This is a genomic window from Psychroserpens mesophilus (assembly GCF_050617655.1).
GTDB lineage: Bacteria > Bacteroidota > Bacteroidia > Flavobacteriales > Flavobacteriaceae > Psychroserpens > Psychroserpens mesophilus_A.
In genome coordinates this window covers 922,740-977,081 of sequence record NZ_JBODQC010000001.1, presented here as the reverse complement: position 1 = coordinate 977,081, position 54,342 = coordinate 922,740, and the positions used below count along the sequence as shown (strand labels likewise).

Below are 54,342 nucleotides of genomic sequence, written 5' to 3'. Positions count from 1 at the left end.
ACATCAACTCTGGTGTGTACATTGTGACTGTGAAAGACAATGGACAAGAGAAAACTAAAAAAGTAATTATTGACTAATTTTAAAAATAAGGGTCAAAAATCAATGACATTTAAATAATTTTATTATTTTTGACCTTTACATAACAGTATTATGAAAAATATTAATTCAGAAAATCAGATTACTCGTAAGGAGGCTATTAAAAAAATGAGCAAGTATGCTGCTTTAACAGCTATTGGTACGTTCATCATTTTAAACCCTAAACAAGCGCAAGCTTCTTCTCCACCAGATCCAGGAGGAAACCCTTTCGATTAAAACTATTTTTTTGATTTGAAAACAAGTCTGTTACCAAAGATAATTCATAATCTTAATGAAGATACTGTACTACTTTGGTTTGAAACATCTAACAGATATGTAGTCACATCAAAAACCAATAGTGAATTTATAAAGTTATATATGAATCCCGACTGTACTCGGGATTCATTTGTTGATAAAATTCAAGAAAAATATAATCTTGATACAAATGGAGCAACAGCCATATTTGATGAGATTGCTGCATTTTTAAAGGACGTTAATCTTAAAAAAGATACTCATTTAATCAAAAGTGAGGTATTAACTACTCCAAATAATTACATAGAGCAATCTTATAAGTTTAATAGTAAGATTGTTAGTGTTCGTTACGAGTCTGATATTATAAAAAGTCTAGTCCACCCTCAAATTTCTCATCATTCAATAACAGATACTTCAAAATACGATGTGTTATTTGATGTTTTTAAAGTTTCCGATGACTTACATCTTATGAAAAATGGTGAACATGTTGGAAGCTATAAAACAGAGTCATTTCACTTTCTTCAAGGTAAATTCGCATTAGAGCTAACAAATGCAATTCACAACACAAGCATTAATAATTGGGTAGCAACATTTCATGCCTCAACCATATCAAACGGGAGAGAATCCATTATGATTGTTGGAGATTCTGGTAATGGCAAGAGCACATTATCTGTTTTATTAATGGCTCATGGATTTGATATTCTTTGCGACGATTTTACACCTCTTTATGAGAACAATCTGCATTTATACCGTTATCCAGCAGCAACATCTATTAAAAAAGGTGCTTTTGAAGCCTTAAAGCCATATTTAAACAATATTGATTTATTAAAAACCCATACTAATGGGCCAAAAAAAATAAATATTAAATATGTACCACCTCTTCTAAATTATGAAAATCAAGATTCAAGTTTTCCATGTAAAAAAATTGTGTATGTAAAATACAATTCGTTAGGAGAAGATAGTCTTGATCAGATTTCTATTGATAAAATTTTGGAAACTTTAATTCCTGATTCCTGGATTTCTCCTAAAGAATCCCATGCTTTAAAATTTATTGAATGGCTTAAAGGTGTAAAATGCTATGAACTAAACTACAGCAATAATACATTTGCTATTTCAAATTTTAAACACCTCTTTGAAGAATCATAAAAGTTTTACTTACTTTTAAGTACTTAAAAAGAACCGTTGTCTTCTCAAAAAAATTCATACAAATATACTCTACAACTTATTGCTGATATATTGAGCTTTGAAAACTCGATTAATACATTGCAAGAAAAGTTGGTTTCCAACTATATTGATTGGGAACAATTTGTTTTTATTGCTAGTGATTATCTGGTTTTAACGACATGCTACTGTAGACTAAAAGAAAAGAAACTATTAAAATACATTCCTGAAGACCTGGAGTTGTATTTAGAGGAAATTACAACCATTAATAAAAACAGAAATAAAACACTACTAACAGAGATTACAGCTATTTCTGAAATATTAAAAACCAACCAAATACCTCATGTGTTTTTAAAAGGTAGTGCCTTTTTGATTAAGAATTTATATCAAGATTTAGGGGAAAGAATGATTGGTGATATTGATATTTTAGTCAATGAGAGTCAAATGAAAAAGAGCTATCAATTACTTATAGACTATCAGTACACAGGAACATCACAAGGACTTAGTGCCAAATATTTTGACCACAAACACTTACCCAGATTAAAGTCTGATGCAAAATTAGCAGCTGTTGAAGTCCATAAAAAAGTTTTATTAAAGTCATACAAAGGTATTTTAGACACGGAAACTATTATAAACCATAAAGAATGTGTTCACAATATTTTTGTACCATCAAACAAACATTTGCTATATCATACCATTTTAAATTTTCAAGCTAATGATTCTGGATACAAGTACTGTAGAATAAGTTTCAAATCTATTTACGATTTATTAATCTTAAAAGGAAAAACAAACTTAAATTTTGATAAAACATTTGAACCTACCTATTTTAAAAACTATTTTTCAATAGCAAAGATTTTCTTTAATGACTTTAATTCCTTTAAAACAAAACCACTCACAAATCGAGTGTTTTTATTAAAATTAAAGTTTCCTCTTCTAAGAAAATTCATTGATTATTTATTAAGTAAAATTGAATTTATAAAAGTTATTATAACCAGTAGAATTTGGTTTTTTATTACTAACAAAGATTATAGAACAGATTTGTTTAAGCGTATAAAAGAATTTTAGGATTTACAAAACTTAAAAATTCTTAAATCATTACTTTTAAATGTAATATGTTTACTGTTTCTTTGTAAATTAGCACTGAAACCATATATTTGAGTTAACTTATTTTTTAATTATGAGAAATTTAGTTTTATTTTTAATTTTTGCATCATTATTTATTTTTAATGGTCACTCGCAAACTACGTCAAACACTAAATATGATACTTCCTCAGAAGCTGATTTCATTGACTCTCCATGGAAAATTAGTGTCGGTGTTAATGCTGTTGGGAGTCTTGGAACGAGACAACCTTTTGCTCGATTAGATGAATTTCAATTTAAAAATCCTTTTGCTTTAGCTGTAGAGCACAAATGGACGAAATTTCTATCAATAGAACAAGATTTTACCATTAATGGATATGAAGTGAAAAACGAAATTGATGGAGGTATTTTAACTAAAGATTATACTTACATTTCAACAAATACCTATTTAAAATACTATTTCTCAGATGCTTTATTTACTTTAGAATGGCTGGATCTTTATGCTGGTGGTGGTTTTGGAATTTTCTCTGTCAACGAGCTTAACTCTTCTGGTAATGTCGTTTTAGGTGGTACTATATGGATTTCAGATAACATTGGAGTAAGACTTCAAGGTGTTGGAAAATTCGCTGTAAATGCAAAAGACAGACAGTTTGATAACAACCACTTTCAATATATGTTACAAGCAGTTTTTAAACTGTAAACATCAATAGCCTGCAAAATTAAAATTAAGCATTTCTTTTACTTTTTCATAAATCTCTGGAAACTGAGACTTAAGTTCTTTTGGCGTTTCGATAAAACTTTCTATTACAACTGCTAAGAACTCAAATTGGTTTGTATAGGCATAATCTCTTAAATATTTTGAGGTTATTAACTTATTTTTTAAAGCAGTATCTCGGTCAAGTGTTTCTTTTAATTCATAATAAGAATCGATAAAAATTGCAGCGCTTGTACTTCTTTTTCTGGCACTTATATAATAAAAATGGATGGCATGAATAAATTCGTGTACTGCCAAATTGATGTTGTCATCTTTAATATCATAACCATGTATAACATCTTTCCAAGAAAACACTAGTGCTTTATATTCTAAATTAAATTCACCTTTATGGTAGGCTTTATTCGTATAAGAATAAAACTCCTTTGGATAAAAAATGATTCGTTTAACAGAATTAATTCTATAATCTCTTAAACCAAATGTTAGCTTCGTTTGTGTTGCTGCAATAAGAATTTTCATCTCATCAGTAATAGCCATATTCTTACCGATAAACTCTTTATCTTTTAAAAGCCTCGAAACGCGATGCTCAAAATATGTTTTTTGCTTATCTGGTAATCTATCGTAGAATCTAAAATTCTTCTTTAAAAATTTTTTATAGTCCGTTTGAAGTGATTTCTTATAAATATATATATGATTATAAAACAATTGCTTTTTGACATGCTCCACATATGCCATTTCAAAGAAGTAAAATAACTTCAATAAAATAAAACTAATACTTATGATTATCAAAGCGTAGGTAAGCACATCAAAAGCGAATTCATTTTCGGGTGAAAGTTCATGTCTTTGTTGTAAAACAATAACCAGAAAGTTTGGCATCTTATATCAGTAATTATATTTAAATTCAAATAATATCTACTTTTCAAAAATACACTATTATATCAAATGCGACTTATACGAACTGATCATCAAGTCGTAAATATTTACCGATACATAATGTCATGTTTTAGTGATACTGGGTCTTAAAGAATAAGCCATTACTAACATGTACAAAAAAAAATCTAATAGGACTAAGTAGTTTAAGTCATATTAGATTTTTAATTACTTCTCACAAGCAATTAATAGTAATGATTTTACTTTAAAAAAAATCAACTACTTCAAAATCACTTTTTTTGTAATCTTCTGGTTTCCATTTTGGAGCTGAACTATATGTAAACCTGAATTTAACATAGATGTATTTATAATTTGTTTATTTACAGCAGTGTCTAAATTTTGTTGTATAACTTTTCTACCAAGTAAATCATAAACTGAGACTTCGGTTTCACCTGGCAGAATACCTTCTATTACAATTGTACGATTGGTTTGATTTGTAGAAACACGTAAGTCTTTTAAACTAGCTTCTGCTAACGACATCGTCTCCTCTGTTGTAAAATGCAAGAAGAATCGTCCTGTTACATTAATAGTCGTATTTGTCGTAAATGTATAATTTGATGTATTTAACAAAGTAGATGTACCATTCAAATTATCTTCAAGGTATACGTTTACTGACATTGGTAAATAAGAATCCTCTATACTAAAAGTAACTTGTTGACTTTGATTAGCATTGACACCTAAAGAAATACTAGCATTATCAATTACGCTAGAGTTTAACGTTTGTATGACCATAGACAAATCTTCATTGTTTTCAACCAAATGGGAGTATAATAAGAAATCTGGAAGTATATTTTCAAAAATAGCGGCATCATATCCTATATCCAATCCATTACTTCCGTTCTCATGAAAATAGATAGATGTTGTATAAAAATCAGCACCTGACTGCATTCTTACTTTTACAAAATTAATTGATTCTGATGATCTTCCCTGAATAAAATCATCAGTTTTACCTACAACTTGCATATCTGGGGTAAACTCAAGATTAGCAATTGGAGAGCTAGACGACACAAAGAAACCTTGACCAGGAGCTATTAATGTTTCGCCTGAAGCCAAATTAGCAATCGTCCAATTATTTTCAGAACCTGCTGTATTAGCATTGTAACCATAGATAGCAGCTGTTGACGCATTTAACAAACTCAAATTTGATACTCCGGAAACAGAGCCTACATGATTCAAGAAAGCATCAACTTCAATATATGCAGGGTAAGGATTTCCAATCAAATTCCATTCTGAATACTCGCCCGTCATATCATTTTCAATTATACTGTTTACCGACCCTGTTACAATGGTCCCTGTAAAAGTTAAGGTGTCACCATTTACTGTAGTGGTCGCTGTTCTATAACCTTTTCCTGAAACCAATACATCTAAACTATTATCATCATATAGTAAATAATCATCTGTAGTGCCTTTTTCAAAAGGTCCAAAAAGATAAGTTGTCGTTGGCTGTAAACCATTATTAAAAATGAGACCTTCATTATAATTAGAGTCACTAGTTAAAAAAGAAGACCATGTTTGTCCAGATAATGGTGGTGCGACCAAATCGTTACCATTAGACTGTGAATTAGTAAACCGATGATATTTAGCTGTGCCACTGATAACGATTGTACCATTTACAATTAAGCTAGCATATGAATTTGATTCAGAATACATATCTAAATCGCCATTTACATTTAGTGTAGCTCCAACAGGTATTATTAGACTTGCATCACTATTGATAATCAAATCTTCAACAGCTTTTACTCCAGAAATTAAGAGCAAATTATCAGTCAGCGGAATAGTAATTTCAGAGGTCGCAGTTGGTATTGCATTTGGCGTCCAGTTATTGGGATTGTCCCAATCAGAAGACACAGAACCATTCCATATAAATGGTTGCGGATCAGGATTGCCTTGTGCCGTAGCATTAAAATTTATGCCAGCAAAGGCAACTAAAAGCAATAATGTCAATTGTAGGTTTAAATGTTTCATAATAAATAAGTTTGATTTGGGTTATACACGTCTAAAAAACGTGCGTTTAATTTAATTAGAATTGTAAATTCTACGCCTGTTCTAATGTTTAGAAACAAAGGCTGCATTTTATTTTTAAAAGAGTTTTCTAATTAATTATCTTACTTTATGGTTTCTTCGGTAAAAGAATCAATTTTTAGGGAGCCCCTTATTCACAATCTGAGAGTAATCACAAATAAGGCTCAAAATTGAAAAAAATTAGATAATTAAAAATTTCATTTTCATAAGCGATTAGGTTTAAAGATTAATAATGGATTTAGTAGCGTGTAGACTTAATAAAAATTAGCTACATTATTTTTTTGGCAATAATTTTGGGATAAAAATGGTATTGATTTACTTATAATTTTGTCGAGTACTTCAACAGTTAAAGGTTTGCTTATAAAATCCACACAATGTTTTTCACTTCTAATTTTAATAACGTCATGAATATTCGTTGATGAAGACAGTATGAAAATTTTAATTGGTTTATCAATTAATTTTTTGAGTTTATTAAACTCATTTAAAAATTGAAAACCACTCATTTCAGGCATATTTATATCTAATAAAATTATATTTGGAAGAAACACATCGTGGTATTCTAATTTTTTTTCGAAAATTTCTAAAAACTTTATCGCAGTGTAACCTCTTTGAAATGTTCTAACACAGTAATTACTCGAGGATTTCTCTATGATTTTTTTACTGATAAATAAGTCTATTTTATTATCATCAATTAGCATAAAGTTAAGTTTCATAAGCAGGTAAATTTATTTAAGATTAGGTAATATAATTTTAAAGGAAGTCCCTTTCTTTAACGTACTTTTGACATGTATATCTCCCATTAGATTATCCACAATACTTTTAACAACATATAATCCTAATCCAAAACCAGAATCGTCAATATTGTTCACTCTGAAGTATAGATTAAATATTTTATTTATATGATCTTTACGTATACCAATACCTGTATCCCTAATTTCAATTATTGCCTTATCATCAAAAGTTTTAACTAAGATCGTGATACAAGGATTTTTCGACTTAGTTGGTGCTTTAGAATATCTAATTGCATTTTGGATGACATTATGAAAAATTGTGCTCAATAACTCTGAATTAGAATAAAATTCTGTTTGTGTATCGAGTTGTTTTACAGTATTTATTCCTTTCAAATTGTTTTCTGAGGAGAGTAATTTAAAGGTGTCCTCAATAATTTTTTGAAAATCAATTATAGAAGACTTATTTCTTGAAACTCTTATTAATGACGCTTGTGATAAACCTTCTGATAACAATTCGCCTCGTTTCATTGTTGCAGTGAGTAAGTCTAATAATTTCACATTTTTAGTAGGAGAGTCTTTTTTTAATGAATTCAGTAAGTCTACTGCTGTTGAAAAAGGCGCTTTTAAATCATGAGACGATCGATATAAAAACAACTCTAAATCCTTTGTTTTTTGCTTTAACTTATTTTCTAAAGTTTTTCGTTTAGATATGTCGAGCATCATGGCACAATAAATCTTGTTAACTCTGAAAGTCAAACTACTTAAAGCAAGTTCAACTGGAAACTCTTTTTTACTTTTACTTAAACAATTTAATTCTATTAATTCAGCATCTTCATTGTTTTCGATGTTTTTAGCAGCATTTAAAAGCTCTTTAAGGTTAGATTTTCTTGATTTTCTTGAAATTAAAACTGTAAGCGGTTTACCAAGTATTTCTGATGCTGTATATTCAAATGCAGCTTCTGCTCCTTTATTCCATTCTTTAATTTTACCGTTATTATCAGTCACTATAATAATTCCTACGTTTATAGACTGATAAATTAATCTACACTTTTTTCCCGCTTCTCTATCCTTATTTATACAGTAGGTTTTTGTGTTTTCTTGAATTGTTACCGTTAAGGAAATCACACCTCCTAACTTATCTAAAACTGGCGCAATTAAGATGGAGTATTCACGCGTGTTTTCTGTAGAATCTAATTCTTTGATTTCAAACTGATTAGCAACTTTACCTGAAGCAACATACTCGATGTTACTTTTAATTTTGTTAAAAGAATCTGGACTAAAATAGTCATATATATAGGTGCCTATAAGCTCTGAAACTTCTTTGTTACCAAAGGGCTTATTAACATTTATAACTTTACCATGTCTTGATGTTAAAAACACATGAAATGGCATACTATTTAAAAAATCTTTATCAGCTGCATTTGAAATTATTATCTGTTTGTTTTGCTGATGCAGTTTGGTTACATCCTTATACAATCCGATGTACTTGACACTACTTTCAATTTCATCTTGAATAGGAATTATAGTAGCATCTAGAAAGAGTGTATTACCATTATCTAATGTTTCAGATAATACACCATTCCATTTTTGACCCATTTTAATAGTTCTCCATAAATTCTTATAAAGAACATCTGAGTGTAGATGAGATTTTAACAATTTATGAGGCTCACCAACAAGCCTATTACTATGTGTTTTTAACAGTTCACAATAACTATTACTTACATATTCCAAACGACCTAAAGAGTCTGATAATGTCCATATTGAATTATCATTGATTTTAGACCATAAAGTATGGTTTAAGCCTGAAGGTAGGTAGTAATTAATTGCTTCCATAAAATTCATTTCTTGTTACTATACAATAGTCTATTGCTAATTGAATATCAATAAATATTTGGTAGGGTGTAAAGTGATTATATATTCTTTTATAGGACTTAATTAAAAGTTTAATTTTAATAGAATCATATACAAAAGCTTCAGGTATTCTCATACCTTTTAATAATGCAGACTGTGCAAATACTTTCACTGCCTTTTTGGGAAAAGCACCTCGAGTTCCTCTTAAATCAATTAGAAAAGGCATAGGTTTTTCTTGATATAATTTTTTTATCGCATTTACGTATTGTTTAGAGATGGACTGTTTTAATTTATAATTTGGGGTTTTATTATCTAATCTATAATTCCTAATACCACATGAATCTAACCAGAAGGTTGTCGTTCCTTTTTTTATAAAATTCTCTATCATATTCATCCTTAATAGTTAATTCTTAAAATTTTCATTTAAGACTATGAACATTTAATATGTAATTACATCAGTTTTAAACATTAATCATACATTGATTTATCATATGACAAGCCTAATGCCAAAACTCATGAAACACAAAACAAAAAACACAAATCACTGAATAAAAGCGATTTGTGTTTTAAAATAAAATTTGAACTGTTTTTAAAAAAATCGGTATACCGCGATTTTTACTTGACAAAATACACGATACACGGAATACCGTTGCGTTTATTTTGGTCTTACAATACCAAGTTTAGACATTTTATCTCTTAAGGTACTTGGTTTTAAGCCCAGTAAATTAGAAGCACTATCTTTACCACTAATTTTCCACTGGCAGCCTTCAAGAACTTGAAGTATATGATTTCTTAAAACAGAATCAATAGTTAAATCTTTACCAGAGATTAGTTGTTTGGTTTTTTGATGAGCTGTTTCGAAACCTGGAATCACTAAGGTTTGACTGCTTGATAATATTGAAGCTCGTTCAATTAAATTTTCTAATTCCCTGATGTTTCCAGGCCAGTTATAGGCCTTTAATTTGCTCATTGCATCATCAGATATATACTTTATGTGCTTATCATAAGCTTTATTAAATTTATCTACAAAATGTTCAACTAACAACGGAATATCATCTTTTCGTTCACGTAAAGCTGGGATGTGTATTGGAAAAACGTTGAGTCTAAAATATAAATCTTCTCTGAATCGTTTCATTTTAATCTCTTCCAATAGGTTTCGGTTTGTTGCTGCTATAACTCTAACATCTAAGGTTTTTAAATCCACACCTCCAACTACCTCAATTTCGCCTTCTTGCAAAAATCTTAATATTTTAGGTTGCATGTCTATAGGCAGCTCACCTATTTCATCTAAAAACAAGGTACCTCCATCTGCTAGTTCAAATTTTCCGACTTTATCATTAACAGCACCTGTAAATGAGCCTTTTTTATGACCAAACAATTCACTTTCAATCAATTCTCTAGGAATAGCAGAACAATTTACTTTAATCAAGGGTTTATCATTTCTTAAGCTTGCATTATGAATAGCTCTTGCTAATAATTCTTTACCTGTTCCAGATTCTCCTAGTAATAACACAGTAGCATTTGTTGGTGCTACAGTATCAACTTCAGTTAAAACATTACTAAACTCCACACTTCCATACACCATTTCCTCATAGTTAAACACTAAGTCTAACTCATTTCTCAGATAAACATTTTCTTGCTCTAATTGTTTTCTCAATTCATTTAATTCTTCATTTACCTCTAAAAGTTTAGTATTAGCTTTTTTAATTTTTTTATCTGCTATTTTTCGTTCATAACTTTCAACCATAGAAGACACTACACTAGCTATTGAAGTCGCAAATTCTTGTTCGTCTGCTGTCCATTCTCTAGTTGAATCACCAACATGTTCGAAGCAAATTATACCATAATAGCCATCAGCGCCATTTATTAAAATATCCATCAAAGATTTTATTTTATTTGGTATTAGATAACTTTGAGCAAACTTCTGAGTGATGCTTGAATTTTCGACATCTTTAATCAAAACTGTTTTATTAGTGTTTAATACTTTGAAGTATTCAGAATTGTCAACCTGTGTTATCACATGGTCCTTCTCATATCGATTTTCATTTAATATGTATAGTTTTTTACATTTTAATTCGGTTCTATTTTGGTTAAATTGCCAAACGCTAACACGTCCAACATTTAAAGTTTCAGCTGCATATTTAGTAACGCTTTTGAAAGATTTACTAAGATCTTCACCGACCAACTCCGCTAATTTTAATATGACGTTTTTCTTTTGAGTAGATTTAATAGCAACCTCTCTCAGCAGTTCTTTTGACTTTATTTCTTCGGAAACATCTTTGATCGTCGCAAAAATGGCAACAACTTCACCTTTGTCATTTACGATATTACCAGAGAGAAATGAAGCAATAAATTTCTCACCATTTTTTCTAATGAATTCTAATTGAAACGTTGATATCTCTCCTTTGGTCACTTTTTCTTTTAAGTCCAGCATTTTCTGATAATCTTCAGTATGAGCGAAAGGATACGGTAAGGTAAGTCCGAGAAGTTCATCTTCTGAATAGCCCAACATATGACATAGCGAATCGTTAACTTTAATCACCTCACCTTGACCATCTAGCATAAGCAATCCTTCTTGCATTGACATGACGAGATTTTCGGTAAAATCATTGGCAACTTTTAATTCAATTTCAGCATTTTTTCGATCCGTAATATCCTGAATGGTCCCGAAAAAATTGGTTGCCTGTCCTTCTTTGTAAAACACTTCACCTAATCCATGAATCCATTTCAGTTTTTTAGTTTTATGAGTATAGATTCTATACTCTGTATCGATTTTAGAACCCGTTTCAATACTCTTAGTTATCATTTCTCTACATCTTGAAAGGTCTTCAGGATGGATAATTTCAATCCATTTGTCTAGCGTTACATCACTCTTCAAATCGAAATTGGCAATGTTATTAAAGGTTTTTGAAGTTTGTGCTTTACCAGTTTTTAAGTCCAGATTATAGCTACCAAGCTTGGCAATTTTTTGTGCCTCCAACAACGATTGTTCACTTTTTTGTAATCTTAATTGTGATTGTTTACGTTCGGTAATATCCTGAATAGTACCAATCATTTTTATCGGATTTGCCTCACTATCAAAAAGGAACTCTCCCATGCCATGCACCCAAATTTCTTGTTTGGTATCATGCTTTAAAATTCTGTATTCTTTATCAAATCTTAATTTCTTATCAATACATTTTTGAAGATAGTCCAGCATATCTTTTTTATCATCTGCATGAACCAGATCAATCCAACTTTCAACAGTTTTAACATAAGTTTTATCTATTCCGAATATCGCATACAAGACAGTAGATCCTGTCCATTCAGAAGTCACCAAATCAACTGTATAGGACCCAATATTTGCAACTATTTGAGATTGTCTTAAATTATATTCGCTTTCCAAAAGCTGAACTTCAAATTGTTTGAGTTGCGTTATATCTCTGATAATTCCTACAATGAATTTATTTCCATTGGAATCAATGAATCTATTTTTTTTGTAGAGATTATTTTAGGCTTCCCTTCTTTTACTGTAAGTTTTTCGATGTTTATATTTTCAACACCTGTATCTAGAACTCGCTTATCTATGTTTAAGAAACTCATTCGTTCTTCAGGTGCAACATAGTCCTCTAGGGTTGTTCCTATAATATCACTTTTTGAAAGATTAAAAACTTCGCAAAATGTATTGTTTACAAAGACTAAACGACTTTCGTCATCCTTAACAAATACTGGATCTCCAATATTATTAATTATATTATCTAAATTTTTCTCACTTTCAACTAAGAGTTCTTCTATTTTTTTTTGCTCACTAACATCTGAAAAGTACAAAGTTAGTCCTTCAGAGTGCGGATACACTCTAATTTCAAACCATATATCTAAAGCTTCATAATAATCACGGAATTTTTGAGTTTCTTTGGTTTTGACAGCTTTATAAAAAGCGTTATAGCTCTTTTTACCCACCACATCAGGAAATTCTGTCCAAACATTTTTTCCTAAAAGAGCACGTGGATCTTTTCCTATCAGTTCTCCCGCTCTTTTATTAATGAAGGTATAACACCAGTTTTTATCAAACGAAACTAAGCCATCAGATATCAATTCTAAGGCAGTTCCTAACTGAAATTTAATTCGATTTTCATCAATTAAATCTAAATAACCTTTTTTATAATTTAAAACAGAATGTAATTCTTTATTAGGAAATGATTTACTTGTAAAGTTATCTTTTTCATTTCTAAGATCTTTTACTAAAACCAAATAAGCGAGCGATGTTTCCTCTTTCTTTCCAATACTTGAAATGAACAAATAAACCGGAATTCTAATATTATCTTTGCACAGATAGACTGCTTCAAATCCAAACTTCAAATTCCCGTCTAGCATCTTATCATAAATCCTCTTATAGTCATTATGAAACTCAGGTGGCCAAAATGGAAACGGAGCACTAATGCCCAGAAGTTGTTTTTTAGCATAACCCGTTATGTTACAAAAAATATCATTAGCTATTATTATATGACCATCTGCATCTATAATTACTAATCCATCTTTTATTGATTCTATGTAAGTATCTGAAAACCCATAAAGCAGTCGTAACTTTTCTACTAGTTCCCTATTTATTTTACCCATTGAAAATATATTATATCCCTCTAATATATTTTATCGAATTAATAGCTTTTTATGAAAATTTATACACAAATTAGTAAAAATTAACACACTTAATTTACAAAAAAATTAGTAAAAACCAATCTTTGAAAACTAAAACAAAAATAATAATTCACTATAATTCAAACACATAGCAAGCATTATTTCTCAAAATACTTATTAACAATTCAGGAAACCAGAATGTAAAGGCTTAGAAAATAGTCTCTTAATTGTATTCTATATGCTAATTTTATTTAAGAGAAAAATCATTATATCTTTTATATAATTTCAATTAGCTATTTTTAATATACTTAATTATTAAAATTTAAATGATTTATTAAATCAAGGTAATCATTCACCAACACAGAAAGCAAAATACTTTATTCAAAAACACCATTAATTACATCCTATTTAATAGGATTCTGTGCTGGTGAATTTGTATGTTTTGAACCTAATTTTAAATAAGTAGCCAATATTCTCATTATAGAATAAGAACCTCTGATCTCATACTCTATTGTAAAAGCTCTAAGAAACATATCAGCACAATATGACTTCAGTTTGCGATTATCGATTCCCTTCAAATGAGCTCAATAAATCAAAATATTTTAATTTCATTTTTCTGGAAGGTTTAAACTTAATTCTAAAATATCACTAATTCTTTGACTTTTAACATCTATTCGAATGATTGACTGAAACAATAACGAAACATTTTATGCATTTTACTGAATGTAAAAAACCCAAGTTTCCTATGAAACTTGGGGCAATGAATTTAATTGAACCTAATTTAGTGACCTCGAGAGGATTCGAACCTCCAACCCTCAGAGCCGAAATCTGATATTCTATCCAGTTGAACTACGAGGCCATAATTACCTGCAAATGCAGGTATCTCATTCTAAGACAATTTAGCTTTAACAATATTAGAGATGGTCTTACCATCTGCTTGTCCTGCTAATTGCTTATTCACAATTCCCATGACTTTACCCATATCTTTCATCCCTTCAGCACCTACTTGCTCAATAGTTGCTTCAACAACTTTTTCAATATCTTCTTCACTAAGTTGAGCTGGTAAAAACTGAGAGATGACTTTAGCCTGAGCTAATTCTGGTTCAGCCAGGTCATTACGATTCTGTTCTGAAAAGATAGCAGCACTATCTTTGCGCTGCTTAACTAACTTAGACAAAATCTTTATTTCTTCACCTTCTGTTATATTTTCTCCTGAACCTGACGTCTGAGCCAGTAACAGTTCAGATTTAACAGCTCTTAATGCTGCTAGAGCAACTTGATCTTTCTCTTTCATTGCTGCTTTCATAGCAGCCATAATATCTTGTTGTAAACTCATATTGCTTGATTTGATTTTGAAATGCGAAGATAGTGAAAAACTAAGTGTTTTTTTATTGGCTTATTGTATTAAAACATAAAAAAACCCGAAAAGTTTATGTCTACTTTTCGGGTTTAACAAAGTGTGAAACACTAAACTAAATTTGCTATTAATCTACGTTGTCGTGTAAAAATGAATTGTTGCTTCTTAATTGAATATCGTCGTTATCATCAGTGGTAACCGAAGTTCTGGAAGCCTTGGTATCTGAAGAATGCTGAGATTCTTCTAAATTCACACCTTGTCTTTTATAGGCTGGTTCTTTTTCAATATCGTCTATTTTTGCTGTATTGAATTTATAATTAAAGTCCTTCATCTTTCGTCTACGCTCATCAGCTCTTTCTTTCAGTAATTCTGAAATTGGACTGTTCATTGGGTCAATTTCTTCTTTTACATCTTCTTCAGAAACCTCAGATTCAATTGTCTTTTTCTCAAACACAATTTCTTCTTCTATTTCAGGCTGAACTTTCGTTTTTGTTTCATTAATTGAAGATTCATAAGTCATAAAATCATCGAGAGCATAACGCTTTTCACCTTCTTCATTTGCTTCAGTTACTGGAACTATTTCGATATGATCTGTAACATCTAAATCTTTAACCTCTTCATCTAATGCAAATACCGTTTTTTCATCAACCTCTGGTGTATTTTCTTCTTCCTTATCAAAAGATAAAGGCAGATCAAAGGTGAGCGTAATTTGTTCCTCTTCAACCTCATCGATGATCTCTTCTTTAGCTTCCTGAACAGGAGTAATAATGAAATCCTCTTCATTGGTTTTATGATCTAAAACTTCATCATATACTACAGTCATGTTTCTGATAATGTCAGTAGTTGCAATTAAATCTGTTTCAAAATTTTCTGCACTGGCTTCTATATCATCTTCTTCAGTAAGTGTATGAACGACTACATTTTTTTCTGTTTCATCTTTTTCAAGAACGATATCTGGCGTGATAATCGCTGGATCACTTTCTTTAACATGCACATCATTTCTATCGTCTTCTAAAGCATGAACAACTTTAGTTTGCTCTGTATTAGAAATCTCGTGTTGTTGATCTATATCGAAACCAGTAGCGATAATTGTTACAGAGATAGATTCTTCTAATGATTCATCTTCACCAACACCCATAATAATATTTGCACCATGACCAGCTTCATTTTGAATATGGTCGTTAATCTCTCCTATTTCATCAATAGTAATTTCCTGAGATCCAGAAACGATAAGCAACAATACGTTTTTAGCTCCAGTAATTTTATTATCATTTAATAATGGCGAGTCTAAGGCCTTCATAATAGCCTCCTGTGCTCTAGTTTTACCAGAAGCTGTAGAAGATCCCATAATAGCTGTTCCGCTATTACTCAATACGGTTTTTGCATCACGTAAATCAATATTTTGCGTATAGTGGTGTGTAATCACTTCTGCAATACCACGCGATGCCGTAGAAAGCACTTCATCTGCTTTAGAGAAACCAGCTTTAAATCCTAAGTTTCCATAAACTTCACGTAGTTTATTGTTATTGATGACGACTAAAGAATCAACATGTGCACGAAGGGTTTCAATTCCTTTTTGTGCTTGTTCATTTCTTGTTTTTCCTTCAAACTGAAATGGCATTGTAACAATACCAACCGTTAAGATATCCATCTCTTTAGAAAGTTTAGCGATGATTGGTGCAGCTCCAGTTCCTGTACCTCCACCCATTCCTGCCGTGATGAATACCATTTTTGTATTAGCTCCCAACATACGTCTTAAATCTTCCAGACTCTCAACGGCTGCTTGTTCTCCTACGTCAGGATTTGCTCCTGCTCCTAACCCTTCAGTTAAATTCACTCCTAATTGGATCTTGTTTGGGACACCACTATTTTGCAGTGCTTGGGCATCTGTATTACAAATCACGAAGTCAACCCCTTTAATCCCTTGTTGAAACATGTGATTAATGGCATTGCTACCTCCTCCACCAACTCCAATCACTTTAATGACATTTGATTGGTTTTTTGGTAAATCGAATGCAATATCGCCTAATTCAATGTTGTTGCTCATAAATATTCTTTTTACTGGTTGTTGTTTTGTACTTAATATGTTTTACTCAATAGATTTAACTCTCATTACTCAGCATTATCTAAAAAATCCTTGACACGCTCAGTTAATTTATCTAAGAACGACTTACGTTCTTTTTTTGGTGATGGAACAGGTTCATCCTCTTGAGTTGAAGATTCTTCGGAATGCTCTTCCATAGCAAGTTCCATTTCTTCAACTTCTTTTTCAACACGTTTGCGTTCCTGGCGTTTTAAACCATCCATAACCAACCCGACAGCTGTTGCAAATAACGGACTAGCAATGTCATCATCACTATTTCCTGCTAAATGTTCATTTGGGTACCCTATTCTGGTATCCATTCCTGTGATGTATTCTACCAATTGCTTTAAGTGTTTTAACTGGCTTCCTCCACCAGTTAATACAATACCTGCAATTAATTTCTTTTTTTGTTCTTCGTGACCATAATTCTTAATCTCAACATAAACTTGTTCGATAATTTCTACAACTCTTGCGTGTATAATTTTAGACAAGTTTTTCAACGTGATTTCTTTAGGTTCGCGGCCACGTAATCCAGGAATTGATACGATTTCGTTGTCTTTATTTTCTCCTGGCCAGGCAGAACCAAATTTCACTTTAAGTAACTCTGCTTGTTTTTCAATGATTGAACATCCTTCTTTTATGTCTTCAGTAACCACATTACCTCCAAAAGGGATCACTGCAGTATGACGAATAATTCCATCTTTAAAGACAGCCAAATCGGTTGTTCCACCACCTATATCAATCAAAGCTACACCTGCTTCTTTTTCTTCCTGACTCAACACCGCATTTGCTGATGCTAATGGTTCTAAGGTGATGCCTTCAAGCTCTAAACCTGAACTTTTAACACAGCGACCAATATTTCTAATGGATGATACTTGTCCGACAACCACATGAAAATTAGCTTCTAATCGACCGCCATACATTCCTATTGGTTCTTTGATTTCTGGCTGACCATCAATTTTATACTCTTGAGGTAAAACATGAATAATTTCTTCGCCAGGCAACATCACTAACTTATGTACCTGATTAATTAATCGGTCTATATCTTCTTCATCAATTACCACTTCAGAATTAGCCCTTGTGATATAATCACTATGTTGTAAACTTCTGATGTGCTGACCTGCGATACCTACAGTTACATCTTCAATTTTTAATCCGGCTTCTGCTTCTGCTTCTTGAACAGCTTGCTGAATGGATTGAATCGTTTGTGTAATATTATTAACTACACCTCTGTGCACACCTAAGCTTTTGGATTTACCAATACCCAAAATTTCTGCCTTTCCATATTCGTTCTTACGACCAATCATAGCCACAATCTTTGTGGTTCCGATATCCAATCCTACTGAAATTTTATTGTTTTCCATTACTTATTTTTTCGTGCAAATAACTTGCTTATCAAACTTTAAATTCACCACACTATAATTATCTAATGTTTTATCCTCTATGGCTTTCAAATAAAACGCCTTAAGATTATTAATTTTTTTATCTAATTGATTTAAAGTTCCTAAATGAACTTTAAAATCGGCATTACGCAATCTCAAGTCGATAGATTGATCTTCATTTTGATGAATTTCAACCACATGTTTTTTTAAAAACTCATCCACTTTAACTTTTTGGGCTACTGTGAATACATTTGACAAGTTATTTTTTTCAATTACTCCTGTTACTAATGGCACACGAGCCGTGTAATTTGTTGATAAGGGCATATAAGACCCTTGCTCATCGATGTAATAGGACGCATTTGTACTTACTCTTGCTATAGGTTTTTTTTGTTCAATACTAGCAGTGATAGAGCCATCAACACTCATAAACACTTGCGCTTTCTTAATCATTGGGTTGGAGTTTAGGGCAGTTTCCAACGCGTTCAAATCTATAATATCTTTAGGCTTATTCGTAACACTCTCCTGATTTTGTATTAACAATTTACTAACAGTCTCCTGTGTGACAAACAGATTATCACTTCCAGTAAATTGTATTAATGGTGTACTGACGGTTCGTGTTGAATTTCTAATTGACGAAAATGCAAATAAGAAACCTACCAGAAGTACTAATAAAGCGATCTTTATGTAATTATAATTAACTCGCAATGCTAAGCGCCTTTTTAATGTGTTTAACTTCTTCTCCAATATCTCCAGCACCTATGGTTAAAATAACATAAGCTGAAGATGCTTTTATGTGTTGAATTAATTCTGATTTTTGAATTAATTTCTTGTGTTTATTATCAATTTTATTTAATAGCCATTCTGAATTTACACCTTCAATTGGCAATTCTCTGGCAGGATAAATATCCAGTAACACAATCTCATCAAAACGAGATAAACTTTTGGCAAAATCGTCTGCAAAGTCTTTTGTTCTACTGAATAAGTGTGGTTGAAAAATAGCAAGAACTTTTTGATCTGGATACATTTCTCTAACCGCTTGATGTACGGCATTTATCTCTTCAGGATGATGTGCATAATCATCAATAAATACTAAATTCTCACTCTTAATCTGATAGGTAAATCTGCGTTTTACTCCTTTGTAAGATGCTAAAGCTTTGGCGAGCTGCGGCTTAGGGATTCCGTATTCTACAGTCATCGCCAAGGCAATTAAAGCATTCGACAGATTGTGTCTACCTGGTAGGCTAAATTTAAAATCTTCTAGTAATGCATTTGGTGTTTTAACATCAAACACATAACTTCCATTAACTATTTTTATATTTTGAACGGAGTAATCTGAATCGTCTTCGATGCCATAGGTAATCCCTTTAATTGGCAATCCGTTTTTAACAAACAACTTTCCGTTTGGTTTTATTTTTTTTGAAAAATCTTCAAAGCTTTTCACTAATTCTGAAGCATCTCCATAAATATCCAAGTGATCAGCATCCATTGAAGTAATACAAGCAAAGTCTGGTGACAGTGTTAAAAAAGAACGGTCAAACTCATCGGCTTCTACAACAGTGACATCAGTTCCGTTAAGGATAAGATTTGAATTGTAATTTTCACTAATTCCGCCTAAAAACGCTGTTACTTTAACATCACATGCATTAAGCAAATGACCTAAAATACTTGTCGTCGTTGTTTTACCATGAGTACCTGCGACAGCCATGCAAAATGTTTGCTTAGTTATTTCACCTAGAACAGTAGAGCGTTTTATAACTTCAAAACCATTTGACTTGAAATAGTTTAATTCGGTGTGATCTCTGGGAATTGCAGGCGTATAAACTACAAGCGTATGTGCTTTACTTAAAAAAGCATCTTCAATTAAATCTATATTATCTTCAAAATGAATAGAAACACCTAAATCTTCAAGCGTATTCGTAATATCGGTTTTAGTTTTGTCGTAACCACTAACTTGCAAGCCATCTGCCACAAAATAACGGGCTAAGGCACTCATTCCAATACCTCCAATACCTATAAAGTAAACGCTATGTATCTGTTTCAAATTCATTTATTGCTTCAATAATTTTTCTACTTCGTTGGCTATATCTTTTGTTGCATTAACTAAGGCTAGTGCTTTTATGTTTTTACTTAAATTTTCTCTTTTTTCTTTTGAATTTAACACTTCTAAAAACTCATTTTCAAACTGATTCTCTAAATCATTCTCCTTTATCAAAACTGCAGCATCTTTATCTGCAATAGCTTTAGCATTTTTAGTTTGATGATCTTCAGCAACATTTGGTGACGGAATAAAAATGACTGGTTTTCCAACCACACAAAGCTCAGACACAGAACTTGCTCCAGCTCTGGAAATGATTATATCTGCCGCAGCATAAGCCATATCCATATTATTTAAAAATGCATGCACCTGAACATTATCTAAATTATTATATTTTTTGTACTGTTGGTAATACAACTTACCGCATTGCCAAATCAATTGGACATTCAATGATTTAAAATAATCCAGTTTACTTTCTATCAGTTCATTAATTCGTCTGGCACCTAAACTTCCACCTAAAATTAAAAGCGTATGCTTACTATGAATAAGTGTAAAGGCATCTTTGCCTTGAATATGTTTATGTTCAACATCGAGTAAATCCTTACGAATTGGATTTCCTGTCAATATGATTTTTTCTTTTGGAAAGAATTTCTCCAAACCTTCATAAGCCACACAAATCGTATTCACTTTTTTTCCCAGAAGCTTGTTTGTAATTCCAGGATACGAGTTTTGTTCCTGAATTAAACTAGGAATTCCTTTTGAAGAAGCCACTTTCAGTAACGGTCCACTGGCAAAGCCTCCTGTTCCAATAGCCACATCTGGTTTAAACGTATTGATAATTTTTCTGGACTTTAGTAAACTCGCGATCAGTTTAAACGGAAACATTGCGTTTTTTAGAGTCAGTTTTCGCTGAAGTCCAGAAATCCATAAGCCTTCAATTTCATAACCAGCCTGAGGCACTTTTTCCATTTCCATGCGATCGGACGCACCAACAAATAAAAACTCAGCATCTGGAAAACGAGATTTTAACTCATTTGCAATAGCAATAGCAGGATAGATATGACCTCCTGTTCCTCCTCCAGACAATATGATTTTATAGTGACTCATTAAATGGTTTCGCTTAATATTTCAAGCGGATTATCTTCATTAATTTCCTGTTCTTTTATTTCTTCACGTTTTGCGCTTACACTAAGTATAATTCCTATCGCTAAGCAAGTCATCCAGATTGAGGTTCCACCACTACTTATTAAGGGTAAGGTTTGTCCTGTAACTGGAAATAATTCTACAGCAACAGCCATATTAATCAAAGCCTGGAATACGATTGGTAACCCAACACCTAAAACCAGTAATTTTCCAAAAACAGTATCTGATTTTTGAGATACAATCACAATTCTAAACAACAACCAGGAATACATTACCAGTAAAAACAGGCCTCCAATTAATCCATATTCCTCAATAATAATGGCAAAAATGAAATCTGATGACGATTGTGGTAAAAAATTCTTTTGCACACTTTTACCAGGACCAACACCTTGAATACCTCCAGAAGCAATTGCTATTTTAGCTTTTTCAATTTGATAATCGGCTTCTGTATCTTCTCCATTTGAAAAATTCTCAATACGACTCATCCAGGTGTCAATACGATTTGGCATCGCATCAGGAAACGCCTTAGCAACCAATATAAAAAGTGATAGCGCAACAATTCCAGTACCTATAACTACAGCCAGATACTTAATAGGATAACCTCCTATAAAAGCCAACATCATTACCATTAAAAACATAATGGCTGTAGTTGAAAAATTAGCAGGCAAAATAAGTATTAGCACAAAAAACACAGGAGCCCAAAGCGGTAATAAGGTCTCTTTAAAAGACACATTACGATCTTGAATTTTTGATAAGTATCTTGCCACATACACCATTAACACAACTGCTGCGAGCGTTGATGTTTGGAAAGACATACCTACAAACGGAATCTGAATCCATCGACTGGCATTTGCACCATCAATAGTTGTCCCTTGGAGCATGGTTACAATAAGCAACACGAGTACTATCGGAATCATGACCATTGACAAACCTCTGAAATAGCGATATGGAATTTTATGCACACCATACATGATGGCAAATCCTAAAAAGAGATGCATAAAATGCTTGATAAAAAACCCGAAAGTATTTCCTGCACCACCAACATAAGCAAGATTACTTGCAGCACTATACACAGGAAGGAATGAGAAAATTGCCAGCAATGCAGCAATTGCCCAGATTAACCGATCTCCTTTTATGTTTTTAAATAGTGTTTGCACGTTTTCTAATTATTGTTTTTATAAATTTCTCACGGCATCTTTAAACTGACGACCTCTATCTTCATAATTTTCGAACAAATCAAAACTGGCGCAAGCAGGTGACAACAGCACGTTATCTCCAGATTTTGCAATTTTATAAGCAATTTTCACAGCTTCGGTCATGTATTGAGTTTCAACAATAATATCGACCATGTTTCCAAAGTTTTTCAGTAGCTTTTCATTATCAACTCCCAAACAAATAATGGCTTTAACCTTTTCGTTTACAAACTGAAATAACTCTTGATAATCATTCCCTTTATCTTGTCCACCAACAATCCAAACCGTTGGCGCATCCATACTTTCCAAAGCATAATAGGTTGCATTCACATTGGTTGCTTTTGAGTCGTTAATGTATTGTACTTTATTGATTTTAAGCACGTGTTCTAAACGATGCTCTACACCTTGAAAATTCTCCAAACTTTCACGAATGGTTTGTTTTCTTATTTTTAATAAGTGTGCTACTGTTGAGGCAGCCATGGCGTTTTTAATGTTGTGTTTTCCCTCTAATGCTAAATTTGCTGTCGGCATAATTATCTGGTTGTTATCTATTGTTATTTTTATATTGTTTTGATCTAAATACGCACCATTATCAATTTGTTTTGTTAATGAAAATGGCAATAATGTGGATTGAACAGAATGTTGTTGTAACCAGGATTCAATAACTTCATCATCGGCATCATAGATGAAGTAGTCCTCTTTGGTTTGATTTTCAGCAATTCTGAATTTTGAAGCGATATAATTTTCAAAAACGTAATCATACCGATCTAAATGATCTGGAGTAATATTGAGTAAAACCGCAATTTTTGGTTGAAATTTCACAATATCATCCAATTGAAAACTACTTACTTCAAGCACATAGTTTGGATGATTTTTTTCCAGTATTTGCTTAGCGAAACTATCTCCAATATTACCTGCCAAACCCACATTTAATTCCTGTTTCAACAAATGATACGTTAAGCTAGCCGTTGTAGTTTTTCCATTACTACCTGTAATTGCAACTATGGTGGCCTCTGTAAAATTTGATGCAAATTCAATTTCAGAAATAACCTTAATTCCTTCTGCTCTAATTTGTTTTACTAATGCAGCTTTATCAGGAATTCCAGGACTTTTCATTACCAAATCTGCACTTAGGATTTTAGTTTCCGTGTGCTGACCATCTTCAAATTCAATCTCATTATGTAAAAGAACTTCTTTGTACTTTTCTTTTATGATTCCTTTATCAGAAACAAAAACCTCATAGCCTTTCTCTTTTCCTAAAAGCGCTGTACCAACACCACTTTCTCCTCCTCCTAGTATGACTAATTTTTCTTTCTTCATTTATATTGTCATTCTGCGCTACGATGCAACATCTATTTGTTATCTATTGGATTCCGTATCAAGTACGGAATGATAAAACTTATCTCAACTTGAGCGTCACAATGGAAAGTATTGCCAGAAAAATTCCAACAATCCAAAACCTAGTTACTATTTTACTTTCGTGATATCCTGACTTCTGATAATGATGATGCAATGGCGACATTTTAAATATGCGTCTGCCTTCACCGTATTTTTTTCTTGTGTATTTAAACCAGCTGACCTGCAAAATCACTGATAAGGATTCTGCAAAGAAAATTCCACAGAGCAACGGAATAAGCAATTCTTTACGAACTGCAATTGCTATTACAGCTATAATTCCTCCAATCGTTAAACTTCCTGTATCTCCCATAAACACCTGAGCTGGATAGGTATTATACCATAAGAATCCTATAAGCGCTCCCACAAATGCTGCGATAAAAACCACAACTTCTCCCAGTCTTGGTATAAACATGACATTGAGATAATCTGAAAACACGATATTTCCTGAAATAAATGCGAAAACAGCTAATGCAAAGACTATAATTGCAGAACTACCCGCTGCCAAACCATCAATACCATCTGTGAGATTTGCACCATTTGAAACTGCTGTTACTATAAAAATTACAATAGGAATAAAAACTAGCCATGCGTAATTTTTATACCCATCACCTATCCACGATACTAGCGTTGCATAATCGAACTCATTGTCTTTTACAAAAGGAATGGTTGTTTTTAAAGACCTGTTTTCTTCGGCATAAAACTCTCCAGATGAATTTTGGGTGATTAATTCATTTGAAAACTGAGGATTAATTTTTTCTTGTTTAATAGTAACTCCAGGATGAAAATACATGATTGCTCCTACAAAAATCCCCAAACCCACTTGACCTAAAACCTTGAAACGTCCTTTTAAGCCTTCCTTATCTTTTTTAAATACTTTGATGTAATCATCTATAAATCCAATAAGTCCCATCCATAAGGCTGTAACAATAAGCATTATGACATAAATATTATCTAACCTAGAAAGCAGAAGCACAGGAACCAGTGTAGCAATAATAATGATGATTCCACCCATTGTTGGTGTTCCCGCTTTTTCAACCTGTCCAGCCAAACCTAAGTCTCTTACTGTCTCACCTACTTGCTGCTTTTGTAAATAAGTAATGATTTTCTTTCCGAATATGGTAGAAATTAGCAACGATAATATAATTGCTAAAGCAGCTCTAAATGTGATAAACTGAAACACACTCGCTCCTGGCAATTGATACTGTTGTTCTAAATATTCGAATAGATAATATAACATTGATTAATTCACTTTTTACATTAAATACACTGAAACTTTATTCAGTGTGACAATGGACTTATTTCTGTAATTGTTTTAAAAATTCCTGTACGATTTGATAATCATCAAAGTCAAACCGTTCTCCTTTTATCTCCTGATAGGTTTCATGACCTTTTCCAGCTATCAAAATGATATCATTTGAATTAGCCATTTGGCATGCCGTTTTTATGGCTTGTTTTCTATCTGTGATTGAAACAACTTTCTTAAAATTTTGAGGTTCAACGCCTTTTTCTATGTCTTCAATAATTGTTTCTGGCTTTTCACTTCTTGGATTATCACTAGTAAAAATAACTTTACTACTAAGTGCAGAAGCAATGTGACCCATTTTTGGTCGTTTGGTTGCATCTCTATCTCCACCACAACCGACAACGGTTATAAGTTCTTCGTTTTTTGTACGAATACTATTAATCGTTTCTAATACATTTTTAAGCGCGTCAGGTGTATGTGCATAATCAACAATAGCTGTTATTTTTTCATCTGAAATTAAATATTGAAAACGACCACTTACGCTTTCTAATTCGCTAATCAATCTTAAGATTTCAACTTTTTCGAGACCCAACAATTCAGCAGTTCCATAAATTGCCGCTACATTATAGGCGTTAAAAGTACCAATGAGCCTTGTCCACAGCTCACTATCATTAAGTTTTAATAGCAATCCGCTTAACTCATTCTCGAGAACCTGAGCTTTATAGTCTGCATGCGTTTTTAAAGCATATGTATATGTTTTAGCTTGGGTGTTTTGCAGCATCACCAAACCATTTTTATCATCAATATTCACTAAAGCGAAAGCCTGTTTTGGCAAGTCATCAAAAAACGCTTTTTTAACATCTCTGTATTCAGCAAAGGTTTCATGATAATCTAAATGATCGTGAGATAAATTGGTAAATACACCTCCTTCAAACTGTAATCCTTCTGAGCGTTTTTGGTGGATTCCGTGTGAACTAACTTCCATAAAACAAAACTCTACACCAGCATCATTCATTAATTTTAAATACTTATTAATGGTTAACGAGTCTGGAGTTGTGTGCGTAGCTTTATACTCGGTGTTATCAACCATAATTTTTACAGTAGATAACAAACCAACTTTGTATCCCGCTTTTTTGAACAGTTGATACAATAATGTTGTTACAGTAGTTTTTCCATTGGTTCCTGTAACACCAACCAATCTTAAATTACTCGAAGGATTTTCATAATAATTAGAAGCCATGAAAGCTAGTGCACTACTGGTGTTTTCAACTTCGATATAAGTAATGCCGTTTTTAAGATTATTTGGCAGTGCTTCACAAACCACAGCGATAGCTCCTAATTCGACAGCCTTATCAATATAATCATGACCATCAACGGTTGTTCCTTTTACCGCAACAAAGACATCTCCATTTGAAACTGCCCGAGAATCAAAATGAATGGTGTTTACAACAACACCAGTGCTTCCAACAACAGCATTGATTGGAACTTTATATAGTATGTCTTTTAATTCTGCCATTAAATATCTAATACAACTACTTGATTTGATTTAACTTTTACTCCTTTTGTTATCGATTGATTTTTTACTATACCAACACCTTGAAGCTTTACTTTTAACCCCATATTTTCCAGAAGTGCCAATGCATCCATAGCTGGCAAACCAATAACATTAGGCATAATTGTTTTATAGGTGTTTGCGATGTCGTAGTAAGCCTCAAAAGATGTTTCAACTTCGGCATTGACAACTTCCAATGATTCAACTTCATCAATCAAAGGAGTTTCTGTATATATTTTTTGTGCTATTCTTTTAAATACAGGACCAGACACATCAGCACCATAATACCCAACTTTTGTACTTGGCTTATGAATGACCACAATACATGAGTATTTTGGATTATCTGCTGGAAAATAACCTGCAAAAGATGATACATACTTTCTATCCTTTCTCCACTCTTCGTAATTATGGTAATCTGTTCTTGCGGTTCCTGTTTTTCCTGCCATAGAAAAATTTTCAGAATACATTCTGGAACCTGTTCCACGAATCACTATATTTTTTAAAATATCTCTTATTTCTCCTAAGGTTTTATCTGAACAGATTTTTTGATTGAGCACTTCTTTTTCGAAAACCTCAACCTCTCTATCAAACTCTTTTACAGCTTTAATAAATCGTGGTTTTACCATTTCGCCATTGTTAGCGATTGCATTATAAAACGTTAGTGTTTGCAAAGGTGTCATTCTAAGATTATAACCATAAGCCATTGATGGCAAAGCATTACGACTCCAGTTTGTTTTACCTGGCTCAGCAATGTCTGGAATTCCTTCGCCTATAATTGAGATGCCTAAAGGCTCATGAAGATTCCATCCCTTCAACCTATTAATGAATTTTTTAGGTTGTTTAGCATAAGCTTCATCGATAATTGTGGCCAAACCAATATTTGATGACACTTCTAATGCGCGAGCTGCAGATATTTCACCATGACCACGTGAGTCACTAATCGTTCTTCCATAAAATCGTTTTGAGCCTTGGTAAGTGTTTACAACAGTAGAAGTATCAATTACTTTATCTTCTAATGCTGCTATAAATGCCATAACTTTAAATGTAGAACCAGGCTCGTGACTTTCTCCTACAGCATAATTTAATCGCTCATAATAATTTCCGTTTGTACTTCTTCCAAGGTTTGAAATCGCTTTAATCTCACCTGTCTTAACATCCATAACAACAGCACAACCATGTTCAGCTTCATAAAGTTCTAATTGCCTTAATAACGAATGATGCGCGATGTCCTGAATATTAACATCAATAGTCGTGTACACATCATAACCATCTTGAGGATCTACTTGGTTATAATCTACAATAGGTTTCCATTGTCCGTTACCAATTTTCTGTTTCAAACGAGAACCATTGACACCTCTTAAATATTTAACACCAAAGGCACCATCAATTCCAGGACGCGTTACATTACCATCTTCATCAACACGTTCATAACCAATTGTACGTTCGGCAATTCCTCCCATTGGATGCTCTCTTCTTGTTGTTTGTTCAACGATGAGTCCACCTTTAATTGCACCAAGTTCAAGCATTGGAAAATTTCTCAATCTGATGTAATCAGAATAGCTAATATTTCGTGCTAAGAGAAAATACCTGTTCTTATTAGACCTTGCTTTAGTTATAGAATTTTGATGATAACTTGAAGGTTTACCAGTATATTTAGACAACGAATCAGACAATGCTTTTATATATTTATTGAACGTAGCCTGCTTGGGCTGAATTGCATCAAGTCTGATATCATATTTAGGAATAGAAGTGGCAAGTAAACTACCATCTGCAGAATACACATTTCCTCTGTTCGCTGGAATTTCATGGTTTTTAACAGTACGTTCTTCCGCAAGTGCTCTATAATCATCGCCTTGAACAAACTGAATTGTACACAACTTAAAAACAACAGCCAAAGCGAAAACAAACATACATCCAGCTATGAAATACAATCTGTTTAATATGTTAGTTTCGGTTGTTGCCACGACTTCAATCTTGTGATTTTACTTTTATTTTTCTTGGTGGAATCTCTGATATGACGATTCCTTTATCTGCTACTTTTTTTATGATTGATGATTCCATTTTAAGTCTCATCAATTTTGATCTGCCATCAACAAATGCTGATCTTAATTCTTTTACTTCATTTTTAAGTCTTGCTATCTCATACACTTTTTGATCTGCGCTATGCGAACTAGCAATCATTATGATGGCTAAAAACGAAATAAAAATGATGATTCTCCAGTTTTTAAAAGAGTCATCACTCACTAAAAATTTACCTCTTAAAATGCTGTAAATATTTTTTTTCATAATTTTTCAGCAATACGAAGCTTTGCGCTTCTAGCTCTGTTATTTATAGTTATCTCTTCTTTTGTTGGAACAATTAAATTGCCTACTTTTTTTAAAGGCACTTCAAAGTTTCCAAAGACATCTCTTACAGGCTCTCCTTCAAACATCCCATTTCTTATAAAGCGTTTCACAAGCCTATCTTCAAGCGAATGGTATGAGATTAAACTCAATCTTCCGCCTTTAACTAAAACCTCTGGCGTTTGCATTAAAAACTCTTTTAAAGCTTCAATTTCCTGATTTACCTCTATTCTTATCGCCTGATAAATTTGAGCTAACACCTTATTTTCTTTTTTATGGTTTAAAAACCGTTTTAGAACCGCCTTTAACTGTTCACTTGTTTTTATTTCACCATTTTTCCGTTCTTCAACAATCACCTTTGCCATTGCTGGTGCCTGTCTTAATTCTCCATACTGAAATAAGACCTGCCTAATTTGTTCCTCTTCATATTCGTTTACCACATGATATGCTGAAATAGCATCATCTTGATTCATTCTCATATCTAAATCAGCTTCAAAACGTGTTGAAAATCCACGTTCAGCAACATCAAACTGATGAGAAGACACTCCAAAATCTGCTAGTATTCCATCCACTTCTTTCACGCCATAGAATCTTAAAAATCGTCTGACATATCTAAAGTTCTCATTGATTAATGTAAACCGATTGTCATCAATTGTATTTAAAAGAGCGTCTTTATCTTGATCGAAAGCAAACAGCTTTCCGTTAGATCCTAGTCGATTGAGAATTTCTTTACTGTGACCTCCACCTCCAAACGTTACATCTACATAAACACCATCAGGCCTTATATTTAAGCCATCGACAGTTTCTTTTAACAGTACAGGGTTATGATATTCCATCGTCATCGTCTTGTCCCATCACTTCTTCAGCTAAATCTGCAAAATCACCAGTAGCGTCATCAATAGCTTTTTCATATTTATCTTTATCCCAAATTTCAATGATGTTAATCGCAGAAGACACCACAACCTCTTTATTAATACCAGAAAAAGTCACTAAATCTTTTGGTATTAATAATCGGCCAGCCGCATCAACTTCTATCATTTTTAAACCAGCCGTAAAACGACGAATAAAATCATTATTCTTCTTTTTGAAACGGTTAAGCTTGTTGACTTTTTGCATTAACACTTCCCATTCACTCATAGGATAGAGCTCCAGACAAGGCTGAAAGACAGCACGCTTTAAGACAAACCCATTTTGCAAAACCGGAAGCAACTGTTTTTTTATCGCAGCAGGAAGCATAAGCCGTCCTTTGGCGTCCACTTTACATTCATAAGTTCCTATTAATGGGTTCAAACTGATTGATTTAGCACAATTAGCGATTTAGATTCAAATATATTGAAAATTATCCCACATTTTACCACTATCTTCCACTTTTGTTGATAAATTTTCGATGAACTGCAATTTTATCACTATTTAAACACCATATATAGTTGTTAAAAATTTAAGAATCAGACCTCTAAAAAATAAATATTCAATCCCAACAACATTGTTAATATCTCCTACTCATTCGTTTATCTTAGGTTGAAAAATTATAAGAATGTTTTAATTGAAATACCTATATTTGTTTTTGATCAAATGACCTATAATTAATGGCGCATCGTTTAAAAAAGGAAAAAGAATTCAGTTATATTGAAGTTGGAGAAGGAACTCCTATTATCGTACTACATGGATTGATGGGTGGATTAAGTAACTTCGATGCTGTTACCACTTTTTTTAGTAAAAAAGGTTATAAAGTTCTTATTCCTGCACTTCCTATCTATACGATGTCATTATTAAAAACGAACGTTAAAAACTTTGCAAAACATCTTCATGATTTCATAGAGTTTAAAGGTTTTGACGAAGTTATTTTACTAGGAAATTCATTAGGAGGACATATTGGACTTTATCACACTAAACTATATCCTGCAAAAGTAAAAGCGCTAATAATTACGGGAAGTTCAGGCTTATACGAAAGTGCAATGGGTGGAGGCTACACTAAGCGTGGCGATTATGAGGTTATTAAGAAAAAAGCGCAAGATGTGTTTTATGATCCTGAAGTAGCAACTAAAGAAATTGTTGATGAAGTTTATGAAACTGTAAACGACAGAAACAAACTTATAAAAACACTTGCTATTGCTAAGAGTGCTATAAGACATAATATGGCTAAAGACTTACCAAAAATGAGTCTGCCTGTTTGCATCATTTGGGGAAAAAATGATACTGTTACACCTCCTGAGGTTGCAACAGAGTTCAATGAACTTTTACCAGATTCGGATTTATTCTGGATTGACAAATGTGGTCATGCGGCTATGATGGAGCATCCTGATCAATTCAATGATATTTTATATTCTTGGCTTAAAGACCGTAATTTGTAATAGAATCACTTTCCCGAAAAATTTATGTTATGCTTATTAAAACTGCTGAATTCGTAATAAGTAATTCTGATGTTGATAGATGTCCGAAAGACCTTTTACCAGAATATGCTTTTATTGGGAGAAGTAATGTTGGAAAGTCTTCTTTAATTAATATGCTGACCAATCATAAAAATCTCGCAAAAACTTCGGGAAGGCCTGGAAAAACGCAACTTATCAATCACTTTTTAATCAACAAAAACTGGTTTCTGGTTGACTTACCGGGTTATGGCTACGCAAAGGTTTCAAAAACAGCAAAGCGAAAATTCCAGAAGTTTATCACTAATTACTTCGAAAAAAGAAGACAGTTAGTTTCAGCATTTGTTTTAGTAGACATTAGACACGAACCTCAAAAAATCGATTTGGAATTTATGGAATATTTAGGCATTAGTGAGATTCCGTTTTCTATCATTTTCACCAAAGCAGACAAGTTAAAGCCAAAGGCAATTGAACGTAATGTTGAAGATTATTGTAAAGAACTTTTAAAAACCTGGGAAGAGTTGCCTCAACACTTTGTAACCTCATCTTCAAAGGCTATAGGACGTGATGATGTACTTCAATTTATTGACGCTACAAATCATCAAATTAATGCAATGCGATAATTAGAAATAGTGACTGTAGACTTTTTACTTATTGGAGCAGCAAAATCGGCAACAACCAGCTTAAGTAATGCACTGTCACAACATCCCGACATTTGCTTTAGCAATCCTAAAGAACCTGAGTTTTTTTGTAAAGACAATTGGAGAAATAATTTAGAAACTTACCATTCATTATTTAAAAACAAGTCGGCAAAACTATATGGTGAAGGCTCAACAAATTATTCTAAATTCCCTCATTACAACAAGAACATCCATCATGATATTTTTGATTATAATCCCAATATGAAAATCATCTATATGATGAGACATCCATTAGAGCGCATTGTATCTCATTACGTGCATTCTTACAACCGAGGACATGAATCTATTGATGATATTAACACTGCATTAATTTCAAAAAGTCACTATACAGATACTGCATTATACGCCATGCAAATTGAACCTTATATTAATCTTTTTGGAATACATAACATATTGATGTTGTTTTTCGAGGATTTTATTTCAAACCCTCAACATGTCATTGATACGACTTTTAACTTCTTGGGTGTTGACTCCATTACAGTAAACAAAAAAGTATTAAACAGTAATAAAAGCTTTAATAGAAGTGTAATTCATCATAAATATGACCACCCAACAACTGTGTTTGAAAAGATAAGAAAGATTGTGTTTATTATTAAAAATTATTTCAACAGTGATTTCATTAATCGCAGACCAAATATCTCTTCAGAAACCAAAGCCTACATTATGAATACTATAAAAGAGGATATTCATAAAATAGAGAAATTAACCAATAGAGATTTATCATATTGGTTCGAATATTAAGTTTTCACATCTAGGGCATCCCTTAGCGCATTACCAATTAACATAAATGACATAACCAAAATCATAATACACAATCCTGGTATTAATGCTAAATAAGGCTTACCTAGAATAATATAATTGTAATGATCTTTAATCATTGCTCCCCAACTTGACATAGGTGGCTGTGCTCCTATTCCTAAAAAGCTTAAACCACTTTCTATAAGTATTGCTGCTGCAAAATTTGCTGCAGAAATCACAATAATTGGAGCCATTATATTTGGTAAAATATGTTTTGTTATAATTCTAAAATCATTAAAACCCAATGCTCTTGCAGCAGTAACATATTGCATTTCCTTTGCACTTATAATTTGACCTCTCACCACTCTGGCAACTTCAACCCACATGGTTAAACCTACAGCAATAAAAACTTGCCAGAATCCTTTTCCTAGAGCTAATGTAATTGCAATAACCAACAGCAAGGTAGGAATAGACCATGTTACATTGATTATCCACATGATAAAGGCATCAATCTTTCCTCCGTAGTAACCAGCAATACTTCCCATTATAATACCAATTACTAAAGAAATAAAAACGGCAATAAAACCAATAAAAAAGGAAATTCGTGAACCTATTAAAATTCGACTTAATAAATCTCTTCCATATTTATCTGTGCCAAAAACAAAAGTTTTTTCTTTTATAAAACGCTTATAATCGTTGCCAGGAAAGCGATTTAAATCAAGTGACTTTTCAACACCAATTAAACCGTCTGAGACATATTCGGTATATACTAACTTTTGATTATCTATTTTGTATTGCGCGATTGGTATTTGAGTATCGGTTACGTCTTTACCAAAGAAAATTTTAGAAAAGAAACTTTGCTCTATTTCTAAATCTGAAGGCAGTGTCAACATACTGACTTTAAAGCCTGGAGGTTTTGAGTGAATAGACAAATGCATTTGATTTGCATTTTTTGAATCGTCTGGTGCTATTACGTATGCAAAAACTGAAACAAATCCAATAATTACAATAAGCCAAAAACTTAAAACGCCCCAAAAGTTTTTTTTAAACTTTTGAAGCGCTAATTTGGTTAATGAGCCACTATTATTACTCATATTAATTTTTTACAGAAGTCGCTACTTTTGTTTTAATTCCGTAAGTCATTTTTAAATCGTTTAATACGTTAAGTGCTTCTTCGATATAAACATCTTTGCTTAAACTTGCATGCCAACGTTCTCGTTTTTCTCTTAAAACTGAATCTTTTTCGATGAGTTTTAACTCCTGAGATAAAGAGTTAAAAGTAAGGTTTGTTTGATATTTAGAGAGCTCTTCAAAACGTTTAGCTTCTTTTTCACTAACATCTAATGAAGCTCTGTAATCATCATAGTTTAAAGAAAACAATTCTTTATCTCTTATTTTCTTTACCCATTTTGCATTTTCATCAATAAGTTTTAATTGCTCATTGTTAGCCATACGTTCTTTACTCTTAGCTATTGTGGTATCATAGTCAAAATAGCTGTCCCACACATCGTATTGCGCTGGCTCAATCTGACTCCATGGTAATGGATTTTCCTCATTTTTTTCACCTATATCTATATAGCTATATCGGTTTGGTATAACGACATCACTTTTAACACCTTCTAATTGATTTGAACCTCCATTGATTCTATAGAATTTTTGAATCGTCATTTTTAGAGCACCAACATCACCACTGGTATTGTTTCTAACCATACGATTTAAGTCTACAACGGTTTGAACTGTTCCTTTTCCGAAAGTTTGATCACTACCAATAATGATTGCTCTTTTGTAATCTTGCATTGCAGCCGCTAAAATTTCAGAAGCTGAAGCAGAAAACTCATTAACTAAAATTACCAAAGGCCCATCCCAAACTATAGATCGATCTCTATCCATCAACACTTCTTTAGGTTCTCCAGATGTTTTAACTTGTACCACAGGACCTTCTTTGATAAAAAATCCTGCCATATCGACAACTGTTTGTAAAGATCCTCCACCATTATTTCTAAGATCAAGAACGAGACCTTCTATGCCTTCTGCTTTTAATCTTTCAATTTCTATTTTTACATCAGATGCTGCATTGCGATTATTAACATCATCAAAATCGACATAAAACCTTGGTAAATCGATGATACCAAACTTTTTACCATCTTTAATAACTGTAGATGATTTTGCATATGTTTCACCCATTTCTACAACATCTCTTGTAATTGTAATATCTTGAATTGAGCCATCTACTTTTTTTACAGTTAATGTTACATCAGTACCTTTTGGCCCTTTAATAAACTTGACCGCTTCACTGGTACGCATACCAACAACATTAAGTGCTTCTTCTTCATCTTCTTGTTTCACTTTTAGAATCTGATCTCCTACCTCAAGTTCTTTTTGTCTCCAAGCAGGTCCTCCTGCAATAACTTCCATAATGGTTATAACGTCCATTTTCTTTTGAAGTCTAGCTCCAATACCTTCAAAATTACCAGATATATCCGCATCAAAACGTTCTTTATCTTCAGGTTCGTAGTAAGCTGTGTGAGGATCATATTCACGAACAATAACATTTATATAGACAGATAACAAATCTTTTCTCTGTCTATCTTCCATATACTCGTATAATTCATCTAGTGATTTTAAAGTAATATCACGTGCTTCTTTTTCAATCTCTGCTAAAGATTTTTTAGGACTATCTGTTTTTTTGTCTTCAGAGTTTGTCTCTTCAACAAGCTTATCTTCTCTGTTTTGCTGAGAAATTAAATCGTCATAATTCGCAATAGTTGAGAATTTGAGTTGATGTCTCCAACGTTCTTTTAAATCTTTCTTAGTTGTAACATAAGCCAAATCATCATAATCTGTAGAAAAATCTTCATCTATTGAAAAGTCAAATGGATTTTCTAATACTTCTTTATAAATCTCCTTAGATTCTGCTAATCTTTGTACATAACGCTCATAAGTTAAATTAAAGAAAGATAGGTCATAAGCTTTAATTTGGTCATCCAATTCCGTTTTATACTTTTCAAACTCTTCAATATCTGAGGCATAGAAATAGCGCTTTAAAGGGTCTAGCTGTTCTAGATACTCATCAAACATTTCCAATGAAAAATCATCATTAATATCCTGTGGATTAAAATGTGTTTCGTCAAGTAAATAAGTCACTAATTGAACAATTAACTTATCCTTATTTGGGTCTTCAAACTTTTTAGATGTAAAACTGCAGGAAGCGAAAGCCAGCAGTAATACCAAAAGCAATAATTTATAATTTCTTTTCATAATATTTTTCATAGTTCATTTTTTATGTAACACAACATATTTAAAGTCATCAATCAATCAATATATGCAATGACATAGAATTTCATAATTTCTACTAAAGTAAAAGAAAAAACCATGCCAATAAAATCAAGTGCTACTAATTTTTTGTTAAACCTCTATTTATAGGATTTATAAGCGTGTTTGTTTACTTTTGTAAGAGTCAAAAAAAAGATTTATGTCGAAAAAACCTCTTATTCTAGTTACCAATGATGATGGTATAACAGCTCCAGGTCTCAGAACGTTAATAGACGTCATGAACACTCTTGGAGACGTTGTTGTTGTTGCTCCTGACAGTCCTCAAAGCGGAATGGGTCACGCCATAACAATAAACTCTACTTTGCATGTTGAAAAAGTATCTATAGATGAAGGTCCTCAAGAAGAATATAGCTGTTCTGGAACTCCTGTCGATTGTGTAAAATTTGCTGTAAAGCAACTTTTAGGCAGACGACCTGATTTATGTGTGTCTGGAATTAATCATGGCTCTAATTCGTCAATAAATGTCATCTATTCAGGCACCATGAGTGCTGCAATTGAAGCTGGTGTTGAAGGTATTCCTGCTATTGGATTTTCGCTCTGTGATTATAAATGGAGTGCTAATTTTGATGCTTGTATGACTTATGTTAAAACGATTGCCAAAAATGTACTTGAACACGGTTTAGATAGTGGTACTATACTCAATGTAAATTTTCCAAACTTGGATAAAAAAGAAATAAAAGGCATTAAAATATGTCGACAAGCCAAAGCCAATTGGCAGGAAGAATTCGACAAACGAACTAATCCTCAAGGAAGAGAGTATTATTGGTTAACAGGGAAATTTGTAAACCTTGACCAAGGAAAAGACACAGATGAATGGGCTTTAGCTAATGGCTACGTATCTGTTGTTCCAGTTCAATACGACCTAACTGCTCATCACAGTATTCAACAATTAAATACATGGACATTTGAAGAATAAAGAAATTATCTTAGGAATAAGCATTGGTTTAGTTGCCAGTGCTATCGGATTGACATTATCACTATTATTTTTTGGTTCTGGAGATTCTATTAGCAACTCATTACATATTGCTCTTGCTCAAGGCGTGTTTACTAAATTGGTAAGTATTGGTGCGCTTTTAAATTTAGGAGCTTTCTTTTTATACTTAAACACAAACAAAGAATCACGAGCAAAAGGCGTACTTATAGCAACAATTATTGTAGCTTTAATAACCATTATTATTAGATTTTTTTAGATGAAATATTACATCATTGCTGGCGAAGCCTCTGGTGACTTACATGGTTCCAATTTGATGAAAGCATTATTACAACAAGATGCGAATGCTGAATTTAGATTTTGGGGAGGCGAACTTATGCAAGCAGTTGGTGGTACTTTGGTAACACATTACAAGGATCGTTCTTTTATGGGTTTTGCTGAAGTGTTTTTTAACCTTCGGAAAATTTTGGGATTAATTTCCTTCTGCAAAAAAGACATTGAAAACTATCAACCAGACGTCATTGTTTTTATTGATAACTCAGGATTTAATCTACGAATTGCAAAATGGGCAAAAGAAAAAAATTATAAAACTCATTACTATATTTCTCCTCAGGTTTGGGCATCTAGAGCCAGTCGTATAGAAAAAATAAAACGTGATGTCGATGCCATGTATGTTATTCTTCCGTTTGAAAAAGAATTTTATGCTAAATATGACTACGATGTACACTTTGTTGGACATCCATTAATTGATGCTATTTCAGACAGACAACAAGTTGACGAAAAGACTTTTAGAAACGATTATAATCTTAGCGACAAGCCTATTATTGCATTATTGCCTGGAAGCAGAAAACAAGAAATCAAAAAAATGCTTGGCGTTATGCTCAGTTTGGTTAATGATTTTAAAGACTTTCAATTTGTAATCGCTGGAGCACCTAGCCAAGATTTTAGTTTTTACAGCCCATTTATGAAACAAGATAATGTAGCTTTTATATCAAATAAAACCTATGACTTACTAAGTGTATCTCATGCGGCTTTAGTAACATCAGGAACTGCAACATTGGAAACCGCTTTGTTTAAAGTCCCTCAAGTGGTTTGTTATAAAGCAAATGCTATTTCATATCAAATTGCAAAACGAATTATCACCTTAAAATTTATTTCTCTGGTTAATTTAATAATGAATCGTGAAGTGGTTACCGAATTAATTCAGGGTGATTTAAACAAAAAACGACTTAAAAAAGAATTAGAAAAGATTCTAAGTGATAAAGAACGGATTCGATTGTTTATTGATTACTATGATTTAGAAAAAAAATTAGGAGGAAAAGGTGCCAGTACAAACGCAGCGAAGCTAATATTTGATAGTTGTAAATAACATTGTTAAAAACCAAAACTTAATTTCTTAGGCTAATCAAATCAAATATCTATTTTTGAGAATTAATCGTAGTTCATGAAAAAAATACTCCTACTTCTTGTATTATGTATCAGTTTTGGAAGTTGCAATTCTTCCAAAGGCATAAAAACCAAAAAGTCTAAAACGACTAAAGTCAGCACAAAAAAAACAAATAACACCTATTCTTCTCCCTCTAAAACCATCATAAGCATTATTGATTACGCTCAAACTTTTGAAGGCACACGATACAAATATGGAGGCACTACAAAACGAGGTATGGATTGTTCCGGACTTATCGTAACAGCGTTCCAGAAAGAAAACATCAAGTTACCTAGAACAACAGCAGACCTTAAAAACACAGGAGATTGGATTGATGTAAATGACGTTAAAGAAGGGGATCTCTTATTCTTTGCTACAAAAAAGAACAGTCGAAAAGTAAATCACGTTGGTATTGTTACCAAAAGCAGACCTGGCTACGTAGAGTTTATTCATTCAACAACCAGTAAAGGTGTTATTATTTCTAATTTATCAGAACGTTATTGGTACTTAGCTTATGTTCAGGCAAGACGCGTAATGTAGATTATTTTCTATTTTTATAGATTATTTACTATATTGAGGGTGTGAAAACGCTCAATTTTATAATTATTAAGTTAACATTCTGCTTACTGGCAGGCATTCTCTTTTCTCATTTTTTTATAATCACTTTAAGTGATGCGCTATATGCTGCAATCGGATTGGTTATTATTGCATTAATAGCATATCGTCATGCTGCCAGATCACTACAAAAAACGATTTGGTTCGGATTAGCAATCTATACATTAATGTTCACTCTGGGTATCGTAACCTACAACACACACAACCCTAAAAATCATACTCATCATTATAGTAACATTAAAAGTTCAGAGAACACGATGTCTCATGCTATAACTTTAAGAATTAAAGAACGTCTTAAATCAACTCGATATCACAATAAATACATAGTAGAATTATTAAAAATCAATGAAAAACATGTTCGAGGAAAAATTCTACTAAACATCCAAAAGGATACCATCACAAAACGGTATAAAGTTGATGACGTCTTATTAATTCATTCAGAATTTGAAGCTATTAGAAGTCCGTTAAATCCAAATCAGTTCAACTATAAAGATTATTTAGAAAAGCAATATATCTATCACCAACTGTTTACAGAACACCATTCTATTTTTGAAATATCTTCTCTAAGAAAAACTATTTTTGGTTATGCAGATGCCTTAAGACAAACCATCAACAAACGATTAAATACTTTTGACTTTAAACCAGAGGAATTAGCCATTATAAATGCACTTATACTTGGCCAGCGACAAGATATGGATCGTGATATGTATACCAATTATGCCAATGCTGGAGCTGTACATATTTTAGCAGTGTCTGGACTTCATGTTGGCATTATACTAATGCTGCTCAACTTTATTCTGAAGCCTTTAGAAAGCCTAAAACGAGGCAATGCCATTAAGGTTACAAACATTCTGCTTTTACTGTGGAGTTTTGCAGTTGTAGCAGGCTTATCTGCTTCAGTAACAAGAGCAGTAACCATGTTTAGTATTGTTGCTATAGCGATGCATTTGAAGCGACCAACAAACATCTACAATACCTTATGTATTTCTATATTTATTTTGCTATTGGTAAAACCGATGTTCTTATTTGATGTTGGGTTTCAAATGAGTTATTTAGCGGTATTTGCAATCGTTTCCATTCAACCGTTAATTTATAAATTATGGCAGCCTAAATGGAAGGTTACTAATTATTTCTGGCAGATATGTACAGTAACATTAGCTGCTCAATTAGGAGTTGCTCCAATTAGTTTATTTTATTTTCATCAATTTCCTGGCTTATTTTTTATTTCTAACCTCGCTATTATTCCGTTTTTAGGATTGATTTTAGGGTTTGGGATTTTAGTGATTGTATTATCTCTTTTAAATAGCCTTCCAGAAGTATTAGCTAATGCCTACGGAAGTATCATCAGTTCTATGAATTATGTGGTGTCTTGGGTTTCTAAACAAGAACGTTTCCTCATTACAAATATTTCATTTGAAATAACACATGTGATTGCTACTTATCTTTTTTTACTAACCGCGATTTTAGTGTTTAAGAAATTTCTTTTCAAACGAATCCTGTTTTTTTTAGCTTCAATAGTAATCATCCAAAGTGTTATGATCTATACAAAAAATAAATATAGCTCTGAGGCTTTTATCATCTTCAATAAAAGCAGATATAGTATCTTCGGAAAAAAACAAAATAACAAACTAATCATATGGCACAATTTAAATCGTGATGCCATAAGAAACGAGTCTATGATTAGCGATTATACCGTTGGAAACTTTATAACTTCTATTGAGTATGATTCCTTATATGATGTTTACAAAACACCTCACAAGACACTTTTGGTTATTGATAGCCTTAGCGTTTACAAGGTGAGTTTTAAACCAGACTATATATTGTTACGAAATTCGCCAAGAGTAAATCTAAAACGCGTTATCGATTCTCTAAAACCAGAACTCATCATTGCTGATGGCAGTAATTATAAATCTTATATCAAACGTTGGAAAACAACTTGTTTAAAAGAAAAACTCCCTTTTCATCAAACCAATGAAAAAGGAGCCTTTGTTATAAAGTAACGTATTAATTATTGTTTGAATTCAGGTTTAAAAGCTGAATAATATGCATTAAATTCTTCTTGAGTTGTCATTGATTTGTAGTCATCTCCCAAAAACAATTTGAGATACAATTCAAGTTGTTGTGGTTTTTGATAACCTCTAATTGGGGAAATCACTTTTCCATCGACATCAAAAAAGACAATAGTTGGGTAAGCACTCACTTTAAGATAGCGTGTTAAATCATGAACACCATTTCTTCTGTTTTTTAATTCCGCTTTATAGTTTGGGTTCGTAAATGTTCTTCCATCATAATTTACAGAAGAATCCCCTTCAGCATCAAATTTAACAGCATAATAGTTTTTGTTTACAAACTCCACAACATCTTTGTTATGGAATGTATTTTTATCCAACATTTTACATGGACCACACCAATTTGTGTAAACATCCATCATAATTTTCTTTGGGTTTTTCTTTTGAAGTTCTAAAGCTTCTTCAAAAGTTACCCAGTTTATTTCTTGCATTTGACCGAAACTATTAACCGAAGTTAATAACGCTATAGTGAATATATAAATTAATTTTTTCATAATAAATGTGTTGCAATTTCTGTTCCGAACTTACAAAAAATGCTCCAAAAACAGAGCATTTTAAGTTATTTTAACGATTTACTCGATTATCGGACACCATGCATGAGTCTTTTGAGAAGCGGATTTAAAACCATAGAAATAAAACCAAATGCAACAGGAACTAATGTAAAAATCAAAAAGAACGTACTTAATGAATATTCTTCAGTGATCTTATCAATCATTCCTCCCATTGTTCCTGCTGCTTTTTGTCCGATAGCAATAGCTAAATACCAAATACCAAACATAAAGCCAATCATTCGTCCTGGCACTAATTTACTCAAATACGATAATCCAACTGGAGAAATACACAACTCTCCCATAGTATGCAATAAATAAGCTAGAATTAAGAATATCATACTTACAGATGCTGTTTTGGCACCTTGCGGAATTCCTAAAGTACCAAATACTAAAATACCAAAACCTAAACCTAAAAGCATTAAACCAATACCATATTTCATTGCTGCACTCGGATTGTATTTGCTTTCCCACCATTTTGAAAACATAGGAGCTAAAGTGATAATAAAAAATGAGTTCAAAATTCCAAACCATGTTGCAGGAACTTCGGTAGCATCTTTACTGAATTCATTATTGATTTTGTAGTAGACAATGTACCAAAGAAAAGCAAATGAAATACCAAGTATAATATTAGAATATGGGATTTTAGCAAATGTCTTTTTAAACAATAAGTATAATACCCATGTAATGATAGCTAAAGGACCAACAGTAAGAATCAAATCAACTATTTTAAAAACCATAGCAGAATTTCCTGTTAAAGCACGTTCTGTGTAGTCTCTGGCAAATAATGTCATTGATCCTAAAGCTTGTTCAAAAGCCGCGAAAAATATAACTGTAAAAATACCAAAGACAGATACTGCTATAATTTTATCTCTTACAACTCTTGAATACCTAGAGATTCTTGTAATAATTAAATATAAAAATAAAACTAATGCCAATAAAACAGTTGCATTAGAACCATCTAGACCACCAATTTTGAAATTTAGAAAGTTAACATTTGCTATCTTAGACATTGGGTCGTTAATTAAATACAAGAAACCTCCTAGAGAAGATAATAAAATCAAAACCTTGTCAACAGTTGTAAATGGATTTGTTTTTATATCACTAGTGGCATCGTGTTCTTTAGGGTTTTCTTCGTTAATATTTTGAGGCAGCTCTACCTCGTGAATTTTAGAAGGTTTTTCTCCAATTTGTCCGAAAAAGTCTTTTGCTAACCAAAATTGAATCAATCCTAAAAGCATAAAAATACCTGCCAAACCAAATCCATAACTCCATCCAATATTTTCAGCTAAATAACCACAGAGCATCATTCCAAAAAATGCGCCAGCATTCACACCCATATAATAAATGGTATAGGCACCATCTTTTTTAGATTCTTTACCTTTATACATTTCTGAAATCATAGAGGTCATATTAGGCTTAAAAAATCCAGTTCCAATAACCAAAAGTGCTAAACCAATATAAAGAGAAGAAGTGGTTTCAAAAACCATAGCTGCATGACCAAGCATCATAATAAAACAACCTATAATTACAGCCCATTTATATCCTGTGAACTTGTCAGCTAACCATCCACCAACAATTGGAGTTAAATACAGTAAGGAGCCATAAGTACCAATTAAGGCTAAAGCATGTTCTCTCGGCCATTCCCAACCTGGATTATCACTTAAAATTGGAGCTGTTAAAAACAGAACTAAAAGAATTCGCATTCCATAGAATGAGAAACGTTCCCACATTTCAGTAAAAAAAATGATAAATAAGCCAGCAGGATGTCCAATGACTTTATCTTTAAAAAGGTTTTCGATATCAGTATTCATAAAAGAAAGATTAGTTAGAAAAAGAAAAACCTTTGCACTCTAAAGCACAAAGGTTCTTATAAAAAATTTTGAATTAGTTATGAAGATCTGGATCTGCAAGTTCAAAGCCTTCAGCTTCGTCATTATGCATTTCGCGTTCATTATCTTCTGCTCCATGTGTTAGACGCTTTAAAGGCTTCAATAATAATATAAATAATGAACCTATAATTACCGTAAACACTAAAATTCCTAAGAAAATGGTATATTCACCAAAATCACTAGCCGCTTCACCAACGATACCAGCTACTTTACTTCCTAAACCAGTTGCAGCAAAATAAACGCCCATCATTAGAGATGCATATTTTACAGGTGTAAGTTTAGTTATAAATGAGAGTGCCACAGGAGATAAACATAGCTCTCCTATTGTATGGAATAAATATGCTAATACTAACCAAATCATACTAGATGTTCCTGACTTTTCAAACTCCATTGCAGCAAAAACCATAAAAAGGAATCCAAATCCCATAATGATAATACCAACAGCCATTTTAAATAAGGAAGATCCTTCTTTGCCTTTTAATTTTCGCTTAGCCCAAATAGAAGCAACAAGAGTTGCAAAAAGAATAATAAAGCCTGCATTTAAACTTTGAAACATTACTGTTGGAATTTCCCATCCAAATAAAACTCTATCAACCTTTGATTCTGTATACAAATTCATTAATCCACCAGCTTGCTCAAATGCTCCCCAAAATACAATTACCATAATAAATGATAGTAATAAAACCATAAACCGATCTTTGAAAATTTGAGAATCCAATTCTTTATAAATCATCATCAATAGTGAAATTACTGCTGTAAGAAACACAAATAGTAATCCATAACCCCATTCTAAGGCATACCAACCATAGAGTGAAATCAATAATAAAATAACTGTAAACATTAATTGAGTTGGTGACTTTAATAATTTCCCATAAAGCTTACCATAAGAGATTTCATTAGGATCATCTTTTTTAGGTGGCTCATAATTTCCGACCTGTGTCAAATATTTTTGACCAGCTACATAGTTGATTAATCCTATCAACATCACAATACCTGCTAATCCAAAACCAGCATGCCAACCCCATTCTGCAACAACCAAACCTACAATCATTGTAGCCAGTAAAGAGCCTAAATTAATTCCTATATAAAAAATACTAAATCCTTTATCTCTTCGAATATCACCTTCTTTATATAATCCTCCTACCATTGTAGAAATGTTGGGCTTTAAAAGTCCGACACCAAGAATTACAAGTCCTAAACCTGTATAAAAAGCCCAAATATCTGTTAGCACTAAAACGCCATGCCCAAGACATAATACGATAGCTCCAACCAAAACAGCTTTCTTTTGACCAATAAGTTTATCTGCTATCATTCCTCCAGGAATAGACATGACATATACCAGCATAGTATACCAGCCATAGAGGGCTAAAGCTTCTTTACTTGTCCAACCTAATCCTGCACCTCTATCGTCACCAATAGTTTCAGTAGTCATATATAGCACTAAAAGTGCTCGCATTCCATAGTAGGAAAAACGTTCCCACATTTCCGTTAAAAATAAAATATACAACCCTATAGGTTGTCCGAAAAGCTCCTTTTGATGAGGTTTCAATGCAGTTGTTGACATATAATTTTAGTGTTAGTTAGTATTTTTATTATTCTTGACTTCTCATTCAAGAACCATGCTATTTTTTGATAAAAATATGTCAAGTTTACTAAAAATTAAGCAAAAAACCCTAACTATTAACAGTTAAATGTTTAATAACAGCAACGGTAAAGAGAATTACATACAAGAATAGTATCTTTGTATCCTTAAATTCAAGTTAATGCAAAAAACGATTACTGGTTTTTCTAAATTATCTAAATCTGAAAAAATTGATTGGATTGTCAACTCTTATTTCAGAAACAACAACAGTGCTAAAACTATTTTAATGCAGTATTGGAATAGTGATTCTAAACTTCAATCTTTACATGATGAATTTATAGAAAACACGATTACCAACTATTATTTACCACTTGGAGTTGCGCCGAACTTTTTAATTAACGGACAAACCTACACAATCCCAATGGCTATTGAGGAAAGTTCTGTTGTTGCTGCCGCTAGTAAAGCTGCAAAATTCTGGTTTGATCGTGGTGGATTTAAAGCTGAAGTCATTTCTACAACAAAAATTGGACAAGTTCATTTTACTTACGATGGACATACTAAAGAATTAATATCGTTTTTTAATTCTATAAAATCTAAATTCTTCAAAGACACCTCTTCAATTACAAAAAGTATGGAGAAACGTGGTGGAGGTATTCTAGATATTGAACTTAGAGATAAAACCTCAGATCTCACAAACTACTATCAATTACACGCTACTTTTGAAACCATGGATGCCATGGGAGCAAATTTTATAAATAGTTGCTTAGAACAATTCGCAACAACTCTAAAAACTGAAGCTAAAGCTTTTTTGACTGGTAATATTCATATTATCATGAGTATTTTATCTAATTATGTACCTGATTGTCTCGTTAGAGCTGAAGTAAGTTGTAAGGTGGAAGATTTAACTGAAAATCCAGATATAGCACCTCAAGCATTTGCCGATAAATTTATTCAGGCCGTTAATATAGCTGAAATTGAACCTTATCGAGCTGTAACACACAACAAAGGCATTATGAATGGTATTGATGCTGTAGTTCTAGCAACTGGAAATGATTTTAGAGCTGTTGAAGCTGGAGTTCATGCTTATGCTTCAAGAAACGGAACTTATAGCAGTTTAACACACGCTGAAGTAAACGATGGTGTTTTCAAATTTTGGATGGAGATTCCTTTGGCGCTTGGAACTGTTGGAGGATTAACTAGTTTGCATCCTTTGGTCAAACTAGCTTTAGAAATGATAGGGAATCCTTCAGCCAAAGAATTGATGCAAATTGTAGCTGTTGCTGGATTAGCACAAAATTTTGCTGCACTACGCTCTCTGACTACTACCGGAATTCAGGAAGGCCACATGAAAATGCATCTTATGAATATATTAAATCAGTTTGAAGCCACTCCCGAAGAAAAGGAAACACTGATATCACATTTTAAAACCAATACCGTAACGCATAGTTCAGTAGTGGATGCTATAAATAACTTAAGAGCCAACAAATAGTGAAAAATTATTATAGCCATGGAAAACTACTTCTTACTGGAGAATACGTCGTTCTTGATGGTGCATTATCGCTAGCCATTCCAACAAGATTTGGACAAAATTTAAGGGTTGAACATAATGCTTTTGGCAACTTGCATTGGACCAGTCTTGATGAAAAAGGACAGGTTTGGTTTGAAGAGACATTTAAGATTACTGATAATGGCGTTCATCAAAAAGTTAAGAATGACAATTCTATTTCTAATCGTTTACAACACTTATTAAACGTAACCAAAAGTCTTAGTTCTGATTTTCTGAATGATGACAAAGGTTATAAAGTGACAACACAATTTGAATTTCCAAAAAACTGGGGCTTAGGCACTTCTTCTACTTTAATTAATAATATAGCAAATTGGGCAAATATCAATCCGTATACATTACTCAAGTTAACATTTGGCGGAAGCGGTTATGACGTTGCGTGTGCTGAGGCAAACAGCCCTATTACTTACACAATCGAAGATCATGAGATCCTAAACCTGGTTCAAGATGATAAAAAAATAAAAATACAATCTGTAAACTTTAACCCTTCCTTTAAAGACAACCTTTATTTTGTTCATTTAAATAAAAAACAAAATAGTCGAGATGGCATTGCTCAATATAGAACTAATACTTCAGATTTAAAGCAAGAGATAGAATACATCAATGGTATTACACAAGAAATGATTCATTGTAATTCATTAGAACAATTTCAAAAACTCATGGATACTCATGAAGAAATTATTTCAAAAATTGTAAATCTAAAACCTGCTAAAGAACAGCTTTTTGAAGATTTTAATGGTAGTATTAAAAGTCTTGGAGCTTGGGGTGGTGATTTTGTTTTAGCAGCTTCTAATGACAACTCTATTCAATATTTTAAAGAGAAAGGATTTCCCACCATTATACCATATGAGGATATGATTTTAAAATAAAAAAGCTCCACCCAAAGTGAAGCTTTTTTTAATCAATTTTAAAGACTAGAAGAATCTAGCTCTGTTATCTTCTATATCTGCAGTTTCTTTTAAGGCTTCATATACTTTAGTTTGTGCTGCATTTGTTCTTGTTGTACTTAAACGATTTGCAATAGCCTGATAATTATCTAATGTCGTTGCTTGGTTAATCTTAGTTACCTCAACAACATATACACCCTTATTTCCAGCAATTGGTTTAGATGCTTCTCCTTCTTGTAAGCCAAAAGCGGTCCCAACAACTTTTGGTTCTGCACCAGCACCTGACAAGGTTGGATTTTTCATATTTACAGCTGATGCTTTATTAGTCGCTTTATTCTGATTTTTTGCGATTTCTGCAACTGTTGTTCCTGTAATTTCATCCATAATCATGGCTGCTTTTTTCTCGTTTCGTATTTCAGTAAGCACTGTTGCTGAAGCGCTCTCGGCATCCATTAATCCCTTTTTCGTTGCTTTAACAACTTGTACCACAGCATAACCTCCACTTGGAATAGAAAAACGCTTATAATCTCCTACTTTAGTTCCATCTTCAAAAGCCCAACGTACAATTGCTCTTTGACTTCCTAAGCCTGGAATATTTTCATCAAGAACTTTAATCCCGTTAACAGGTTTCGCAGTTAGTTCTCGTTCTTTAGCAGCTTCTTGAAAATCTTCTTTTTGCAATGCCAGCTCAAACTTAGATGCTTCAGTAAAGGTGGCATCAATTGTTTTTTCAGATGGCTCAATTGCACGTGCTATTGTAGCTACTTTTATTGCTCTGGATTTATTTTTCTGATCTAATATCTCTATAATATGAAATCCAAAAACTGTTTTAACAACACCAATGTCTCCTATTTCATTTTGAAATTCAAAATCGCTGAATGGTTTTACCATTTGAGTGATTGGATGAAAATCGTATTCACCACCATTATCAACACTTCCTTGGTCTGAAGAAAACTCAGTCACTAATTCGGGGAATTTAGAAGGATTAGCCGTAACAACAGTTTTTATACTATCTGCTAATGCTTTAGCATCTTCAACAGTTCTTGTAACATCTGGCTGAGCACTTTGTGCTCCCATATGCGGAATTAAAATATGTCTAACTTTAACTGAATCTGGCAATTGAGTTTCTGCTACAACTTTAGACAACTTGAAATACCCATCATCTTTATAAGGCCCATAAATTCCACCTACTTCCGTATTATAGATGGTATCTGCAGCAGTTTTAGGCAATTGAGCTTTAGTTACAAAAGCATCGTTGTAAGTAATATCTGAATTAGAATTGACAAAACTTTCGATGTCATTTGTATTCCTTAATCCAATAATTGTATCTGTAGTATTAGTCGCTTCATTAAATACAGCCTGATTATCTAATAATTTTAACAAATCAGCTTTAAGATTATTTTCATCTTCAACACTAGCAACTTCTTTAAATTCTACAAAGCTGATATCCCTTGTTGCTTCAACTTCATATTTATCTTTATGTTGACTGATGTATTTTGTGATATCTGATTTTGAAACCTCTACTAAACTATCTGCAATTGATGTGAAAGGAATTTGAACATAATTTAAGTCTCTTGTAGCGTTTTCTAACATATAGTCTACTTCTGCTTCTCCTAAAGTAGCATTAACACCTGCTTTCACCATAGCATAATAGGCTCTTTCTAGAGCTCCTAAAGCGATGTTGTTTTCTGTAGTAACCCATTGCTGATAATTTATTTGAAACGTACCTAACGGAGCACTTTGTCCGTTAAGCGCTTTTAAATTATTTACGAATTCCGTTAATTTATTTTCGTCAAAAACACCAGCTTCATTTTGAAGTTCAGGATAACTAGAAAAACTTTGTTTAAGCAAATCTTTCATTTGATCCTGCTCAACACTTAAACCAAGGTCTTCAAATTGAGATGCCATAATCGCTTTTCTCACTTCTTGATCATAAACTCTATTCATTGCTTGAGTTGAAGTAGAGTTTGGACCCAATTGATTTTGCATTTGCTCCACTCTGTTCATAAAGTCAGTCCTGTTGATATTTGTACCGTTAACGGTAGCAACTACATCTTGTGAACCTCCAAAAAGTGCATCACTGTTTCTAAACAAATCGGTAAGTACAAATGAGAACAATGCTAGTGCAATGATTAGAATCAAAAACAAAGAACGTTGTCTAATTTTATTTAAAACTGCCATTTTATGTATAATTTATCGAATAATAAGTGGGCGAAAATACCATTTTCTATTAAATAATAAAAGTAGAATTATGTTTTTATTACTTAAATAGCAAGGTATGTAGAAGTCTATGGGTGAGTGTCATGTTTTATCGTCTAAATACAACAGATTCATACGCTCACAAGAACTATTATTTGTGTGAATTGGCTTACTTTTTAAAACTAATCCTCTTCAACAATAAATAATTCAACAACATCTATTTTGGTTGAAGACACTTCTAAAATCTTAAATTTAAAAACACCAATAATTACAATATCACCTTCTTGAGGAATTTCTTCAGCTTCATCTACAATTAATCCTCCGAGCGTCTCATAGTTTTCGCCTTCCGGAAGGTCTAGCTTGTAGGTTTCATTAACATAATCAACTTCAAGTCGAGCTGAAAGTTTGTAGTGAATATCGTTGATTTTTTCTTCGATTAACTCCACACTATCGTGTTCGTCTTCAATTTCGCCAAAAAGTTCTTCCACAATATCTTCAACCGTCATGATGCCAGCCGTTCCTCCATACTCATCAATTACGACAGCGATACTTTTTCTCTTTTTAGTTAAAATGTTAAGTACGTCTTTAACTAACATCGTAGCAGGCACAAATACAACAGGTAATGTTATTGACTTTATAGATTTAGGTTTTTTAAATAGCTCAAACGAATGCACGTAACCCAAGATATCATCAATAGAATCTTGATACACCAGTATTTTTGACAATCCGCTATCAATAAACATAGTGCTTATATTTTTTATAGATTCCTTGACATCTACAGCAATAATTTCAGTTCGTGGCACCATAACTTCACGAGCTTTTACTTCAGAAAACTCTAACGCATTCTGGAAAATCTGAATTTCACTATCGACCTCATCGTGCTCTTCAACCGATTGCATTTGTTCGCTAATATAATTCCCCAGCTCAACTTTTGTCATTGCTAATTGTACATTATCTCCATCTGTTTTAAAAATTGTTTTTAAAACTTTATCTGAGATCCAGATGATAAATGAAGATAAAAACCAGAATAATAAATAAAATAAATATGCAGGAAATGCGAATATTTTCAAAAATGAATTGGCATAAATCTGAAAGAATACTTTAGGTAAAAATTCGGCTGTAATTAAAATAACGACTGTAGAGATAACCGTTTGTGTTAGCAGACTTAAATCATTAAGCAAATAGTTTAGAATCTGATAATCTGTAGGAAGCTTCGACTGAAACCATTCTACCAGAACATCTCCCATTAGAAACCCATACACTACTAATGCTATATTATTGCCTATAAGCATTGTTGCAATAAACTTAGAAGGCTTAGCTGTTAAACGTGTTAAAATTCCAGCAAGAAAATCACCTTGCTTTTTTTCTATTTCAATATGAATTTTATTGGACGATACGTAAGCAATCTCCATGCCTGAAAAAAAGGCCGAGAGTAATAACATTAGAATAATGATTAGGATGCTTAAGTCCATACTTACGTATTATTCTTGTCGTCAAATTTTTTCCTAAACCGTTTTCTGAAGAAAAACATAAATAAAGATAAAGCGGCAAAAACAAAAGAAATGTAAGATCTGTTGGTACCATCATTCCAACTGTCAATTCCGTCATAAATAAAAAGTACGGCAAAGAATAGGTATACGTATTGAAAAAACTGAAGTAGCTTCATTTTGATTGTAAATATTTGCTACAAAGATAGAGATGTTTTATTAAACTATTTTAACTATTCGTCTTTTAAAAGCATATCACCACTTCCTTCGAGAATGGTATAGTTTTTAAATTTAGTATCAGAATCAAAAATATTTCCTCTGCCATTATTAGACGTAGCAGATTTTAGTCTTACTTGTTGATTTGTAAATAACCATTCTCGTTTTTGATCGTAATATAATTGATTTGCAAAAAGGCTATCGTTTTGAGGTGTAATAAGAATCACATTACCTTGTAAATCGATCAAATCGGTTTTGTTATAGACAATAGCATAATCTGCCAGAATAATATTTTTTTCTCCATTTTCGTCATAAAGTGATAGGTTTACACCTTCGGGAAACTCAGAAAATGAAAATCCTCTGTTAGAGTAATCTAACATTTTAGGACTTTTAAGGTTTGCAATCACTTTACCGATAGAATCTTCTGCTTCAGTATATCTTAAATCTATATTTTTAGCTTCACCAATAGGTTGATTTTGTAGCACTCCTATTTGTTGAACTTCTTTAAAATTGTTCTTACATGAAAAAAACATAGTCACAGCAATTGCTGTGACTATGCGTTTATTTATATGTAAAAACTTAGGTTTCATCTAAAGGTTAGGAACTTTTACACTTCCACCAATCCAACAACCGATAGAGATTGTTGTTCCTGCATTTCCTGCTTCAAAAATTTCTGCCCTTGTTGGTGCATTTGCATTGTATGAATTAGCAGCCTGTTGTGCAGCCGATTTCATACTTGGATCTACTCTTCCTGCTTTTAAAGCTTCTTCAGCAGCATACCAAAATACAGCTCTTTTGTTAAAGTTAGTATCTCCACAATTATTTGCACTTTTTGCGTACATAGCTGCAATTTGCAAGTGTGGCTTTCCATCAGATGGATTAAGCTTTAACGCTTCTCTATAGTAGGTTCTTGCAGAACCATAACTTCCTTTGCTTTTGAACGTATTAGCAATACGATATGCTAACTTTCCTTTTTTGAAAGTATCTGTTTCTAAATCATAAGCTTGTTTAATGTATTTCTCTGCTTCATTATCTTTTCCTTGCTTATATAAAATAGTAGCCACAAAATACTTTGTATCTGAAGAAGGAGCTGTTGCATCATATGCTTTAACTAATTCGATGTATAAAGGATCATCAGTACATTCTTTATTATACATTCTGCTTACTGCTCTTTTTAACCAAACAGCATCATTCTTGTATGTTGGAAAGTCTTTCTGATACAATGGTATTAAATTTTCACAATTTGCTAACTGACCAAGATATGTGTCTAAACTTCCTGAAATTTTATCGTTAGCTTCTAAAGACTTTTGATAGAACGGCTTATATTTACCTTCATTTTTAGTTAATGCCTTTCCAGACTCTTCTTTTTCGATAAGTTTATTCAACTTAATTGTATAATCAGCATTAATCTTTTCTAATTGCTCAGATACATCATCATATTTATTAAAAACATCCTGAAGTGGTGCTTGTTCAGCTTTGAACAAATCTACAATCTTAGTAAAGTACACATATAAGCCTTTAGCACTTTTAAAGTGTTTTAAATCTTGCTTGTAAGCTTTATCAAAAGCATCATAGATTTGCTTATCTGTAAGCCCCATTTCTTTTTGGTTGTCGTACATTAATAATGCTTTATCAACAAGTACTTCACCAAGTTCATATTTACTTGGATAGTATTCCATACCTTGATCCCAAACCAGCATAAGGTCGTTAATGTAATCTAGCTTTTCTTGACCTGTAGAGTTTTCAATTTTATCTTTCAGTATTTTTTCACCATAAGCATAAATAGCATAACTAAACTTTGGGCATTTGTTTCTCACTTTCATCCAAGGTCCATAAGCCTCGTCATATTTTTTACTCTTAACGAAATCGCTCATTAAGGTTAAATTAAGCATACACTCCTCGTCTTGTTGAGCAAAACCAAAATTTGCTGTTAGAAACAAAGCAGCTAATACTAAAATAATTCTCGTTTTCATTATATTAATTTTATGTTAGTTATATTTTCTTTTTTCAAACCATCTATCATTTAATGACAGACTTAGTTGGAAACTCACAAAATTCTCTTGAATTAAATTTTGGTTCGTTGTACCTCTTCTGCCTACTTCTAATCCTAAGTTAGCATTTGAGAACCATTTCCCAACTGGTAGTCCAACTCCAAAAGATATGCCAAACTCATTTATTTTTTCATTATTAATTTCTAAACCTGTGTTTTCAAAGTGGATTCCAGCCCTGTAAGTAGCTCTTTTCCAGTAACTAGAAAAAGAATTATAATCTGGAATAAAAAACCCTCCAATTGCTATGCTAGATGCGTTTACAAAAGTAGCGTTATCGATTGTTACTATTGGATTTGAAAACTCACTTGTGTTTTGAAATGTATATTCAGCTCCTAAAAACCATTTTCTTGGCGCTCCGATTCCTGTTCCAAAAGAGAATCTGGATGGCAAGGTTAAATTGGTTTTGTCTAGACCTTGTGTTTCTAAATCTGCATTGATAGAATTTATAAGAAGCTCTTGTCCATTTTGTTCATTGATTAAAATGGTACCAAATATTCTGGTGTTACGCGATGTGATATCACTTTTAGGAGAGAAAGTAACTCCTGATTGCAATTCAAGCTCGTCGTTAACCTTGGTTTTA

At 32.5% G+C, this 54,342-nt stretch carries 47 protein-coding genes and 1 tRNA gene (1 of these 48 cut by a window edge); 16 read left to right on the top strand and 32 right to left on the bottom strand.

Going from position 1 to position 54,342, the window contains the following annotated elements; genetic code table 11:
* Positions 1-2 precede the first annotated feature (2 nt).
* The 5 genes from ACRHNM_RS04245 (at position 3) to ACRHNM_RS04225 (ending at position 3,268) form a co-directional block, all read left to right on the top strand.
* Positions 3-77, top strand: a complete 75-nt coding sequence (locus tag ACRHNM_RS04245) for a T9SS type A sorting domain-containing protein (RefSeq protein WP_431134025.1) — start codon at positions 3-5, stop codon at positions 75-77.
* Positions 78-150: 73 nt separating this feature from the next.
* Positions 151-312 carry a hypothetical protein gene (locus ACRHNM_RS04240; RefSeq protein WP_431133984.1) on the top strand — a complete coding sequence of 54 codons (162 nt, stop codon included), beginning with the start codon at positions 151-153 and terminating at the stop codon, positions 310-312.
* A 15-nt stretch (positions 313-327) separates the two neighbouring features.
* The gene (locus ACRHNM_RS04235; protein WP_431133982.1) at positions 328-1,473 is read left to right on the top strand and encodes a hypothetical protein; all 1,146 of its coding nucleotides are present in this window, start codon (positions 328-330) and stop codon (positions 1,471-1,473) included.
* 36 nt (positions 1,474-1,509) lie between these two features.
* Positions 1,510-2,553 (top strand): nucleotidyltransferase family protein, encoded by a 1,044-nt coding sequence (locus ACRHNM_RS04230; protein WP_431133981.1) that lies wholly within the window; start codon positions 1,510-1,512, stop codon positions 2,551-2,553.
* A 112-nt stretch (positions 2,554-2,665) separates the two neighbouring features.
* Positions 2,666-3,268 (top strand): hypothetical protein, encoded by a 603-nt coding sequence (locus ACRHNM_RS04225; RefSeq protein WP_431133979.1) that lies wholly within the window; start codon positions 2,666-2,668, stop codon positions 3,266-3,268.
* Between the two features lie 3 nt (positions 3,269-3,271).
* On the opposite strand, the gene ACRHNM_RS04220 is transcribed toward ACRHNM_RS04225, so the two are convergent.
* The 12 genes from ACRHNM_RS04220 to ACRHNM_RS04165 form a co-directional block, all read right to left on the bottom strand.
* Positions 3,272-4,156, bottom strand: coding sequence for a zinc-dependent peptidase (locus ACRHNM_RS04220; RefSeq protein WP_431133977.1), 885 nt, complete (start codon positions 4,154-4,156; stop codon positions 3,272-3,274).
* Between the two features lie 273 nt (positions 4,157-4,429).
* Positions 4,430-6,175 carry a T9SS type A sorting domain-containing protein gene (locus tag ACRHNM_RS04215; RefSeq protein WP_431133975.1) on the bottom strand — a complete coding sequence of 582 codons (1,746 nt, stop codon included), beginning with the start codon at positions 6,173-6,175 and terminating at the stop codon, positions 4,430-4,432.
* A gap of 311 nt (positions 6,176-6,486) precedes the next feature.
* On the bottom strand, positions 6,487-6,945 hold the full coding sequence (locus ACRHNM_RS04210) for a response regulator (protein ID WP_431133973.1): 459 nt from the start codon (positions 6,943-6,945) through the stop codon (positions 6,487-6,489).
* 12 nt (positions 6,946-6,957) lie between these two features.
* Positions 6,958-8,796: a PAS domain-containing sensor histidine kinase gene (locus ACRHNM_RS04205; protein WP_431133971.1), complete on the bottom strand. Its 1,839-nt coding sequence runs from the start codon at positions 8,794-8,796 to the stop codon at positions 6,958-6,960.
* On the bottom strand, positions 8,783-9,202 hold the full coding sequence (locus tag ACRHNM_RS04200; protein WP_431133969.1) for a hypothetical protein: 420 nt from the start codon (positions 9,200-9,202) through the stop codon (positions 8,783-8,785). Before ACRHNM_RS04200 ends, ACRHNM_RS04205 begins: the two co-directional genes overlap by 14 nt.
* A 267-nt stretch (positions 9,203-9,469) precedes the next feature.
* Positions 9,470-12,199: a sigma 54-interacting transcriptional regulator gene (locus tag ACRHNM_RS04195; RefSeq protein ID WP_431133967.1), complete on the bottom strand. Its 2,730-nt coding sequence runs from the start codon at positions 12,197-12,199 to the stop codon at positions 9,470-9,472.
* Between the two features lie 47 nt (positions 12,200-12,246).
* A complete protein-coding gene (locus tag ACRHNM_RS04190; RefSeq protein ID WP_431133965.1) occupies positions 12,247-13,410 on the bottom strand; it encodes a PAS domain-containing protein in 1,164 nt (387 codons plus the stop codon).
* A gap of 803 nt (positions 13,411-14,213) precedes the next feature.
* Positions 14,214-14,287: transfer RNA gene (locus ACRHNM_RS04185), tRNA-Arg, on the bottom strand.
* A 30-nt stretch (positions 14,288-14,317) separates the two neighbouring features.
* The gene (locus ACRHNM_RS04180) at positions 14,318-14,764 is read right to left on the bottom strand and encodes a GatB/YqeY domain-containing protein (protein WP_431133963.1); all 447 of its coding nucleotides are present in this window, start codon (positions 14,762-14,764) and stop codon (positions 14,318-14,320) included.
* 148 nt (positions 14,765-14,912) lie between these two features.
* Positions 14,913-16,832 (bottom strand): cell division protein FtsZ, encoded by a 1,920-nt coding sequence (ftsZ, locus tag ACRHNM_RS04175; RefSeq protein WP_431133961.1) that lies wholly within the window; start codon positions 16,830-16,832, stop codon positions 14,913-14,915.
* A 65-nt stretch (positions 16,833-16,897) separates the two neighbouring features.
* Positions 16,898-18,232 carry a cell division protein FtsA gene (gene ftsA / locus ACRHNM_RS04170; RefSeq protein WP_431133959.1) on the bottom strand — a complete coding sequence of 445 codons (1,335 nt, stop codon included), beginning with the start codon at positions 18,230-18,232 and terminating at the stop codon, positions 16,898-16,900.
* 3 nt (positions 18,233-18,235) lie between these two features.
* Positions 18,236-18,700: a cell division protein FtsQ/DivIB gene (locus ACRHNM_RS04165; protein WP_431133957.1), complete on the bottom strand. Its 465-nt coding sequence runs from the start codon at positions 18,698-18,700 to the stop codon at positions 18,236-18,238.
* 109 nt (positions 18,701-18,809) lie between these two features.
* On the opposite strand from ACRHNM_RS04165, the gene ACRHNM_RS04160 reads away from it, so the two are divergent.
* Positions 18,810-18,938 carry a hypothetical protein gene (locus ACRHNM_RS04160; protein ID WP_431133955.1) on the top strand — a complete coding sequence of 43 codons (129 nt, stop codon included), beginning with the start codon at positions 18,810-18,812 and terminating at the stop codon, positions 18,936-18,938.
* 6 nt (positions 18,939-18,944) lie between these two features.
* On the opposite strand, the gene murC is transcribed toward ACRHNM_RS04160, so the two are convergent.
* The 10 genes from murC to mraZ form a co-directional block, all read right to left on the bottom strand.
* On the bottom strand, positions 18,945-20,297 hold the full coding sequence (gene murC, locus ACRHNM_RS04155) for a UDP-N-acetylmuramate--L-alanine ligase (protein ID WP_431133954.1): 1,353 nt from the start codon (positions 20,295-20,297) through the stop codon (positions 18,945-18,947).
* Positions 20,298-21,392: an undecaprenyldiphospho-muramoylpentapeptide beta-N-acetylglucosaminyltransferase gene (gene murG / locus ACRHNM_RS04150; RefSeq protein WP_431133952.1), complete on the bottom strand. Its 1,095-nt coding sequence runs from the start codon at positions 21,390-21,392 to the stop codon at positions 20,298-20,300. It abuts the gene before it with no gap.
* Positions 21,392-22,585: an FtsW/RodA/SpoVE family cell cycle protein gene (locus tag ACRHNM_RS04145; protein ID WP_431133950.1), complete on the bottom strand. Its 1,194-nt coding sequence runs from the start codon at positions 22,583-22,585 to the stop codon at positions 21,392-21,394. The genes murG and ACRHNM_RS04145 overlap by 1 nt, the downstream gene beginning before the upstream one ends.
* An 18-nt stretch (positions 22,586-22,603) precedes the next feature.
* Positions 22,604-23,941 carry a UDP-N-acetylmuramoyl-L-alanine--D-glutamate ligase gene (gene murD, locus ACRHNM_RS04140; protein WP_431133948.1) on the bottom strand — a complete coding sequence of 446 codons (1,338 nt, stop codon included), beginning with the start codon at positions 23,939-23,941 and terminating at the stop codon, positions 22,604-22,606.
* A 79-nt stretch (positions 23,942-24,020) separates the two neighbouring features.
* Positions 24,021-25,256, bottom strand: coding sequence for a phospho-N-acetylmuramoyl-pentapeptide-transferase (gene mraY, locus ACRHNM_RS04135; RefSeq protein WP_431133946.1), 1,236 nt, complete (start codon positions 25,254-25,256; stop codon positions 24,021-24,023).
* A gap of 58 nt (positions 25,257-25,314) precedes the next feature.
* Complete coding sequence (locus ACRHNM_RS04130) at positions 25,315-26,778, bottom strand: UDP-N-acetylmuramoyl-L-alanyl-D-glutamate--2,6-diaminopimelate ligase (RefSeq protein ID WP_431133944.1); 1,464 nt, start codon at positions 26,776-26,778, stop codon at positions 25,315-25,317.
* Positions 26,778-28,724, bottom strand: coding sequence for a penicillin-binding protein (locus ACRHNM_RS04125; protein ID WP_431134023.1), 1,947 nt, complete (start codon positions 28,722-28,724; stop codon positions 26,778-26,780). The genes ACRHNM_RS04130 and ACRHNM_RS04125 overlap by 1 nt, the downstream gene beginning before the upstream one ends.
* Positions 28,725-28,782: 58 nt before the next feature.
* A complete protein-coding gene (locus tag ACRHNM_RS04120) occupies positions 28,783-29,100 on the bottom strand; it encodes an FtsL-like putative cell division protein (protein ID WP_431133942.1) in 318 nt (105 codons plus the stop codon).
* Positions 29,097-29,993, bottom strand: a complete 897-nt coding sequence (gene rsmH / locus ACRHNM_RS04115; protein ID WP_431133941.1) for a 16S rRNA (cytosine(1402)-N(4))-methyltransferase RsmH — start codon at positions 29,991-29,993, stop codon at positions 29,097-29,099. Before rsmH ends, ACRHNM_RS04120 begins: the two co-directional genes overlap by 4 nt.
* Entirely contained in the window at positions 29,980-30,447 is a 468-nt protein-coding gene (mraZ, locus tag ACRHNM_RS04110; protein WP_431133939.1) for a division/cell wall cluster transcriptional repressor MraZ, read from the bottom strand. The genes rsmH and mraZ overlap by 14 nt, the downstream gene beginning before the upstream one ends.
* Before the next feature lie 296 nt (positions 30,448-30,743).
* Between mraZ and ACRHNM_RS04105 the strand changes: the two genes are divergently transcribed.
* The 3 genes from ACRHNM_RS04105 to ACRHNM_RS04095 are packed head-to-tail and all read left to right on the top strand — an operon-like array spanning position 30,744 to position 32,965.
* Entirely contained in the window at positions 30,744-31,508 is a 765-nt protein-coding gene (locus tag ACRHNM_RS04105; protein WP_431133937.1) for an alpha/beta fold hydrolase, read from the top strand.
* A gap of 29 nt (positions 31,509-31,537) precedes the next feature.
* A complete protein-coding gene (gene yihA, locus ACRHNM_RS04100; RefSeq protein WP_431133935.1) occupies positions 31,538-32,146 on the top strand; it encodes a ribosome biogenesis GTP-binding protein YihA/YsxC in 609 nt (202 codons plus the stop codon).
* Positions 32,147-32,155: 9 nt separating this feature from the next.
* Complete coding sequence (locus ACRHNM_RS04095; RefSeq protein WP_431133933.1) at positions 32,156-32,965, top strand: sulfotransferase family protein; 810 nt, start codon at positions 32,156-32,158, stop codon at positions 32,963-32,965.
* On the opposite strand, the gene ACRHNM_RS04090 is transcribed toward ACRHNM_RS04095, so the two are convergent.
* Both ACRHNM_RS04090 and ACRHNM_RS04085 read right to left on the bottom strand, forming a co-directional pair.
* Positions 32,962-34,056 (bottom strand): ABC transporter permease, encoded by a 1,095-nt coding sequence (locus ACRHNM_RS04090; RefSeq protein WP_431133931.1) that lies wholly within the window; start codon positions 34,054-34,056, stop codon positions 32,962-32,964. The two genes, ACRHNM_RS04095 and ACRHNM_RS04090, sit on opposite strands and share 4 nt — an antisense overlap.
* Before the next feature lies 1 nt (position 34,057).
* Positions 34,058-36,220: a carboxy terminal-processing peptidase gene (locus tag ACRHNM_RS04085; protein ID WP_431134021.1), complete on the bottom strand. Its 2,163-nt coding sequence runs from the start codon at positions 36,218-36,220 to the stop codon at positions 34,058-34,060.
* A gap of 214 nt (positions 36,221-36,434) precedes the next feature.
* Here ACRHNM_RS04085 and surE point away from each other — a divergent pair, with 214 nt between their 5' ends.
* The 5 genes from surE (at position 36,435) to ACRHNM_RS04060 (ending at position 41,267) form a co-directional block, all read left to right on the top strand.
* Positions 36,435-37,211, top strand: a complete 777-nt coding sequence (gene surE / locus ACRHNM_RS04080; protein ID WP_431133929.1) for a 5'/3'-nucleotidase SurE — start codon at positions 36,435-36,437, stop codon at positions 37,209-37,211.
* Positions 37,201-37,485 carry a hypothetical protein gene (locus tag ACRHNM_RS04075; RefSeq protein WP_431133927.1) on the top strand — a complete coding sequence of 95 codons (285 nt, stop codon included), beginning with the start codon at positions 37,201-37,203 and terminating at the stop codon, positions 37,483-37,485. Before surE ends, ACRHNM_RS04075 begins: the two co-directional genes overlap by 11 nt.
* Positions 37,486-38,595 (top strand): lipid-A-disaccharide synthase, encoded by a 1,110-nt coding sequence (gene lpxB / locus ACRHNM_RS04070; protein WP_431133925.1) that lies wholly within the window; start codon positions 37,486-37,488, stop codon positions 38,593-38,595.
* Positions 38,596-38,670: 75 nt separating this feature from the next.
* Positions 38,671-39,192 carry a C40 family peptidase gene (locus ACRHNM_RS04065; RefSeq protein WP_431133923.1) on the top strand — a complete coding sequence of 174 codons (522 nt, stop codon included), beginning with the start codon at positions 38,671-38,673 and terminating at the stop codon, positions 39,190-39,192.
* A 41-nt stretch (positions 39,193-39,233) separates the two neighbouring features.
* Positions 39,234-41,267: a ComEC/Rec2 family competence protein gene (locus tag ACRHNM_RS04060; protein WP_431133921.1), complete on the top strand. Its 2,034-nt coding sequence runs from the start codon at positions 39,234-39,236 to the stop codon at positions 41,265-41,267.
* Between the two features lie 8 nt (positions 41,268-41,275).
* Here the strand turns inward: ACRHNM_RS04060 and ACRHNM_RS04055 are convergent, their stop codons facing one another.
* The 3 genes from ACRHNM_RS04055 to ACRHNM_RS04045 all read right to left on the bottom strand — a co-directional run bounded on the left by ACRHNM_RS04055 (position 41,276) and on the right by ACRHNM_RS04045 (position 45,340).
* Positions 41,276-41,830: a thioredoxin family protein gene (locus tag ACRHNM_RS04055; protein ID WP_431133919.1), complete on the bottom strand. Its 555-nt coding sequence runs from the start codon at positions 41,828-41,830 to the stop codon at positions 41,276-41,278.
* Positions 41,831-41,916: 86 nt separating this feature from the next.
* Positions 41,917-43,698, bottom strand: coding sequence for a peptide MFS transporter (locus ACRHNM_RS04050; RefSeq protein WP_431133917.1), 1,782 nt, complete (start codon positions 43,696-43,698; stop codon positions 41,917-41,919).
* A gap of 73 nt (positions 43,699-43,771) precedes the next feature.
* Positions 43,772-45,340: a peptide MFS transporter gene (locus tag ACRHNM_RS04045; RefSeq protein ID WP_431133915.1), complete on the bottom strand. Its 1,569-nt coding sequence runs from the start codon at positions 45,338-45,340 to the stop codon at positions 43,772-43,774.
* Between the two features lie 199 nt (positions 45,341-45,539).
* Between ACRHNM_RS04045 and ACRHNM_RS04040 the strand changes: the two genes are divergently transcribed.
* The gene (locus ACRHNM_RS04040; RefSeq protein ID WP_431133913.1) at positions 45,540-46,847 is read left to right on the top strand and encodes a hydroxymethylglutaryl-CoA reductase, degradative; all 1,308 of its coding nucleotides are present in this window, start codon (positions 45,540-45,542) and stop codon (positions 46,845-46,847) included.
* Positions 46,847-47,791 carry a GYDIA family GHMP kinase gene (locus tag ACRHNM_RS04035; protein WP_431133911.1) on the top strand — a complete coding sequence of 315 codons (945 nt, stop codon included), beginning with the start codon at positions 46,847-46,849 and terminating at the stop codon, positions 47,789-47,791. Before ACRHNM_RS04040 ends, ACRHNM_RS04035 begins: the two co-directional genes overlap by 1 nt.
* Positions 47,792-47,836: 45 nt before the next feature.
* Here the strand turns inward: ACRHNM_RS04035 and ACRHNM_RS04030 are convergent, their stop codons facing one another.
* From ACRHNM_RS04030 to ACRHNM_RS04010, 5 genes are all read right to left on the bottom strand, one after another.
* Positions 47,837-49,990, bottom strand: coding sequence for a SurA N-terminal domain-containing protein (locus ACRHNM_RS04030; RefSeq protein WP_431133909.1), 2,154 nt, complete (start codon positions 49,988-49,990; stop codon positions 47,837-47,839).
* 200 nt (positions 49,991-50,190) lie between these two features.
* Positions 50,191-51,480 carry a hemolysin family protein gene (locus ACRHNM_RS04025; RefSeq protein WP_431133907.1) on the bottom strand — a complete coding sequence of 430 codons (1,290 nt, stop codon included), beginning with the start codon at positions 51,478-51,480 and terminating at the stop codon, positions 50,191-50,193.
* A gap of 248 nt (positions 51,481-51,728) precedes the next feature.
* A complete protein-coding gene (gene lptC / locus ACRHNM_RS04020) occupies positions 51,729-52,301 on the bottom strand; it encodes an LPS export ABC transporter periplasmic protein LptC (RefSeq protein ID WP_431133905.1) in 573 nt (190 codons plus the stop codon).
* The gene (locus tag ACRHNM_RS04015) at positions 52,302-53,684 is read right to left on the bottom strand and encodes a tetratricopeptide repeat protein (protein WP_431133903.1); all 1,383 of its coding nucleotides are present in this window, start codon (positions 53,682-53,684) and stop codon (positions 52,302-52,304) included.
* Between the two features lie 15 nt (positions 53,685-53,699).
* On the bottom strand, positions 53,700-54,342 hold the final stretch of the coding sequence (locus ACRHNM_RS04010) for a hypothetical protein (protein WP_431133901.1). The gene runs 665 nt beyond the window's last position; only the last 643 of its 1,308 coding nucleotides appear in the window; its start codon lies off the right edge, out of view — the gene reads right to left on this strand; its stop codon occupies positions 53,700-53,702.

What these genes read in the sequence shown, in the direction of transcription:
- mraY (WP_431133946.1), bottom strand. Translation starts at nt 25,256, where the DNA reads ATGTTATATTATCTATTCGAATATTTAGAACAACAGTATCAATTGCCA.
- ACRHNM_RS04125 (WP_431134023.1), bottom strand. Translation starts at nt 28,724, where the DNA reads ATGTTTGTTTTCGCTTTGGCTGTTGTTTTTAAGTTGTGTACAATTCAG.
- ftsZ (WP_431133961.1), bottom strand. Translation starts at nt 16,832, where the DNA reads ATGAGCAACAACATTGAATTAGGCGATATTGCATTCGATTTACCAAAA.
- ACRHNM_RS04050 (WP_431133917.1), bottom strand. Translation starts at nt 43,698, where the DNA reads ATGAATACTGATATCGAAAACCTTTTTAAAGATAAAGTCATTGGACAT.
- ACRHNM_RS04225 (WP_431133979.1), top strand. Translation starts at nt 2,666, where the DNA reads ATGAGAAATTTAGTTTTATTTTTAATTTTTGCATCATTATTTATTTTT.
- lpxB (WP_431133925.1), top strand. Translation starts at nt 37,486, where the DNA reads ATGAAATATTACATCATTGCTGGCGAAGCCTCTGGTGACTTACATGGT.
- murC (WP_431133954.1), bottom strand. Translation starts at nt 20,297, where the DNA reads ATGAATTTGAAACAGATACATAGCGTTTACTTTATAGGTATTGGAGGT.
- ACRHNM_RS04215 (WP_431133975.1), bottom strand. Translation starts at nt 6,175, where the DNA reads ATGAAACATTTAAACCTACAATTGACATTATTGCTTTTAGTTGCCTTT.
- ACRHNM_RS04130 (WP_431133944.1), bottom strand. Translation starts at nt 26,778, where the DNA reads ATGGCAGAATTAAAAGACATACTATATAAAGTTCCAATCAATGCTGTT.
- ACRHNM_RS04210 (WP_431133973.1), bottom strand. Translation starts at nt 6,945, where the DNA reads ATGAAACTTAACTTTATGCTAATTGATGATAATAAAATAGACTTATTT.
- ACRHNM_RS04165 (WP_431133957.1), bottom strand. Translation starts at nt 18,700, where the DNA reads ATGATTAAGAAAGCGCAAGTGTTTATGAGTGTTGATGGCTCTATCACT.
- ACRHNM_RS04090 (WP_431133931.1), bottom strand. Translation starts at nt 34,056, where the DNA reads ATGAGTAATAATAGTGGCTCATTAACCAAATTAGCGCTTCAAAAGTTT.
- ACRHNM_RS04220 (WP_431133977.1), bottom strand. Translation starts at nt 4,156, where the DNA reads ATGCCAAACTTTCTGGTTATTGTTTTACAACAAAGACATGAACTTTCA.
- rsmH (WP_431133941.1), bottom strand. Translation starts at nt 29,993, where the DNA reads ATGGAATATCATAACCCTGTACTGTTAAAAGAAACTGTCGATGGCTTA.
- ACRHNM_RS04040 (WP_431133913.1), top strand. Translation starts at nt 45,540, where the DNA reads ATGCAAAAAACGATTACTGGTTTTTCTAAATTATCTAAATCTGAAAAA.
- ACRHNM_RS04200 (WP_431133969.1), bottom strand. Translation starts at nt 9,202, where the DNA reads ATGATAGAGAATTTTATAAAAAAAGGAACGACAACCTTCTGGTTAGAT.
- ACRHNM_RS04055 (WP_431133919.1), bottom strand. Translation starts at nt 41,830, where the DNA reads ATGAAAAAATTAATTTATATATTCACTATAGCGTTATTAACTTCGGTT.
- murG (WP_431133952.1), bottom strand. Translation starts at nt 21,392, where the DNA reads ATGAGTCACTATAAAATCATATTGTCTGGAGGAGGAACAGGAGGTCAT.
- yihA (WP_431133935.1), top strand. Translation starts at nt 31,538, where the DNA reads ATGCTTATTAAAACTGCTGAATTCGTAATAAGTAATTCTGATGTTGAT.
- ACRHNM_RS04025 (WP_431133907.1), bottom strand. Translation starts at nt 51,480, where the DNA reads ATGGACTTAAGCATCCTAATCATTATTCTAATGTTATTACTCTCGGCC.
- ACRHNM_RS04205 (WP_431133971.1), bottom strand. Translation starts at nt 8,796, where the DNA reads ATGGAAGCAATTAATTACTACCTACCTTCAGGCTTAAACCATACTTTA.
- ACRHNM_RS04015 (WP_431133903.1), bottom strand. Translation starts at nt 53,684, where the DNA reads ATGAAAACGAGAATTATTTTAGTATTAGCTGCTTTGTTTCTAACAGCA.
- lptC (WP_431133905.1), bottom strand. Translation starts at nt 52,301, where the DNA reads ATGAAACCTAAGTTTTTACATATAAATAAACGCATAGTCACAGCAATT.
- ACRHNM_RS04190 (WP_431133965.1), bottom strand. Translation starts at nt 13,410, where the DNA reads ATGGGTAAAATAAATAGGGAACTAGTAGAAAAGTTACGACTGCTTTAT.
- murD (WP_431133948.1), bottom strand. Translation starts at nt 23,941, where the DNA reads ATGAAGAAAGAAAAATTAGTCATACTAGGAGGAGGAGAAAGTGGTGTT.
- surE (WP_431133929.1), top strand. Translation starts at nt 36,435, where the DNA reads ATGTCGAAAAAACCTCTTATTCTAGTTACCAATGATGATGGTATAACA.
- ACRHNM_RS04065 (WP_431133923.1), top strand. Translation starts at nt 38,671, where the DNA reads ATGAAAAAAATACTCCTACTTCTTGTATTATGTATCAGTTTTGGAAGT.
- ACRHNM_RS04240 (WP_431133984.1), top strand. Translation starts at nt 151, where the DNA reads ATGAAAAATATTAATTCAGAAAATCAGATTACTCGTAAGGAGGCTATT.
- ACRHNM_RS04120 (WP_431133942.1), bottom strand. Translation starts at nt 29,100, where the DNA reads ATGAAAAAAAATATTTACAGCATTTTAAGAGGTAAATTTTTAGTGAGT.
- ACRHNM_RS04180 (WP_431133963.1), bottom strand. Translation starts at nt 14,764, where the DNA reads ATGAGTTTACAACAAGATATTATGGCTGCTATGAAAGCAGCAATGAAA.
- ACRHNM_RS04105 (WP_431133937.1), top strand. Translation starts at nt 30,744, where the DNA reads ATGGCGCATCGTTTAAAAAAGGAAAAAGAATTCAGTTATATTGAAGTT.
- ACRHNM_RS04085 (WP_431134021.1), bottom strand. Translation starts at nt 36,220, where the DNA reads ATGAAAAGAAATTATAAATTATTGCTTTTGGTATTACTGCTGGCTTTC.
- ftsA (WP_431133959.1), bottom strand. Translation starts at nt 18,232, where the DNA reads ATGGAAAACAATAAAATTTCAGTAGGATTGGATATCGGAACCACAAAG.
- ACRHNM_RS04030 (WP_431133909.1), bottom strand. Translation starts at nt 49,990, where the DNA reads ATGGCAGTTTTAAATAAAATTAGACAACGTTCTTTGTTTTTGATTCTA.
- ACRHNM_RS04045 (WP_431133915.1), bottom strand. Translation starts at nt 45,340, where the DNA reads ATGTCAACAACTGCATTGAAACCTCATCAAAAGGAGCTTTTCGGACAA.